Source organism: Pseudomonas sp. B14-6 (genome assembly GCF_013260315.1).
Classification (GTDB): Bacteria; Pseudomonadota; Gammaproteobacteria; order Pseudomonadales; family Pseudomonadaceae; genus Aquipseudomonas; species Aquipseudomonas mandelii.
In genome coordinates, this window is record NZ_CP053929.1 from 4,891,815 (window position 1) to 4,948,633 (window position 56,819).

Here is a 56,819-nt window from a genome sequence, read left to right on the forward strand (position 1 = left end):
CTTCAATTACCGCGAGGTTCTTTTCGGGGGTCGCTGATTTTTCGGCACCGTAGATCAACTCCATCAGCGTAATCGCGCTGATGCATAACTGTCCGTCATGCAAGTTGAAAGCTTCTCTGACTATTTGCGGTTTGTTCTTGATGGTGAAAATACAGATATTGGTATCGAGCATGAACTTGATCATCAGAACGACTCACGCTCCTGATCGGCGGGTTGTTGGCGATCAGTCATAAAATCTGTGCTGACGTTATCTCCATCGAACCAGCTATCCCATGTCTCGTCTGCAGGCGTAATGATGCGAGCCCGACCGATGGCAAATACGTTGACCCGTTTGACGTCACTTGGCATCGCCACAGCTTTCGGCAGACGGACAGCCTGGCTTCGATTGCTCATGAAAAGGGTAGTCTGTTCCATTGTGGCCTCCTGCGTTTTTACTGGTGTCTGAGTCCAGAGAATAGATCTCTATTGGGATATGTCAATGGGATATACCTATCCGATGACGAGAGGTCGATGAGCTTTGGAAATGGACATAAAAAACGGCCGCTGTCAGTGATGACAAGCGGCCGTTTTTGCTTTCAAGGGCGAGTATTTATTCGCTCTTGTCTTCCTGCGCATCCAGCGACTGACGATAGCTGTCCAGCGCATCGCCAAAATCAGTGATGAACTGCGGATCGGTCAGCCACGCCTGTGCGGCATCGCGGTCCATGCCATCGGTCCACATGCGGTAGTCGATCAGCATGTCGGCGGCCAGGTGAGTGGCGGCCATGGCTTCGTTGTCGGCATTTTCCATGTCCAGCAGTTCGGGGTGGTCGCTGATGATTTCGGCGAGGTCCGACAGCAGGGCCTGCAGCATGTCGTTGCGGCTGATGGCTTCGGCGTCGCGCATTTTGCTGAACATCGCCAGGGTGTATTCCGGGATCGGCTCGCCGATTTCGCCCAGGTCATCGTCCAGTGCGGCGGGTTTGCGGCCGTGGATGTTGATTTGTTTGGCTTTGATCTTGGCCCGTTTGGCGCGTTTTTGCTGTTTGTTCAGGGATGCCATTAAATTCAGTTCGCTTTCTGTTGGGTTTGGGCCGCAATGACGTCGGACGCCGCGACATAGTCAGCCTGGAAGGCTGGCGATTCGATCCACGCCAGGGCGCCGGCTTCATCGACTTCGGTGGACCATTGGCGATATTCGATCAGCGCTGCGAGGATGAAATCCATCGCACCTTCTTCGCCTTCCTGCTCGTACACCAGTTCCAGCAGCGGGTCTTCGAGGAAGGCCATGCACATTGCTTGCTGGCTGATTTTTTCGGCGTCGATCATTTTTTTGAACAGTTCGGTCAGGTCCACCGATTCGAAGTCGATGCGATCGTCATTCGGGTCCAGTTCCACCGGCGCGGCGGCCCGTTGGGTGCGGTTCTGCTTGGCCTTGGCTTTGGCGCGTGTGGCGCGTTTTTGCTGCTTGTTGGCGGAGGCCATGGGGGTCGTTCCGTATTTCGTTGAGTGGGCAAGTCCATCAGCTGCGTGGCACGCGCCGCCCGGGTGTGTCGGGGGCCAGTTCGCCGGTCTGCAGCCAGGACAATGCAATGGGCCATAGTGTGGCTTGGTATGCGCTGCGAAAAAAGGCGAAATGTCCGACTTCTTCTTCGCCGATGTCTTCGGGGGCGATTCGCAGGTGGGTATTTGTGCTGTGGGTGAAGTAGCCGAGCAGGCGCTCGATGGCGGCAATCGTACCGTATGGGTCGTCGCTGATGCTGATGGCCAGGGTTTTTGCGGTGACTGATGCAAAGGGAAGCCGGCCGGTTTTTGCGTGCATGAGGCGACCACTGGGCCGCGTTTCGTAGCGAGCCGTGGGGGTGCTCCAGTCGCGAACCACCGCAGCGGGCGTGTCCTCCAGCCAGCCGAGGCGTTTGCCGGGGAAGTAGCCGTAAAGCAGGGTCATCAACGGCATCACCACATGCCACTTGCCGAACATCCGCCAGCGATGGGTGGGCGCATAGTCGCGCCAGTAAGCGAATTGCGCGCCGACTGTCACCAAGTGCCGAATCAAATGCCCGGACGCTCCCAGACCCGCTGCACAGCCTCCAAAGCTGTGACCGACGACATCAATGGGTTGGCCTGGGAATTCGCGCTGCGCGCGCTTGAGCATCGCCTCGAAATCCAGCGCGCCCCAATCGGACCATGACGCCTGCAACCCTTTCAACGACGTTGGGCGCGACTCGCCGATGCCGCGGTAGTCATAGGTGATGACATCGAAATCGTTGGCGAACAAGTAGTCGGCGAAGCGCGAATAATGCCGGCAACGAACCGAGGTGGCCGCGTTGATGATGACGACCGGGCGCGCGCGGTCCTGAGAGGCGTGCCGCCAAGTGAAGCCGCCGAGGATGAAGGCGTCTGCGGCGGGCTCCTTGAACGGTTCGCCCGCAGTATCGGTGGTCAGCGACAATTCGATCTGAGTTGGTGCCAGTGAAGGCATGTCCTGCAAATTCATCGGCTTTGGACCTTTGCGGGTAGTTGCCAACGATAGTCCTCACACCGCGTGTGAACAATCCGCCCGTGTTTATCAGGGGATCAGATCAAGCAGTCGCTCCTCGATTGCCGCCCGTTCTCGATCCAGCTCAGCACGTAGTTCATCTTCGCTGGGCAGCACTAGTTTGTATTTGCTGGCGAACAGTTGTTCGTTCCCCTGTAATACTGAGTAACGCACCACTGACTCGTTTTTTTGAGCGCAAAGAATGATGCCGACGGTTGGACCATCTGCTTCCTTGCGCTTAAGGTCGTCGTACATGCGTACATACATGTCCATCTGTCCGACATCCTGATGGGTTAATTCGCCGCGCTTCAGGTCGAAGATGACGAAGCAATTGAGCAAGTAGTTGTAGAACACCAGATCGATATAGAAGTCTCTGCCTTCGGTGCTTATTCGTTGTTGTCGAGCGATAAATGCAAAACCTTTTCCCAGCTCAAGCAGGAAGCCCTGAAGTTGCTTGATGAGTGCTTGTTCAAGTTCGGTCTCCAGTATCACCCCGGTATCGGGCAAACCAAGAAACTCCAGCATCACGGGATCTCTAACGAACTCCCTGGGATTGTCGTTCATCGCGTGGATATTCGTAATGGCTTCTGTCATGACGGCAGACTTGTCCCGACTCATAAGCAGGCGTTCGTAGTAGAGGGTGCTGATTTGGCGTTCCAGGGCTCGGCTTGACCAGTTTTGGTTGGCAGATTCGTCCATGTACCACTTGCGCGCCTTATCACTGTCGACTCGCAGCAGCCTGCGGTAGTGGGTCCAGCTCAATTCGAGACGCAGTGCGTCTCGAATTGGAAACGCCTGATAAAACAGGCGCATTTTTCGCAAATTGGTTTCGTCAAAGCCTTTCCCGAACTCCGCTGTCAGTACCTTCGCCAGCGTAGACAGCAGCTGTTTGCCATAACCCGCCCGTCGAGCCCCCTCCTGCTCGAACTCGACAATATGCCTTCCAATCTGCCAGCAGGTTTGCACCTGAACGGTATCGACCGCTCGCAGCACTTTCTGGCGCGCCTGACGTATCAATTCGCCAAGGTTGCCCACCAGAGAAGCGAGTTGTGGGTCTTGAGTGTTTTCGGTTTTGACCATGCTCCTGAAGTCTTCCGCAGCTGGAGGAACAGGCGAAAGAGGATGGCAAAAGAGTGCAGGGCGGCGATGCAGGGCGCGGCCGGGATATCCGCAGGAAATGCCGGATTCGTTTTGCAGGAGCAATCCGACTGGAATGCGTGCTCGAGGAATACAACGTGTAGTCCGATTCGCAGTGAGTTCAAGTACCAATCAATCTAAAACTTGAGCATCCAGCGAGAAATCCAAAAGGAGTAACGATTGGGTTCCGTGGAACCCGGGAGCCACCATCATGAAGTCCATCCATTCCCTCATGTTTTCCATCGCCACCATCGGTGTGCTGATGTTTCCCGCCATGTCAGGGGCCGCGAGCCTGGAGCCCATCGACAGTACAGGCGTGCAGATTCAGCGCCAGGAACAGAACGGGATTACCTATCTGTCCGGCGGTATTGGCGAGGATGAAGCGAAGGCCATTCAGCAAGCGACCGGCTACAACCTGCACATGACCTTTTCCATTGGGCCGGAGGGCAAATATGTACCGGATGTTGAATTGGTTATCCAGAGTGCTCAAGGTCAATCAGTGCTGACACTCAGTCAGGCAGGGCCTCTGGTTTACGTCCAGTTACCGGCCGGCAAGTACACCGTGGTCGCCACCCGTAATGGTGAGGAAAAGCGCGACACGACAGATGTCGGCAGCGCTGGGGTGCGTAATCTGGTGTTCAACTGGAAGGGTGATGAGTGACGGTGGCAGTCCTTCGAGACTGCCCCTCGCCAGTTGATCAGGCTTGCGTCGTCTGGCCACGCAGGATCAGTTGTTTACGCTGCTCTTCAGGCAAGTCGTTGATGCAGTAGTTCACGTAAAAAATGTTCAGGAAGAAGGTATAGAACCCGTTCATGCGCAGGTCGATTTTGTGCTCGTTGAGGGCGTATTCCGACAGTGCGTTTTTTGCCTTGAAGGCCCATACGATGTACAGCGCGTTCAATGCGATCAGCAAAATGCCGGAAAGCGAGTCGAACAACACGTCACCCAGGTTCGACAACGCGCCGCTCCAGCCAAGGCAGACGGCGACCCAGATGACGTAGGTGTCGTCGACCACTTTGATTTTCGTGGTTTCGTTGATCTTCTGGTTGCTCTTGTACAACCACAACAGCAAGTAGATCCCGGCGGTCGCAATCGACAGCAGGACCATGTTCAAGGTTTTGGTGTTGACCTTGTCTTTCAGTTCATTGATGTCAGACATAACTGTTCCATGTTCAGGACTTTCGAGAAGGGAGCGTGCCTGGAAGGCTGGCTTCGTGTCGTCGAACAGGGGAGGGCAGTGTTTTGCGGGGAGGGGTGAAATGCACGCACTCCTTGCGCTGTCTCTATCCTGTATCGGCTGATTCGGATGCGGGGCATCGGGATCAATGTCGGCTTTATTCCATGCACGGGGGAAATAATAGCATGGTGCCATCATCGAGACGGCGTACTAAAGCGTGATTGTTTTCCGGCAGCTGTGCTGCGGTGGATTGTCGTTATCAAATCCCAGGCATAAAAAAACCCTGAATCTTGCGATTCAGGGTTTTCGGTATTTGGTGCCCAGAGACGGAATCGAACCGCCGACACGGGGATTTTCAATCCCCTGCTCTACCGACTGAGCTATCTGGGCAACGGGGCGCATTAAACTGGTTTTTCAGGGGGTCGTCAAGCAAGTTTTCAAAAAAAATTTAACTATTACCGTCGCTTACGTTCCGACCCCCGATAAATCGGGATTATTCCGCGGGCGGAACGTAGCCGTCAGCCTTGGCGTATTCCTCGCCAGAGAAGTACTTGTCCATCTCGCCCTGAAGGTATTTGCGGTCTTCGGCGTTCATCATGTTCAGGCGTTTTTCGTTGATCAGCAGGGTCTGGTGTTTCTGCCAGTCGGCCCAGGCCTTGGCCGAGACATGGTCAAAAATGTCCTGACCTTTGGCGCCCGGGAATGGAGCGCGCTCCAGGGCGGGCAATTCTTCTTTGTACTTGCGGCACATGATGGTGCGGGTCATGACAACTCTCCTGCGTTCAATACGGCGGCCGCGCGTTCGAGCAAGGTTTTGACCGGGGCGGCAAGGCCCAGGCGCGGCGGGGTGGCGAGGTTATACCAGAGCCAGTCGGCCTCGGCCACGTGATGGCCGGCCTCCTGGACCTGAACCAGCCAGGGTTCGATGGACAACTGGAAGTGGCTGAAGGTGTGGACCAGACTCGGCAGCGCTTGTTGCGTGCCCAGTTCCAGCGAGTGCTGCGAGGCCAGATGTTGCAGGTCGTCGAGGTCATCGAGTTCCGGCAGGCTCCACAAACCGCCCCACAAGCCCGTAGAAGGCCGGCGGTAAAGCAGAATCGCGCCTTCGCCGTTGGCGAGCATCGGCATCAACGTGCGCTTCTGTGGCACGGTCTTGCGCGGCTTCGGGATCGGGTAGCGGGTTTCCAGGCCAAGCATGTGCGCTTCGCAGCCCTTTTCCAGCGGGCAGAGCAGGCAACTCGGTTTGCTGCGGGTGCAGAGCGTGGCGCCCAGATCCATCATCGCCTGGGTGTAGGCGTTGACCCGATCATGCGGCGTGAAGCGCTCAGCGTTCGCCCACAGCTGTTTGGCGACCTTCGGCTCGCCCGGATATCCCTCTTGCGCGGTAAAGCGCGCCAGCACCCGTTTGACGTTGCCATCGAGGATCGGCGCCCGCAGGCCCATGCTTAGGCTGGCGATGGCGCCAGCCGTGGACAGGCCGATGCCCGGCAACTCGACAAGCTTTTCGACATCTCGCGGAAACTCGCCGCCGTACTCGGCCACGACGATCTTTGCGGTTTTCTGCAAATTGCGTGCGCGAGTGTAGTAACCCAGGCCGGTCCACAGGTGCAGCACTTCGTCTTCCGGCGCGGCGGCCAGGGCCTCGACCGTCGGCAGCGAAGCCATGAAACGGTCGAAGTAATTCAGCACGGTGCTGACCTGGGTCTGTTGCAGCATGATCTCCGAGACCCACACCCGATACGGCGTGATGCCTTGTTGCCAGGGCAAATCGTGGCGGCCGTGGCGGTCGTACCAGTCCAGCACCGCCGTTGAAAACTGCTCGGCTCTCATCGCTTGAACAGCCCCTTCAACGCATTTTTCAGTTCAGGGCTGACCTTGTCGCCAAGCTTCTCGTCGATTTTCTCGCCGATCCGTTCGCCGGCCAGTTTGCTCGCGACTTCGCCCATGCGTTCGTTATCGAGACGGCACGCCTTGGCGCCCAGTTCCAGCGGGCCACGGCAGCGCAGCGGCCACTCTATGCCGACGAACTTCTCGCCGACCTGGCAGGCCGGGTCCGGCATGTCGCTCTTGTCGCCTTCGACGATCACGCCGACGCGATAATCCATGCCCAGTACTCGCAGGTCGACGTCGCCGTCACCTTTGACGGTCATGCCCGGGATGCGCACTTTCAGGTCAGGATTGCTGGCCACGCCGTTACGGAAGGTCAGGTTACCGTTGAGCTCCTGGAACGGAGTGTCCTTGCCCCGTGGCTCGCCGCTGAGGCTTTTGCGGTTGAGTGTGGCGATGCCTTTGCACAGCTGTTGTTCAAGGTTGGCGTTGAGCAGCACGCCGTTGTTGATGACGAAACTGGCGTTGCCGTTGAGCGTCTCGATCAGCGCTTGCTGGCTGTTGCCGCTGCCGGTCAGCGCGCTGTTGAGCGTCACCAGGCCTTTGACCGGTGGATTCTTCCCTTGGCTTTCAAGGATTTTTTCCACGGGCACTTTGGTGATGCGCGTCTGCATGTTCAGCGCCGGTACTTCCGGGCGCACGTCCAGGGTGCCCTTGGCTTCGAAGTTGCCACCGTACAGGTCGCCGCGCAGTTCCTCCAGAGTCAGCAGGCCGCCTTGGCCAGCGGCCTTGAGCGTTGCGTTCTGAATCGGCAGTTTGTCGAGGGTCAACTGGCCGAAGGTCAGGTCGGCCTGCACGTCGAGTTTGCGCAAGCGTTCTACCGGCAACAGGCGTTCAGTACTCCACGCAGTTTTGGTCGGTGCGGCGGGCAACGGTGTGCTGCCGGCACCCGCCATGGCGTCGGCTTCGGTGCTGGCGACTTCGGCCTGACGCACTTGCGTCGCGCTACTGGCTTCGGCGGACTTGGGTGGCAGATAGCGGTCAACGTTGAAGGTGTCGGCCTTGAGGGTTGCGCGCAGCGATTGCTTGGCGAAGTCCTCGACGGCGATGCGGCCACTGAAGCTGCTGTCGTCGACTTTCAGGTTGATGTTGTCGAGCGACAGGCTCGCAGGCGTGCCCGCCAGACGGCTGACCAGCTCGACCTTGCTCAGGCTGCCTTCGGCCATGGCCGGGAGTGTCTGGCCGATGCTGTCGACGAATTTCGCCAGGTCGAACTGAGCAATCGAAATGCCGCCGCTGATTTGCGGCGTCTTGTCGAGGTCGTTGACCTTCAACTCGCCCAGTGCGCGCATTTGGTTGGCAGAGATCTTGATACCGGTCCATTCGGCGACGTTCGCGGCTTTATCCAGCAGCAACTGACCTTGGGCGGCAAAGGTCATGGTCTTGCCTTGCAGAGGATCGCCGGCGACTTCGCCGGAGAGCTTCATGTCCTCGAATTTGTAGCGCTGCAAGGCGCGTTCGAAACGCAGCTCGCCATTGAGCTCGGTGCGTACCCGCAGGACCGGCTGATTGGTGCCGAGGAACGCGGTGAGTTTGACCGGAATGTTGGTCGAGTCGTGGACCGGGCCGGTGCTCAGCTGGATGCTTTCGGCGCTGAACTGCTTGCCTGTCTTCTCGTCGTTGTATTCAACGCGGGCGTTGTTGACGGTCAGGCTGTCGATGTCCAGGCGAATCGGTTGGGCCGGTTTTTCCGCCTGGGCGGTGGTGGTCGGCGCAGGCGCAGGTTCGCCAGCAGTAGCGGCTGGCGTGGCCGGGGTGACTGGCGCCGGGGCCTTGCCGATGTCTTCCCAGTTGCCGTGGCCGTCCTTGTCGCGGTTCAGGCGCAGGTTAAGGCCTTCGACGCGCACGTCACTCATCTGCACTTCGCGGCGCAGCAGCGGCAGCACGCGCACAGACAGACCCAGCATCTGCAAGTCGGCGAACGGTTCGGTGGGTTTGGCCAGGGTCGCGACACTGGCTTCGTGCAATTCCAGGCCAAGCCACGGGAACAGGCTCCAGCCGATATCGCCATTGAGCGTCAGCTCGATGTGGGCCTTGTCGCGGGCAATCTGGCGAATCTCGTCTTTATAGTCGTTGGGATCGAAGAGGTGGGTCAGGGCAAAGCCCAGCGCCACAATGATCAGCAACAGCCCGAGAAGCACCAGACCCAGGATTTTGCCGAACGCTTTCATGGGCGAGTCCTTGTAGTTAGTCGAATTCGAAATTTAGCCGGGGAGTATAGCGCTCCGAAGCGGACGACCGGTCAGCGATCACGTCGGCAGCACATCCAGCGGCACTTTCAGCTTGGCGGCCAGTGCCTGAGCTTCGAGATGCCCGGCAGGTGCCAGCAGACGCAATGTAGCGTCCGATTGCGAAGCCATTTTCCGCGCTTCGTCCACCATTCGTTCGGCAACGCCACGGCGACGGGTAATTTTTCGCACGCAGATTTGGGACAAGTGCCAAACGTCGTGGTTTCGTTGCAAGCGAGCCGCGCCGAGCAGCCGATCATTGAAGCGTCCGGCGATCAGCGAACCGTCTTCCAGGCAGCTTTCGATCAGCTGCAACCCCCCTGAAAACGGGGCGAACAGCCAGTCCGGAGCGTCGCGGTAAATTTTTTGCAGGTCTTGCTGATCCTGATAAGTGGCTTCGTGCAGCAGCTCGACAATGATCGGCATGGCGGTTCCTTCAGTGGTACGAGAACAGATGACTTACACAAAGGTGATATCACTTTGGTTTTTCTGTCACGTACAGATGGTAACCTCTGCCGGTTCGTCCGTCCTTCTGCGACGTGATGTCGCACCAAAATGGAGCTTCACCCTGAAAAAGACAGTCATGCGTGCGCATAAGGCTGGGGGCGAAGAGTGGCTGGCGAACCATACTAATAATTGGGGGATACACAATGACCACGAGTATCACGGCGGATGGCTTTACAGCCAATCAGCCCGGGTTCCTGTCCAAGGAACGCATCATCGCCAAGCCCGGTTTCAACCGTTGGCTGGTACCACCGGCCGCACTGGCCATCCACCTGTGCATCGGCATGGCTTACGGCTTCTCGGTGTTCTGGTTGCCACTGTCCAAAGCCCTGGGCGTGACCAAGCCGGTAGCCTGCGCGCCGGACATGAGCTTCATCTCGCAAGTCTTCTCGTCGCAATGTGACTGGCCGATCTCGATGCTCGGCTGGATCTACACCCTGTTCTTCATCTTCCTCGGCTGCTCGGCAGCGATCTGGGGCGGCTGGCTGGAACACGCCGGGCCTCGCAAGGCTGGCGTTGTATCGGCGCTGTGCTGGTGTGGTGGTCTGCTGATTTCGGCGCTGGGGATTTATACCCACCAGATCTGGCTGATGTGGATCGGCTCCGGGGTCATTGGCGGTATCGGCCTGGGGTTGGGTTACATCTCGCCGGTGTCGACCCTGATCAAGTGGTTCCCGGACAAGCGCGGCATGGCGACCGGCATGGCGATCATGGGCTTCGGTGGTGGTGCGATGGTCGGTGCTCCGCTGGCCGCAGCCCTGATGGGCCACTTCGCTTCGGCAGACAGCGTCGGTGTGTGGCAGAGCTTCCTGGTGATGGCCGCGATCTACTTCGTGTTCATGATCGGCGGTGCACTGTCCTACCGCGTGCCGCCAACCGGCTGGAAACCTGAAGGCTGGACTGCTCCGGCGAAGAAAGCTTCGAACGCGATGATCACTCACCGTCACGTCCACGTGAATGTGGCGTGGAAAACCCCGCAATTCCGTCTGGTGTGGCTGGTGCTGTGCCTGAACGTGTCGGCGGGTATCGGCATCCTGGGCATGGCTTCGCCGCTGTTGCAGGAAGTGTTCGGCGGTAAATTGATCGGTGTTGACCTGCCGTTCGGTCAGTTGGACGCCGGGCAACTGGCTTCTATCGCGGCGATTGCGGCCGGTTTCACCGGTTTGTTGAGCCTGTTCAACATTGGTGGCCGGTTCTTCTGGGCGTCGTTCTCGGATTACCTGGGCCGTAAAAACACCTATTTCGTGTTCTTCGCCCTGGGCTTTGCCCTGTACGCGCTGATCCCGAACCTCGGTCACCTGGGTAACGTTGCGCTGTTCGTGGCGGCGTTCTGCATCATCCTGTCGATGTACGGCGGTGGTTTTGCGACCGTGCCGGCTTACCTGGCAGACCTGTTCGGTACGCAAATGGTTGGCGCGATCCACGGTCGTCTGCTGACGGCGTGGGCGGCGGCGGGCGTGTTGGGTCCGGTGTTGGTGAACTACATTCGTGAGTATCAGTTGAGCATCGGCGTTGAGCGCGCCGCGGCTTACGACATCACCTTGTACATCCTCGCGGGTCTGCTGGTGCTGGGTTTCCTGTGCAACCTGATGGTTCGCCCGGTGGCCGACAAGTACTTCATGACCGACGCCGAACTGGCTGCCGAACAGGCGCTGGGCCACGACAAGGGTGCTGATGCCAGCACCGTGCTGGAGTGGAAAGCGGCGCCGGGCACCAAGCCGTTGGCGATTGCTGCGTGGCTGGTGGTGGGGATTCCGTTGGCGTGGGGTGTCTGGGTGACCCTGCAGAAGACGGCGGTTCTGTTCCACTAAGTAAAACGCACTGCCCCTGTGGGAGCGAGCCTGTTCGTGAATGCGGTCTGACAGTCGACAGAGATGTTGAATGTGAAGGCCCTTTCGCGAGCAGGCTCGCTCCCACATTTGTTTGAGGCGCCATCAAATCCGCTTGTATGGACATGTCTATCCCCGATACTCCCGGATTCACTCCGTCAGTGATATCACCTCCCGTGTTTCTGTTTCCCGTCCGCGCCCCTATAATGGCTGCCTTTTTCGCCCAATGATTTTGCGGAGCTGGTGATGGCCGAACGTAAGGCGTCAGTCGAGCGCGACACTCTGGAAACCCAGATCAAAGCCTCGATCAACCTGGATGGCACCGGAAAGGCCCGATTTGATATCGGTGTCCCTTTTCTTGAGCACATGCTGGACCAGATCGCCCGTCACGGGCTGATCGACCTGGATATTGTCAGCAAAGGCGACCTGCATATCGACGACCACCACACGGTGGAAGACGTTGGTATCACTTTGGGTCAGGCCTTCGCCAAAGCCATCGGCGACAAAAAAGGCATCCGTCGCTACGGCCACGCCTATGTCCCGCTCGATGAAGCGCTATCGCGTGTGGTGATCGACTTCTCCGGCCGTCCTGGCCTGCAGATGCATGTTCCCTACACCCGCGCCACCGTTGGCGGCTTCGACGTTGACCTGTTCCAGGAATTCTTCCAGGGCTTCGTCAACCATGCGCTGGTCAGCCTGCACATCGACAACCTGCGTGGCACCAACACCCACCACCAGATCGAAACCGTGTTCAAGGCATTCGGCCGCGCCCTGCGCATGGCCGTAGAGCTCGATGACCGCATGGCCGGTCAGATGCCGTCGACCAAAGGCGTTCTGTAATGCAGACGGTCGCGGTTATCGATTACGGCATGGGCAACCTGCACTCGGTGGCCAAGGCCCTCGAGCACGTCGGTGCCGGCAAGGTCCTGATCACCAGCGATGCCGATGTGATTCGCGAAGCCGACCGGGTGGTTTTTCCCGGCGTCGGCGCGATTCGCGATTGCATGGCGGAGATCCGTCGCCTGGGCTTCGATTCGCTGGTGCGCGAAGTCAGCCAGGACCGTCCGTTTCTCGGCATCTGTGTCGGCATGCAAGCCTTGCTCGACAGCAGTGAAGAGAACGACGGCGTCGATTGCATCGGTCTGTTTCCAGGCCAGGTGAAGTTCTTCGGCAAGGACCTGCACGAAGACGGCGAACACCTGAAAGTCCCGCACATGGGCTGGAACGAAGTGAAGCAGACGGTGAGTCACCCGCTGTGGCACAACATTCCGGATCTGGCGCGTTTCTACTTCGTGCACAGCTACTACATCGCCGCCGGCAATGCGCGGCAGGTGGTGGGTGGCGGTCATTACGGTGTCGATTTCGCCGCGGCGCTGGCCGATGGCTCGCGTTTCGCCGTGCAGTTCCACCCGGAGAAGAGCCATACCCATGGCCTGCAATTGCTGCAGAACTTCGCCGCGTGGGATGGTCGCTGGTAAATGGCTGCCAAGAAGAAGCCGCCGATCCTGACCCTCACTCCCGAACAGGAGAACGAGGCCAATCACAAGATCAAACGCTTCATGGAAGATCGCTTCGAACTGGACCTGGGTTCGTTCGAAGCGGCTGAAATCCTTGAGCTGTTTACTCGCGAAATTGCGCCGCACTATTACAACAGGGCGATTTTCGATGTGCAGACGCACCTCAAAGAGAGGTTCGAAAGCATCGAAAGCGACTTGTGGGCGCTCGAGAAAGCATAGGAGCAGCTGCAAGCTTTAAGCTGCAAGCTGCAAGAAGTAGAAACGCGTGCGTGCTTGCAGCTTATAGCTTGCAGCTTGCAGCTCTTTGGACGAAGGAAAAAGCATGCTGATTATTCCCGCTATCGATCTTAAAGACGGTGCCTGTGTTCGTCTGCGCCAGGGCCGCATGGAAGATTCCACGGTGTTCTCCGATGACCCGGTGAGCATGGCTGCCAAGTGGGTGGAGGGCGGTTGCCGTCGTCTGCATCTGGTCGACCTGAACGGCGCCTTCGAAGGCCAGCCGGTCAACGGCGAAGTGGTCACAGCCATTGCCAAGCGCTACCCGAACCTTCCGATCCAGATCGGTGGCGGTATCCGTTCCCTGGAAACCATCGAGCACTACGTCAAAGCAGGCGTGAGCTACGTGATTATCGGCACCAAAGCCGTCAAAGATCCGGCCTTCGTCGCTGAAGCGTGCCGTGCGTTCCCGGGCAAAGTGATCGTCGGTCTGGACGCCAAAGACGGTTTCGTCGCCACTGACGGTTGGGCGGAAATCAGCACCATTCAGGTGATCGACCTGGCCAAGCAGTTCGAAGCCGATGGCGTGTCCGCGATCGTTTATACCGACATCGCCAAAGACGGCATGATGCAGGGTTGCAACGTACCGTTCACCGCTGCCCTGGCCGCTGCCACGCGCATTCCGGTCATCGCTTCCGGCGGCATTCACAACCTCGGTGACATCAAGTCGCTGCTGGACGCCAAGGCGCCAGGCATCATCGGCGCCATCACCGGCCGGGCGATCTACGAAGGCACCCTCGATGTCGCTGAAGCGCAAGCTTTCTGCGATTCGTACAAAGGCTGAGGACTGACCATGGCGCTGGCCAAACGCATCATCCCTTGCCTGGACGTGGACAACGGCCGGGTGGTCAAGGGCGTCAAGTTCGAGAACATTCGTGATGCCGGCGATCCGGTGGAAATCGCCCGTCGCTACGATGAGCAGGGCGCTGACGAGATTACCTTTCTCGACATCACCGCCAGCGTCGATGGCCGCGACACCACGCTGCACACCGTCGAGCGCATGGCCAGCCAGGTGTTCATCCCGCTGACGGTGGGCGGTGGTGTGCGCACGGTGCAGGACATTCGCAACTTGCTGAATGCCGGTGCGGACAAGGTTTCGATCAACACCGCAGCGGTGTTCAACCCGGAATTCGTCGGCGAAGCGGCCCAGCATTTCGGCTCGCAGTGCATCGTCGTCGCTATCGACGCCAAGAAAGTCTCCGGTCCGGGCGAAACCCCGCGCTGGGAGATCTTCACCCACGGCGGGCGCAAGCCAACCGGCCTCGACGCCGTTGAGTGGGCGAAGAAGATGGAAGGCCTGGGTGCCGGTGAAATCCTGCTGACCAGCATGGATCAGGACGGCATGAAAAACGGTTTCGACCTGGGCGTCACCCGCGCCATCAGCGATGCGCTGGGTATCCCGGTGATTGCCTCCGGCGGCGTCGGCAACCTGCAGCATCTGGCCGACGGCATCATCGAAGGTCACGCCAGCGCCGTATTGGCGGCGAGTATTTTCCACTTCGGCGAATACACGGTGCAGGAAGCCAAGGCCTACATGGCGCATCGCGGAATCGTCATGCGCTAAACAAATCCATGAAGGCCAGTGGACAGCATGGCGGGCTCAAGGCACTCTTGGGCACGCCATGGATTTCGGTAGCCCAACATGATCAAACGCCTGCTTCTTGTCCTCGCCAGCGCTTCTCTGTTGCTCATCAATGGAGCCCACGCTGAAGAAAGTCCCGACACCGACCTGGTGTTACTGACGGAAAATTTCCCGCCATACAACATGGCGAAGAACGGCAAGAACTTCGCTCAGGACGAGAACATCAATGGCATTGCCGTGGACATCGTCCGCGAGATGTTCAAACGTGCCGACGTCACCTACAGCCTGACGCTGCGCTTCCCTTGGGAGCGAATCTACAAGCTCGCCCTCGAAAAACCCGGTTACGGCGTGTTCGTGATGGCGCGCTTGCCGGACCGCGAAAAGCTCTTCAAGTGGGTCGGCCCGATTGGCCCGGACGACTGGATCATGCTGGCCAAGGCTGACAGCAAGATCAGCCTGGAGACGCTGGATCAGGCGCGCAAATACAAGATCGGCGCATACAAGGGCGATGCGATTGCCGAGACGCTCGCTAAGCAAGGGTTGAAGCCCATTGTCGTGCTGCGCGATCAGGACAACGCAAAGAAGCTGGTGAGTGGTCAGATTGATTTGTGGGCCACGGGCGATCCGGCCGGGCGCTATCTGGCGCGTCAGGAGGGCGTTAACGGTCTCAAGACCGTGTTGCGGTTCAATAGCGCCGAACTCTATCTGGCGTTGAACAAAGACGTTCCAGATGACGTGGTGGCCAAGCTGCAAGCCGCGCTGGATCAGCTGCGCAAAGAAGGCGTGGTGGACGACATCATGGCGCGGTATCTCTGATCAAGTGTGGGAGCGAGCCTGCTCGCGATGAGGCAGTGTCAGTCAACATCACTGTTGGCTGATTCACCGCCATCGCGAGCAGGCTCGCTCCCACAGTGGTTTTGTGTCGTTGCGGATTAGCGGTACACGCCATCCTTTCCATGCGCAGCCGTCGCGCGATTGCTGCGCACGCTGATCATCTGCTTGATGTCGATCCACTCAATGCCCTGAGCCTTGAGCTTGGGCAGTTCCCTCTCCAGCACCGCCAGCGTTTGCGGATACGGATGCCCGATCATCACCGCCGAGCCTTGCTTGTGTGCCAAATTAATCGCCGTCTGCAACTGCGTGAAAATCGCCGCTTCGGTGCGCTCGTCATCCAGAAACACATCCCGCGAAACGCTTGCCAACCCAATCTTCTGTGCCTCGGCTGCCGCGACGGTCTGTGCGCTGGTGCGGCTGTCGACGAAGAGCTTGTGCCGGCGCTGCAAGTCCGCCATCAACCAGGCCATGGCCGGTTGCTGAGCGGTCATGCGACTGCCCATATGGTTGTTGATGCCGGCGGTGTAAGGCACGACCTTGAACGCCGCGCTCAGGCGTTTCTCAAGTTCGTCGATGGGCAAATCGGGATGCCAGGCAAACGGGCCGGTGGCCGGGTCCATGGGCATGTGCAGGATGACGATCTTGCCGGCGCGATGGGCCTCGCGGGCGAATTCGGTGGCGTGGGGGGTGTCGGGCATGATCGCCGCTGTTACCGGGCCGGGCAGGGCCAGCACGCGACGATCCCGCGGCAGGTTCTGCCCCAGGTCATCGATGATCAACGTGAGATAGGCTTTCTGCGGCGCAGCGGTAGCGGGCGTTGCGTGGGCAACGCCCGCCAGACAGCACAGCAGACCGATCAGCAGCCGCAGGCGCACCTCAGCGACCGGAGGTGATGCTCAGCCCTTTGAGCAGGCTCAGCGCCTGGGCCAGCTGGTAATCGTCATCCTGCGGCATTGCCTTGGCCTTGCTGCTGGAACCGCTCGGTTTGTCGGCGCCGCCGTTGCCATTGCCCAAGTGACCCTGCAGATCGGCTTCCTTGAAGTATTCGCTGTCCTGCTCGTTGGTGATCTTGGCCCTGCGCACTTCGATGTCCGGGACGATGCCCTGGGCCTGGATCGAGCGGCCGTTCGGCGTGTAGTACAGCGCCGTGGTGATCTTCAGCGCGCGGTCGTTGTTCAGTGGCAGCACGGTTTGTACCGAGCCTTTGCCGAAACTGGTGGTGCCCATGACCACCGCGCGTTTCTGATCCTGCAAGGCGCCGGCGACAATTTCCGAGGCCGAGGCGCTGCCGCCGTTGATCAGCGTAACCATTGGCACGGCTTCGCTTTCGTCTTTGCCGGTGGCCGAGAAGCGCAGTTCGGAGTTGGCGATGCGGCCCTTGGTGTAAACGATCAGGCCCTTGGTGATGAAGTGGTCGACCACTTCCACTGCCGATTGCAGCACGCCGCCCGGGTTGTTGCGCAGGTCGAGAATGATGCCGTTGAGCTTCTTGCCGTTGTCCTTGCGCAACTTGGCCAGGGCTTTGGACACTTCTTCGCCGGTCTTGACCTGGAACTGAGTGATGCGGATGTAGCCGTAGCCCGACTCCAGCAGCTGCGCCTTGACGCTCTTCACCTGAATGATGGCGCGGGTCAGGGTCACGTCGAACGGCGTACCGCCGTCGCGCACCAGGGTCAGGGTGATTTTCTGGCCGATCTTGCCGCGCATCTTGTCGACGGCTTCGGTCATGCTCTGGCCGCGAGTCGGCTGGCCGTTGATCTTCACGATGAAGTCGCCAGCCTGAATGCCAGCCTTGGACGCCGGGGTGTCATCGATGGGCGAAACCACTTTGATGAAACCGTCTTCAGCGCCGACTTCGATGCCCAGGCCGCCGAATTCGCCGCTGGTGCTTTCCTGCAATTCAGCGAAGTCTTCCGGGCCCAGATAGGCGGAGTGCGGATCGAGGTTGCTGAGCATGCCTTTGATGGCGTTTTCCAGCAGGGTCTTGTCGTCCACCGGTTCGACATAGGCGGCCTTGATCCGATCCATGACCTCGGCAAAGGTGCGCAACTCTTCCAGAGGCAACGGCGCCTTGGTGGTCGCAGCAGTGCCCGCAGGCGCGACCGCCGGGGCCGGTTGAGCGGCAAACGCCAGAGGCGCGCCGATCACCAGGGCGATCGTCAGGGCCAGCGAGGTAAGGCGGGACAAATGCAGCATGTCTAACGAACTCCTGAAGTAGATGGCGTACTTATCCTTGCGCACGACACCATTGCGCCGGATCACTCGGGTGACCCTGCTGACGAATAGCGAAATACAGCGCTGGTGTGTCCTGCCCGCCACTGTTACCGACAGTGGAGATGGACTCACCGGCTTTTACTACGTCACCCGCAGACTTGAGCAGCGTCTGGTTGTGACCATAAAGACTCAGAAAACCGTTGCCATGGTCGAGAATCACCAGCAGCCCGGCGCCACGCAACCAGTCGGCGAATACCACGCGACCGCCATGCACGGCGTGCACCTGGCTGCCGGCGGAGGCGCTGATCATCACGCCGTCCCACTTGGTTCGGGCGTCGTCGCCACGGGATTCACCGAAGCGTGCCAGCAGTCGACCATCAACCGGCCACGGAAGTCTTCCCCGGCTTGAAGCAAAAGGGCCGCCAAAGGTCTCGCCTGAACTGGAAACCAATGCGCCAGGGTTCGACTTGACCGGTTTGCGTGGGGCGTCAGTGGCATTCGCCTGCTCCTGAGCCTCACGTAAACGCTTTTTTTCGGCTTCCTGCTGGGCGATGAGCGCTTTTTGTCGCGCCTCTTCAGCCTCTCGTGCCTGGCGGGCCAGGGTTTCTTCGATGGTTTTAAGGACTTTAGACAGGTCTGCCTGATCCTGCTCGCGGGCGGCCAGCTTCTGGTCGCGCGCCTTCACGTCGTCGCTCAACTTGGCCAGGACTTGCTGGCGCTCCTTGCGAACCTTGTCGAGTTCGTCGCGCTGGCTGTCGAGGCTGCTCTTCTGCACCAGCAATTGTGCCTGTTGCAGGGCGATGTCTTTTTCGACGTTAGCCAGTTGGCGCAAGGTTTCGTTGAAATTCTTCAGCTGCTCCAGGCGGGCCTGGCTCAGGTAGTCGTAATAGGTGAGGGTTCGGGCGAATTTTTCCGGATTCTGCTGGTTCAGCAGGAGCTTCAAGTACTCCTGACGGCCGTTCTGATAGGCCGCACGGGCCTGAATGGCGATCAGTCGTTGCTGTTCAGTGCGCGCGCTCTGGAGTTTTTTTTTCTCAGCATCGAGTCGCTGCAGCTCGGATTCGCTTTTCTTCAGCTCTTTTTGCAGGGCTTCGACCTGCTTCTCGAGCTTGCCCATCTCGGTCTCGGTGCCTTTGAGGTCTTTCTGCACACCGGATTTTTCTTCCTGCAGCTTGCCCAGCAGTTTTTTCAGCTCGGCAATATCCTGACGCGTGGCGTCCAACTGTTGTTGGGTTTGCGCGCGCTCATCAGCGAAGGCCGGTTGGAGCAGGCAAGTCAGGGCAAGGGCTATCAGGACGCGAAGCATAGAGGCGGGCGACACCAGGGAAAGGGACGGCCTAGTATGCCCGCCAAGCGCCGCAAAAAAAACGCCCAATTGGGGTTGTGTGATAACCGGAGCAGCGTTGCCTCTGAAAACACTCCAAAACCACTGTGGGAGCGAGCCTGCTCGCGATGGCGCCCTGACATTCAACAATGATGTTGGCTGTCAGATTGCTATCGCGAGCAGGCTCGCTCCCACAGGGTTTGGCGTCGTCAGATGGATCTGGTTACACCAGAATCGACGTGCCGGTCATTTCAGATGGTTTTTCCATCCCCAGCAGCATCAGCATCGTCGGCGCGACATCCGCCAGCACGCCGCCATCACGCACCTTGAAGTTCCGCTTGCCGACATAGATGAACGGCACTGGCTCGGTGGTATGAGCGGTGTGTGCCTGGCCGGTGGAGGCATCGGACATTTGCTCGACGTTGCCGTGGTCGGCCGTAATCAGCGCTTCACCGCCAACCTTGTCCAGCGCTTCGACGATACGGCCGACGCACAGGTCCAGGCATTCAACGGCTTTCACCGCCGCATCAAACACGCCGCTGTGGCCAACCATGTCGCCGTTGGCGTAGTTGACCACGATCACGTCGTAACGCTGGTTTTCGATGGCCTCGACGATGCGGTCGGTGACTTCCGGGGCACTCATCTCGGGCTGCAAGTCGTAGGTGGCGACTTTCGGCGACGGAATCAGGATGCGTTCTTCGCCCGGGAACGGTTCTTCGCGACCGCCGGAGAAGAAGAAGGTCACGTGGGCGTATTTCTCGGTTTCGGCGATGCGCAGCTGGGTCTTGCCGTTTTTCGCCAGGTAATCGCCCAGCACGTTGTCCAGGCTGCCGGCGGCAAAGGCCGATGGCGCAGGGATGCTGGCGGCGTATTGGGTCAGCATCACGAAACCGGCCAGTTTCGGCTGGCGCGCACGTTCGAATTCCTTGAAATCGTCCTCGACGAACACGCGGGTCAGCTCACGGGCGCGGTCGGCGCGGAAGTTCATGAAGACCACGGCGTCGCCATCTTCGACTTTCACCGGCTCGCCGATGGAGGTGGCTTTGACGAATTCGTCGCTCTCGCCACGCTCATAGGCAGCTTGCAGCCCTTCCTGTGCGGTGGCGGCGTTGAATTCGCCGTTGCCGTCGACAATCAGGTTGTAGGCCTGGGATACGCGGTCCCAACGGTTGTCACGGTCCATGGCGAAATAACGGCCGATGATGCTGGCGATCCGGCCTTTGCCCAACGCCTGGAAAGTCGCGTCGAGCAGTTCGATGGACGACTGGGCGCTTTTCGGCGGGGTGTCGCGGCCATCGAGGAAGGCGTGCAGGTAGATTTTTTCGGCGCCGCGCTTGTAAGCCAGTTCGGCCATGGCGACCAGGTGATCCTGGTGGCTGTGAACGCCGCCATCGGACAGCAGGCCCATGAAGTGCACGGCTTTGCCGGCAGCAACGGCTTTATCCACAGCGGCGCAGATGGTCGGGTTTTCGAAAAACTCGCCGTCGCGGATCGATTTGGTCACGCGAGTAAAGTCTTGATACACCACGCGACCGGCACCCAGGTTCATGTGGCCGACTTCGGAGTTGCCCATCTGGCCGTCCGGCAGGCCGACGTCCATGCCGCTGCCGGAGATCAGGCCGTTCGGCACAGTGGCCCACAAGCGGTCCAGTACGGGCTTCTTCGCCGCAAACACGGCGTTGGATTCAGGGCTCTCACTGTGACCGAAGCCGTCGAGAATAATCAGGACCAAAGGTTTAGGCGTGGTAGTCATGGATTCCACTCGTGGCTGAATTAAAAGAGGGCGATGGAAAAGGGAGTGGCAGTTTAAAGCGAAGTTCCTGCGCCGTCACCGCCGGACGGGGTTTGGCCCACCATAGTGGCTGTGTATACTGGCCGACATTTTAACGCCCTGGAACCTCCTTCGATGGTTGCTAACCTGATTCAATTCGCCACTAACCACTATCTGCTCGTCGGTATCTTCGTCGTACTGCTGGCGTTGCTGATCGCTTATCAGATGCAAGGCGGCGGCCGCAGCCTGAGCACCGGTGAACTGACCGGCTTGGTCAACAAGGACGCGGGCGTTGTAATCGACATCCGTCCGGTCAAGGATTTCGCCGCCGGTCACATTGTTGGCGCGTTGAACATTCCTCACGACAAGCTGACCGCTCGCATTGCCGAACTGGAAAAGCACAAGGCCAAGACCATCATCCTGGTCGATGCCATGGGCCAGACCGCCGGCACCCATGCCCGCGAACTGATGAAATCCGGCTACACCGCCGCCAAGCTGTCCGGCGGTATTTCCAGCTGGAAAGGCGATAACCTGCCGCTGGTGAAGTGATATGAGCAACGTCGTCGTCTATTCCAGCGATTACTGCCCTTACTGTTCGCGAGCCAAGTACCTGCTCGAAAACAAAGGCGTGGCCTTCGAAGAGATCAAGGTCGATGGCAAGCCGCAGGTGCGCGCCGCCATGGCCCAGAAGGCCGGACGTACGTCCGTGCCGCAGATCTGGATCGGCGAGCGCCACATTGGTGGCTGTGATGATTTGTTTGCCCTTGAGCGCGCCGGCAAGCTCGACGCCATGCTCAAGGCCTGAACGCCTTCCCTATAAGACCCCAAGATCAGAAAGGATCTGAGATGACTGACCAACAGAACACTGCAGCTAGCGAAGAAGAAACCGCACCGCAATTCTCCTTGCAGCGCATCTACGTACGTGACTTGTCGTTCGAAGCCCCGAAAAGCCCGGCGATCTTCCGCCAGCAGTGGGAGCCAAGCGTCGGTCTGGATCTGAACACTCGTCAAAAGGCCCTGGAAGGCGACTTCCACGAAGTCGTGCTGACCTTGTCCGTGACCGTGAAAAACGGTGACGAAGTGGCGTTCATCGCTGAAGTGCAACAGGCCGGGATCTTCCTGATCAAGAACCTGGACGACGCTTCGATGAGCCACACCCTCGGCGCGTTCTGCCCGAACATCCTGTTCCCGTATGCTCGCGAGACCCTGGACAGCCTGGTGACCCGCGGCTCGTTCCCGGCCCTGATGCTGGCGCCGGTGAACTTCGACGCGCTGTACGCACAAGAACTGCAACGCATGCAGGCGGCTGGCGAGACTCCGACCGTTCAGTAAGCGGTTCAGCAACACCCATGTGGGAGCGAGCCTGCTCGCGAAAGCGGTGTTTCAGTCGGTATTGATGTCGACTGACACGCCCTCTTCGCGAGCAGGCTCGCTCCCACATTTGTTATGGGTGTTACTTGAAACCGAGCTGACGCCAGCCTTCGTAGACGGCGACCGCCACGGTGTTCGACAGGTTCAGGCTGCGGCAGCCTTCGCGCATCGGCAAGCGCAGGCGTTGTTCGCCGGGCAGGGCATCGAGCACTTCTGCCGGCAAGCCACGGCTTTCAGGGCCGAACAGGAACGCGTCGCCCTCGGCGAAGCTGGCATCGTGGAACGGGCGCGAGCCCTTGGTGGTGAACGCGAACAGCCTTGGATGACCAAGACTGTCCAGGCAACTGGCGAGGTCCGCGTGGCGTTGCAGGGTGGCATACTCGTGGTAGTCGAGGCCGGCCCGGCGCAGGCGTTTGTCGTCCATCTCGAAGCCCAGCGGTTCGATCAAATGCAGGTGGCAGCCACTGTTGGCGCACAGCCTGATAACGTTGCCGGTATTCGGCGGAATTTCTGGTTGAAAGAGGATGACGTGAAACATGCACGGCTCCGAAGGTAAAGATGAGCGGCATTCTACGCCGCCCATCGATCCACGTTCGAAACTATTACCGCGGGTGATGGGTTCGCTGGCGATTGTCGGACTGATGGTGGGGCTGATGATCGGTCGCCTGACCACGCCTGACCCCAGCGAATTGCAACAGATCGAGGTGACGGACGATGGGCTGGTGGTGTGGTTCAACAACGAACCCAAATCCCATGGCGAATTCGTGGACGGCAGCCTCGCGCTGCTGTTCGAGGCGCAAGGCAAGGCGCAGAAAGGTCAGCTCAAGCTCAACGATAAGGTCGTGAACTGGCGGACGCGCTTGAGTGATGGGGGGTTGTTGCTGACGGTAGTAGCGGCCCGGCCACTGCTGGGCGAGTGGACCGGTAGCGAGGTCGATGACCGCTGGCGGCTGGAGATCCATCTCCGGGAGCAATAAAAGAGGGAATCCCCGGCCTGCCTGTACCAAGGTTCCCAAAACGGCAGGGCTCGCGCATGGCGTCGAGCCCGGTGTAAAGAAGGAACCCCTGACCTGCCTGTATCAAGGGCCCCAAAACTGGGGGGCTCGTCGCGAGTGCGGTATGAGCCCGATGTAAAGAGGGGAATCCCCGGCCTGCCTGTACCAAGGTCCCCGAAACCGGGTAGTGAACTGAATCACTGAATGGACTATTGCAGGGGGCGTGCCAGGTTTTAACAAGTTGAAACAGAAAGCTGCGCTGGAATGCCGAAAGCCCCGTATTGCGGGGCTTTCGTGTTTTTTCGATAGGGGTTCAATTGCGAAAACCGGCGGGGTTCTGGATTTGTTTTTGTGCGCGATTGCGGTTCACGGTGCATTCAGTCGGTGCACGTTGGCCCCAAAAGCTTCGCGGGCAAGCCTCGCTCCTACAGGGTTTGCGCCATTTCAAGATTAGCGCGTGACCTGTAGGAGCGAGGCTTGCCCGCGAATGGATGTAACTGTCAGCGAAGATCCAAAGGCTGCTTAGCCTTCTTCCCCCTCATCATCATCCCCGCCATCAACCTTCATCCCCAATTCCTTGATCTTGCGCGTCAGGGTATTACGTCCCCAACCCAGCAAGACCGCCGCATCGCGACGTCGCCCGGCAGTGTGTTTCAGGGCGGTCTCGATCATGATCCGCTCGAACGCCGGTACCGCGCTGTCGAGCAAACTCGATTGACCGCGAGCCAACGCCTGATCAGCCCATTGACGCAGCGCTTGCTCCCAATTGGTCACAGGCGCCGAATCCTGCGGCAGGCTCAGCAGTTCCGGCGGCAGGTCGCTGATGTGCACCTCGCGACCCGAAGCCATCACCGTGATCCAGCGGCAGGTATTCTCCAGCTGACGCACGTTGCCGCCCCACGGCAGGTTCTTCAGGTATTCCTCGGTTTCGCTTTTCAGCAGCTTCGGTTCTACCGCCAGTTCTTGCGCAGCGCGGCTGAGGAAGTGCTTGGCCAGGGTCGGGATGTCTTCGCGACGGTCCGACAGCCGTGGAATGTGGATGCGGATCACGTTGAGGCGGTGAAACAAGTCCTCACGAAATTTCCCGGCGTGCACCAGGGTTTCCAGGTTCTGGTGCGTCGCCGCGATGATGCGCACATCGACCTTTACCGGCGTATGACCGCCGACGCGATAGAACTCGCCGTCGGCCAGTACGCGCAGCAAACGGGTCTGGGTGTCGGCCGGCATGTCGCCGATTTCATCGAGGAACAGCGTGCCGCCGTCCGCCTGCTCAAAGCGCCCGCGACGCAGGTTGGCTGCGCCGGTGAACGCGCCTTTCTCATGGCCGAACAACTCGGATTCCATCAGGTCTTTCGGGATCGCCGCCATGTTCAACGCGATGAAGGGCGATGCAGCCCGTGGACTATGGCGGTGCAGGGCGTGGGCTACCAATTCTTTACCGGTACCGGATTCACCGTTGATCAGCACGGTGATGTTGGAGTGGCTCAAGCGCCCGATGGCGCGAAACACTTCCTGCATCGCCGGCGCTTCGCCGATGATTTCCGGGGTGCGGGTCAAGGCGACCGGGACTTCCAGGCCTTGCTGTTCCTGGGCGTGCTGGTTGGCGCGCTTGACCAACGACACCGCTTCGTCGACGTCGAACGGTTTTGGCAGGTACTCAAACGCGCCGCCCTGATAGGACGCGACAGCGCTGTCCAGATCGGAGTGCGCAGTCATGATGATCACTGGCAACCGTGGGTGTTGCTCGCGAATCCGCGCCAGCAGGTCCAGGCCACTGGCACCCGGCATGCGGATGTCGGAGATGATCACGTCCGGCTGCTGGCGCGCCAGGCGGCTCATCACGCCATCGGCGCTGTCGAAGCTTTGCGTGGTCATGCCTTCCTGCTGCAAGGCTTTTTCCAGGACCCAACGGATAGAACGGTCGTCATCGACGATCCACACGGTTTCACTACGGCTCATGTCGATGTGGCTCCTTGTTCCAGGGGCAGAAAGATCGAGAAAGTGGTGTGGCCTGGGTGGCTGTCACATTCGATCAGGCCCTGGTGCTGGCTGATGATGTTCTGGGTAATGGCCAAGCCCAGCCCGGTACCGTCCGGGCGGCCGCTGACCATGGGAAAGAAGATGGTTTCTTGCAGGTCCGCGGGAATGCCGGGGCCGTTGTCGATGATTTCGATCTTGGTCACCAGGCGATGGCGCACGTGGCCAATGGTGAACTGGCGCATGGCGCGGGTGCGCAGGCTGATGCGGCCCAGGCGCAGCTCGTTCTGGCTGCTGATGGCCTGCATTGCGTTGCGCACGATGTTCAACACGGCCTGGATCATTTGTTCTCGGTCGATTAAGACGTCGGGAATGCTTGGGTCGTAGTCGCGCACCAAAGTGATGCAGCCCTGACTTTCGGCCTCTACCAGATGGCAGACACGCTCCAGCACTTCGTGGACGTTGCACATGGCCAGCGACGGCAATTTGTTGGAGCCGAGCATGCGATCCACGAGGTTTCGCAGGCGGTCGGCTTCTTCAATGATGACGTTGGTGTAATCGCGCAGGCTTTCCTCCGGCAGTTCACGGGCGAGCAATTGCGCCGCGCCGCGAATCCCGCCCAGCGGGTTCTTGATCTCATGGGCGAGGCCGCGCACCAGCATTTTGCTGGTTTCCTGTTTCGACAGTTGCGCCTCTTCCTTGGTGATCCGCAACAAGCGGTCACGGGGGTGGACTTCCAGCAGCAGCATCGTGGCGCCGTTGGCCAGGATCGGTGTCACCGCGTAGTCGACGGTCAGCGTCTGGCCGGTGAGGGCGGTGAGCATCGCTTCGCGCTTGGTGAACGGGTGCGCCTGCTCGACCGCCTGGCGCAAGGAATTCAGCGCTTCAGTGGATTCGGTGAACAACTCGCTGATGAACTGCCCATGGCTACGCTGACCGCTGATGGCCAGGAGCATCTCCGCCGCCGGGTTCATGTACTCGAGGCGCAATTCGGCATCGAGCAAAATGGTAGCGGTGGTCAGATTGTCGAGAAGCAGACGATGGAGTGCGTCACTGATGGTCATTTAGGACCTCTTTTGGAGCAGGGCATGCGCGCGAATAACGCGCCGATATGAGGAAAATGCAAAAACCAAACCAAGGCTCCGAAAAGAAGCGTTTAAAGCCTGAAACGGGCGTTTGACGCTCGTTTGCGTGGCGTTCTGCCAGCTTTTGCGGGTACTTTCGAACCAAAATGGGTTGAGATGTGGGTACGGTGCACCCTATTGCACCAATATAGTGCGCAAAGCTGAACGGCGTTAGAAGAAACGCAGGAAGGGATTTTTTTCTTCTTCGGGTTTGTCTTTGAGCGGACATTCCGGCCGTTGGCCATAGTCGGTGAGAGCGCAAGGTTTGACTTTGCGCTTCTGTGCGAGGGAGATGCGCAGCATCTGGAAGGGTTGATTGGCCGTGCGTTCGACGGTGCGACCCAGTTCATCGAGGATTTCCACGGACAGGTTGTGGCGGCCGCGGTCGATGTTGCTCAGGGCAAACACCGGACTGAGGCCCGGCTCGGCGGTGGGGTGGCCGTCGAGCAGCAATCGGTAGCGGTGCCCTCGTTGCAGGCCTGGTTCATTGGTGACACTGACGATCAGCTCACCGGCATTGCTACGGACCGTAGCGTCCGGTTCCGGGACCAGCACGCGGAGCATGTCGTAGTGGAACAAGGGTTTGTCTTCGGTTTTTTGCGCAGCGGTCACCGGCGCGGCCCCGCTGGGGTTGGCAGACATGCGATTGCTCGTCGCCAGCGGCACACGCTTGGCGTTGCCTGAGCCTGGCTGGTCGGTGTAGACCCGGTTGCCCTGGGCGTCGACGTAAGTGAACACCTCGGCCGTGACCGGCAGCGCGATCAGGCAGGCGATCAGCAGCCACATCCTCATCGCTTGTGCACCCGTTGCACGGTAAATGTCTGCGTCGGGCTTTGCTGGATGATGTGCTCGCCATCGATCACCTGCACCGCCAGGCTGTGTTCGCCACGATCGATGTTCACCAGTTGCAGGATCGGCACGTTGCTCGATTGCCCATAGGGTTGGCCATCAAGCAACAACCTGAGCAGATGCGGCGCTTGCAGGCGCGGTTTGATCAGGACGCTGACTGTGAACGTGCCGTTGTTGGCGCGCAGGGCTTCGTCGGTGGGCAAACCGGTCAACTCCAGCACCTCATAGGCGCTGCGCGGCGGCTCGCGGTTGCTGGCTTCGGCAGCGGGCGCGGGAGGTGCCTGAGGCGCAACGCTGTTGAGCGGTGGCAACTCGACCGGCTGCGCCTTGACGCCATCGGGTGGCTGATTGCTGTAGGCGGTGTTGCCGGAGGCGTCAGTGTACTTATAGATCTGCGCTGCGGCGGGCAGGGCGATCAGCAGCCACATCAGAAGAAAACCACGACCCATAAAATCGACCAGAAACAAAAGCGTTGGGATGCAGCATAGGTCAGGGGTGGCGGTTGACCCAATTCAAAAACATCCGGGCATGATTTACAGAGATCTCCCAACGCAACAAAACCCTGTAGGAGTGAGCCTGCTCGCGATAACGGTGGATCAGCCAACATCAATATTGAATGAAAAAATGCCATCGCCGGGAAGCCGGTCTCACTCCCACAGGGTTTTTCAGCGCTTGTTGAATCGCGGGCATAAAAAAGACCTCCCGAAGGAGGCCTCTTTCTTGTCACGCCGCTTGCGCAGGCGCTACCGGATCAGCAGCTGTAGTACAGCTCATATTCCAGTGGGTGTACGAAGGTGCGGACCTTGATTTCTTCTTCGCTTTTCAGAGCGATGTAAGCGTCGATGAAGTCATCGGAGAACACGCCGCCTTTGGTCAGGAACGCGCGACCTTTGTCCAGCTCTTCCAGGGCTTCTTTCAGGCTGCCGCAAACTTGTGGGATCTCTTTCGCCTCTTCAGGCGGCAGGTCGTACAGGTTTTTGTCAGCTGCGTCGCCAGGGTGGATCTTGTTCTGGATGCCGTCCAGGCCAGCCATCAACAGTGCAGCGAAGCCCAGGTACGGGTTGGCTGCTGGATCCGGGAAGCGGGCTTCGATACGGCGAGCGCGAGGGCTGGACACGTAAGGAATACGGATCGAAGCGGAACGGTTACGAGCCGAGTAGGCCAGCATTACCGGCGCTTCGAAACCTGGGACCAGACGCTTGTAGGAGTTGGTCGACGGGTTGGTGAAGCCGTTCAGGGCCTTACCGTGCTTGATGATGCCGCCGATGAAGTACAGGGCGGTGTCGGACAGGCCGGCATAGCCTTCGCCAGCGAAGGTGTTCTTGCCATCTTTGGCGATGGACAGGTGAACGTGCATACCCGAACCGTTATCGCCGTACAGCGGCTTAGGCATGAAGGTCGCGGTGCGGCCGTAGGCATCAGCCACGTTGTGTACGCAGTACTTCAGGGTCTGAACTTCGTCAGCCTTGGCCACCAGGGTGTTGAACTTCACACCGATTTCGTTCTGGCCGGCAGTGGCCACTTCGTGGTGGTGAACTTCGATAACCAGGCCCATCTCTTCCATGGCGTTGCACATGGAGGTACGGATTTCATGGTCGTGGTCGAACGGCGGAACCGGGAAGTAGCCGCCTTTGACGCCTGGACGGTGGCCTTTGTTGCCGCCTTCCACGTCCTGGTCGGACATCCACGAACCTTGTTCGGAGTAGATCTTGAACATCGAACCGGAGATGTCGGACTTGAACTTCACTTCGTCGAAGATGAAGAATTCTGGCTCTGGACCTACGAATACGGTGTCGCCGATACCGGTCGACTTCAGGTATTCCTCGGCACGCTTGGCGATCGCACGTGGGTCACGGTCGTAGCCTTGCATGGTCGAAGGCTCGATCACGTCGCAAACCAGAATCAGGGTCGGCTCTTCGGTGAACGGGTCGAGAACGGCAGTGCTGTCGTCCGGCATCAGGATCATGTCGGAGGCTTCGATGCCTTTCCAGCCAGCGATGGAGGAACCGTCGAACATTTTGCCTTCTTCGAAGAAAGCTTCATCCAGCGCGTCGCGAGCCGGCATGGTCACGTGGTGCTGAGTGCCTTTGGTGTCCGTGAAGCGCAGATCAATCCACTTGACGTCATGATCTTTGATGAGTTGAACCGACTTCGACATAGTGTCCTCCGGGTGGCTTCGGGCTTAGTAGTGGATGCCCTTAGAATGTGGGTGATGCCGGCGCGAATACTCTGCCAAGGCAACCTGCCTCACAAGGGAGCAAATTGCATGCCAGTGCCCCAGCATGGGTTTTTTGCCCCAATATCACGCTTATAAAGGCACAAAGCGTCTGTAAGCGGAAAATCTCGCCCTACAATGTAGCGTTAAAATCATCAAATGACCTGTTTTGGTGCGCGCAAAACCTTCTGCACATTAACTGGTTAAACCTTGAGCAATTTCCGCTATAATCCGCGCCCCCCTTTTTCGGCTGGGCCTGCGCGCGCTGTTTTCATGAAATTAATCGTAAAAGTCTTCCCCGAGATCACCATCAAGAGCCGCCCGGTACGGATGCGTTTCATCCGCCAGTTGGCCAAAAACATCCGTACCGTGCTCCGCGACCTGGACCCGGCTGTGGTGGTGAACGGTGTGTGGGACAATCTCGAGCTGGAAACCCGCGTCAGCGAGCCCAAGGCCCTGAAGGAGATGACCGAGCGCCTGAGCTGCATGCCGGGCATCGCGCATTTCCTGCAAGTCGATGAATACCCGCTGGGCGACTTCGACGACATCGTCGCCAAGTGCAAGCAGCACTTCGGTGATGCGCTGGCCGGGAAGATCTTTTCGGTGCGCTGCAAGCGTGCCGGCAAGCACGAATTCAGTTCGATGGACGTCGAGAAATACGTCGGCAGCCAACTGCGTCGTCAGTGCGGCGCCGCGGGAATCTCGCTGAAAGAGCCGGAAATCGAAGTCCGCATCGAAATTCGCGACAAACGGTTGTTCGTGATCCACAGCCAGCACAACAGCATCGGCGGTTATCCGCTGGGCGCCCTGGAACAGACGCTTGTGTTGATGTCAGGTGGGTTCGATTCCACGGTGGCTGCGTACCAGATCATGCGCCGCGGCCTGATGAGCCATTTCTGCTTCTTTAATCTGGGCGGGCGGGCCCATGAACTGGGCGTCATGGAAGTCGCGCACTTCATCTGGAAGAAGTACGGCAGCTCCCAGCGCGTGTTATTTGTGAGTGTGCCATTCGAGGAAGTACTGGGAGAAATTCTCGGGAAAGTCGATAACAGTCATATGGGTGTAGTTTTGAAGCGTATGATGTTGCGCGCTGCTTCCCGTATTGCCGATCGGCTGGACATCGAAGCGCTGGTTACCGGCGAGGCGATTTCCCAGGTGTCGAGCCAGACACTGCCGAACCTGTCCGTGATCGACTGCGTGACCGACAAGCTGGTCTTGCGTCCGCTGATCGCCAGTCACAAGCAGGACATCATCGACCTGGCCAACGAAATCGGTACTGCCGACTTCGCCAAGCACATGCCGGAATATTGCGGGGTCATCTCGGTGAACCCCAAGACCCACGCCAAGCGTCCGCGCGTGGAGTACGAAGAACAACAGTTCGACATGGCAGTACTTGAGCGTGCGCTCGAGAACGCCAAACTGGTGCCGATCGATCGCGTGATCGACGAATTGGGCCAGGACTTGCAGATCGAAGAAGTCAGCGAAGCGTTGGCTGGTCAGATCGTCATCGACATCCGTCACCCGGATGCCGCTGAAGACGACCCGCTGGGCCTTGCTGGCATTGAGGTACAAACGATGCCGTTTTATGCATTGAACGCTCGTTTCAAGGAACTGGACCCTACTCGCCAGTACCTGCTGTATTGCGACAAAGGCGTGATGAGTCGCCTGCATGCCCACCATTTGCTCAGTGAGGGGCATGCCAATGTGCGCGTTTATCGACCGAGCTAAGTGCCCGGGGCTGTTTGCCTGTGGCCTGCGTCACCGGCCCCCCGACGCCGCCGTCAAGCTGTAACGGCTTTGCCGGACTCTACTGTTAATCGCTGCCAAGACTTGTCAGCACACCGAATCCTCTGATCGAGATACACAAGTGATCGAAAATCTACGCAACATCGCCATCATTGCTCACGTTGACCATGGTAAGACCACCCTGGTAGACAAACTCTTGCGTCAATCCGGCACCCTGGAGCGCAACGAGCTCAACGACGAGCGCGTGATGGACTCCAACGACCAGGAGAAAGAACGCGGTATTACCATTCTGGCGAAAAACACCGCCATCAACTGGAACGGCTACCACATCAACATCGTGGACACCCCGGGCCACGCTGACTTCGGCGGCGAAGTTGAACGCGTAATGTCGATGGTTGACTCCGTTCTGCTGCTGGTTGACGCTCAAGACGGCCCTATGCCGCAAACCCGTTTCGTGACCAAGAAGGCTTTCGAAGCCGGCCTGCGTCCAATCGTGGTGATCAACAAGGTTGACCGTCCAGGCGCACGTCCGGACTGGGTTCTGGACCAGATCTTCGACCTGTTCGACAACCTCGGTGCTACCGAAGAACAGCTGGACTTCAAAGTCGTCTACGCCTCGGCCCTGAACGGCATTGCCGGTCTGGAACACACCGACATGGCTGAAGACATGACCCCGCTGTACCAGTCGATCGTCGACAACGTACCTGCGCCGAAAGTCGACCGTGAAGGTCCGTTCCAGATGCAGATCTCCGCTCTGGACTACAACAGCTTCCTGGGTGTTATCGGCGTTGGCCGTATCGCTCGTGGCCGCATCAAGCCGAACACTCCGGTTGTTGCTATCGACGCCGACGGCAAGAAGCGTAACGGTCGTATCCTGAAGCTGATGGGTCACCACGGTCTGCACCGTATCGACGTTGAAGAAGCAGCTGCCGGCGACATCGTCTGCATCAGCGGCTTCGACCAGCTGTTCATCTCCGACACTCTGTGCGACCCACTGAACGTCGAAGCGATGAAGCCGCTGACCGTTGACGAACCAACCGTTTCCATGACCTTCCAGGTAAACGACTCGCCTTTCTGCGGTAAAGAAGGCAAGTTCGTGACGTCCCGTAACATCAAGGAACGTCTGGACAAAGAACTGCTCTACAACGTTGCCCTGCGCGTTGAAGAAGGCGACACCGCCGACAAGTTCAAAGTCTCCGGCCGTGGTGAGCTGCACCTCTCGGTACTGATCGAAACCATGCGTCGCGAAGGCTTCGAAATGGGTGTTGGTCGTCCGGAAGTGATCATCCGCATGGTTGACGGCGTGAAGCACGAACCGTACGAAAACGTGACCATCGACCTGCCAGAAGAATCGCAAGGTTCGATCATGGAACAGATCGGTATCCGTAAAGGCGACCTGACCAACATGGTTCCGGATGGCAAGGGCCGTGTGCGCCTTGAGTACAACATCCCGGCTCGTGGCCTGATCGGTTTCCGTAACGAGTTCCTGACCCTGACCTCCGGTGCAGGCATCCTGACCTCGATCTTCGACCGTTACGACGTGATGAAGTCTGGCGACATGTCCGGCCGTCAAAACGGCGTGCTGGTTTCGGTTGCTACCGGTAAGGCTCTGACTTACTCGCTGGAAACCCTGCAAGCTCGCGGCAAACTGTTCCTGGGTCACGGTGAAGACGTGTACGAAGGTCAAATCGTCGGCATCAACAGCCGCGACAACGACCTGGGCGTCAACCCAACCAAAGGCAAGAAGCTCGACAACATGCGTGCCTCGGGTAAAGACGAAACCATCGCTCTGGTTCCGCCTATCCGTTTCACCCTGGAACAAGCTCTGGAATTCGTTCAAGAAGACGAATTGTGCGAAGTCACTCCTAAGTCCATCCGTCTTCGCAAGAAGATCCTGGGCGAAAGCGAGCGTACCCGCGCTGCCAAGAAAGCCGGTAACTGAGTCTCGACTTAGTTAGCTGCTAAAAAAACGCCCCCGACCGCAAGGTCGGGGGCGTTTTTGTTTGTCTGGGGTTTGTGCGGTGTCAGTTCGGGTCCCTTCGCGGGCAAGCCTCGCTCCTACGGGTTTTGCACGCGTCACAAGAACGGCGCATGACCTGTAGGAGCGAGGCTCGCCCGCGAAGGCGATCTATCCGGCAGCGTGATTGCAGATCAGAACTTCTCAAGCGTCCTACGGCTGGCGCTGCTCTCGCGCGCCACTTCTTTAGGCTTGTATGCGCAATACCCCGGCCGTGGCCCGATTTTCGGGTGATTGCGGCAAGTGTCCGGGCGCTTTTCATAAATAGTGCACAGACGGCTCTTACGATCCAGGTACAGGCAATCGTTGTTGCTCATGCGCTGGAGGGTGAAGATCTCGGACTTCTGGTTGTAACGCTCGACGATCCCTTCCTTCTGCAAGCGCTTGGCAATGTTCTTTGGCGGCTCGCCGCGCTCGAACTCGTCGACGATGCCGATGCGGATCAGGTCCTTGATCTTGACCTCGACCGGCAGCGTGCAGCAGCTGGATACACACGAGCCGCACATCGGTGCAGAATATTTGGCCCAGGTATCGAGGCGATCGATCTCCGCGGCGGCGATCAGGTTGGACTTCATCATCGGTTGTTACCAGCGTGTGCATCAGGGCGCGCGATCATACCGGGACTGGTGGATTTTTGAACAACCTTTCGCCAGATTTTTTCTCCTTCGCTCAAATAACACCGTTAATCCGGCACGGCCCCTGCATTGATTCAGGCACATGACAATGTAATGCCGCCCTATCTCGCACTATCAGGAAAAACTGCCGAACCAGAGTCCCAACGGCCTGTCAGACCGTCTAGGCTCAACAACTCCACGCTCGCTCGAGGTCCTATCGATGACTCAAGAACCACTTGTTCGCGAAGCAGAGGTGGCCGCATTTCGCGATGCCGTCTTGACCAAACTCACCTACGCGGTGGGCAAAGACCCGGATCACGCCTTCGACCACGACTGGTTCGAAGCCATTGCGTTGGCAGCGCGCGATCACATGGTCGAGCACTGGATGGATCACACCCGGCAGATCTACCGCAAAGGTCAGAAAAGGGTTTACTACCTCTCCCTGGAATTTCTCATCGGCCGGCTGCTCTACGACAGCCTGAGCAACCTTGGCTTGCTCGACGTCGCCCGCGAAGCGCTGACCGAACTCGGCGTCGACCTGGAACGTATCCGCCTGCTGGAGCCCGACGCGGCGCTGGGCAACGGCGGCCTCGGTCGTCTGGCAGCGTGCTTCATGGAAAGCATGTCGACCCTCGGCATCGCTGGCCACGGCTACGGTATTCGTTATGAACACGGCTTGTTCCGCCAGGCCATCGTCGACGGCTGGCAGCAGGAGCAAACCGAACACTGGCTGGACTTCGGTAACCCGTGGGAATTTGAACGGCCTGAAGTCGTGTACCCGATCGGCTTCGGCGGCAGTGTCGAAACCGTCACCGATGAAAACGGCAAGTCCAAGCAAGTCTGGTCCCCGGCGGAAACCGTGCGGGCCATTGCCTACGACACGCCGGTGGTCGGCTGGCGCGGGGCGAGCGTCAATACGCTGCGCCTGTGGCGTGCCCGCGCCATGGAAGATTTGCACCTGGAGCGCTTCAACGCCGGTGACCACTTGGGCGCTGTGGCCGAAGTCGCCCGGGCGGAAAGCATCTCCCGCGTGCTCTACCCGGCGGACAGCACCGAAGCCGGCCAGGAACTGCGCCTGCGCCAGGAATACTTCTTTGTCGCCGCGTCCTTGCAGGACTTGCTGCGCCGCCATCGCAACATGCACACCTCGGTCCTGACCCTGGGCGACCACGCGGCGATCCAGCTCAACGACACGCACCCCTCGATTGCCGTGGCCGAACTGATGCGTCAGCTCGTCGACGTCTACGACGTGGCGTGGGATGCCGCATGGCAGGTCACCGTCGACACGCTCTCGTACACCAACCACACGCTGTTGCCGGAAGCGCTGGAAACCTGGCCGGTCGGTTTGATGGAGCGGATGCTGCCGCGGCACATGCAGATCATTTACCAGATCAACGCCCAGCACATCGATTCGCTGCGCGCCAAAGGCATTCACGACTTCGACGTGCTGCGTGCGGTGTCGCTGATCGAGGAAGACAACGGCCGCCGAGTGCGCATGGGCAACCTGGCGTTCCTCGGATCCCACAGCGTCAACGGTGTGTCCGCGCTGCACACGCAACTGATGCGCAAAACCGTGTTCTCCGAACTGCACAAGCTCTATCCGGAGCGGATCAACAACAAGACCAACGGCATCACCTTCCGCCGCTGGCTCTACCAGGCCAACCCCGAGCTGACGTCGATGATGGTCGACGCCCTCGGCCCGGACCTGTTGGACAACGCTGAAGCACGCCTGAAGGAACTGGAGCCGTTTGCCGAGAAAGCTGCGTTCCGCAAAGCCTTCGCCGAGCAGCGGCTGCACAGCAAAAAAGCCCTGGCGTACCTGATTCATGAACGACTGGGGATCGCGGTCAACCCGGCGGCCATGTTCGACGTGCAGGTCAAGCGGATCCACGAATACAAACGCCAGTTACTCAACCTGATGCACACCGTGGCGTTGTACCAGGCGATTCGCGCCGAGCCGGAAATCGACTGGGTGCCGCGGGTGAAGATCTTCGCCGGCAAGGCGGCGGCCAGTTATCACCAGGCCAAGCTGATCATCAAGTTGACCAACGACATCGCCCGGGTGGTGAATAACGACCCGACGGTGCGCGGACTGCTCAAAGTGGTGTTCCTGCCCAACTACAACGTCAGCCTGGCGGAAAGCATCATTCCGGCGGCGGATTTGTCGGAGCAGATTTCCACCGCGGGCTTTGAAGCCTCGGGCACCAGCAACATGAAGTTCGGCCTCAACGGTGCGCTGACCATCGGCACCCTCGATGGCGCCAACGTCGAAATGTGCGAGTTCATCGGCCCCGAGCACATGTTCATCTTCGGTCTCAGTGCCCAGCAGGTTGAGGCACGCAAGCAGAACCATGAGTTCAATGCGACGCCGGATATTGCCGCATCACACCGTTTGAATGACGTGCTGCAAGCGATTCGCGGCGGGGTGTTCTCGCCGGATGATCCGGCCCGTTACACCGGGTTGATCGACTCGCTGATCGATTACGACCGCTTCCTGGTCTGCGCCGATTTCGATTCCTATTGGGACGCGCAGATGCGCGTGGAAGCCCATTGGCATGATTCGCAAGCCTGGTGGCGTTCGGCGGTGTTGAATACTTCCCGGATGGGCTGGTTCTCGTCCGACCGGACCATTCGCGAGTACGCCACGGATATCTGGAAGGCATTGGAGTAACTTTTAGCAATAATTGCGAGCAAGGCCCGGCGGTTGTTGGGCCTGATCGATATACTAAGCCCCAGTTTCACCGGGCAGCAGGCACTGGCAATCCATTGTGGGAGCGAGCCTGCTCGCGAAAGCGGTCTGACATTCAACGTCAATGCTGAATGTCATGGCCCCTTCGCGAGCAGGCTCGCTCCCACAGGTTTATGTGGTTTCACACTAGACTCAGCCAGAGACTGCTTCACCCGGATTCGCCCCGCAGCGGGGCCGCTTAGGGATATCGACCATGCAATGGATGTTCATGCTGATTGGGCTGGTGCTGGGCTGGATACTCGATGAGTCATTCAGCGATGCGCTATTGGGTGCGCTGCTCGGGTTGGGAGTAGGGCAGGCCATTCGTATCGGCCGCCTGGATTCAGAAGCGACCGAGCAGCGTCGTCTGCTGGAGCAGGCGCAGGTTGCGCTCAATGGCGTGCAGCAACGCCTGGCATTGTTGGAGGTGCCGGGCGTCACAACGCCTGAAACCAGCGAGCCGGTTGCCAGCGAAGCCGCTCCGTCGCCTGAATTCACCCTCGATGACATTCCTGTCGAAACCCCCGAGCTGATCTGGGATCTTCCGCCCGAACTCGAGCCGATGAGCGCAACGGCAGCGCAAACCAGCCGTCCGCTGCCCGACGATGTCTGGAAACCCGAGCCTGTTACCCGCGAACCGCAACAACCCGCCGTCCCGCGTGGCCCGAACTTCATCGAGCGGGCCATCAGCGGCGCTCGCAACTGGCTGTTCGGCGGCAACACCGTGCTGCGGGTCGGCGTGGTGCTGTTGTTCCTCGGTCTGGCGTTCTTGCTGCGGTATGCCACCGAAGGCATGGTGGTGCCGATCGAACTGCGTTACGCCGGGGTTGCGGCCGCTGCGTTGGGCTTGCTTGGTCTGGGTTGGTGGCTCAGGACACGCAACAGCAATTACGCGCTGATGCTGCAAGGCACCGGCATCGCCGTGTTGTACCTGACGGTATTTGCCGCGATGCGCCTGCACCCGTTGCTCGATCCAAGCGCCGCCCTGGGCCTGCTGGTCGCGGTCACGGTGTTCTCGGCGATTCTCGCCATCACCCAGGATGCGTTGGGCCTGGCCGCGGCCGCTGCACTCGGCGGCTTCGCGGCACCGATCCTGACTTCCACCGGCGCCGGCAACCACGTCGCGCTGTTCAGCTACTTCGCCTTGCTCAACGCCGGCATCCTCGCCATCGCCTGGTTCAAGGCCTGGCGACTGCTGAACCTGATCGGTTTCGTCGGCACTTTCGGCATCGGTTTCGCCTGGGGCCTGCGCTCCTACACACCGGAATTGCTGTGGAGCACTGAACCGTTCCTGGTGCTGTTCTTCCTGATGTACCTGGCCATCGGCCTGCTGTTTGCCCGGCGCAAGTTGCTGGAGATGAGCGACGCCCCCGAGGACGGTAGCCGCGAGGCGCTGCTGCGCTGGTCGGCGCGCAAGGGCGATTACGTCGACGGCACGATGCTGTTCGGCCCGCCGCTGGTGGGCTTCGGATTGCAGTTCGCGCTGGTTCAGCATTTGGAATTTGCCGCAGCGTTCAGTGTCTTGGCCTTGGGCATGATCTACATGGGCCTGGCGCGTTTCCTGATGGGCGGCCGCGCATTGCTGCTCGCGGAAACCTGTTTGGCGCTGGGCGTGATCTTCGCCAGCCTGGCGATTCCGCTGGGGCTCGACGCGCGCTGGACGGCTGCCGCTTGGGCGGTCGAGGGCGCGGGCATTTTCTGGCTCGGCCTGCGTCAGCAACGACCGCTGGCTCGTGCGTTTGCCTTATTGCTGCAACTGGGCTCGGCCATCGCGTTTGTCAGCGAATTGCGCATCGGCGACGGCAGTTTGCTCGACGGCGCTCCGCTGGGCGCGTTGATGCTCGGCGTGGCGTTGTTGTTCAGCTTCTATCAATTGCGCAAAGCCCTGCCCGAACAGACATCGGAATGGGAGCGCAAAGGGCGGCCGGTGTTGGCTTGCCTGGGCCTGACCTTCCTCTATCTGTTGGCGCCATTGTTCTTCCTGACCCACGGTACCGCCATCAGTTGGGCGCTGGCGGGGTTGGCGACGTTGTTTGTCGGCTTGCGCCTGCAATCGCGCACGTTCCTGTTCACCGCGTTTGCTGTCCAGTTGCTCGGCGGTGCGCTGTTCCTGCTGCGCTTGCAAGGTTCCAGCGGTGAGTCTGGCGCCGTGTTTAGCGCGGGTTGGAGCGGTTTGCTCAGTGCCTCCCTGATCGGCCTCGCGCTGATCGCCGGCATGTTGCTCGCCGCGCGTGATGAAATGGTGCGCAGCGATGTCCGGCTACTGCGCGGCTTGTCGGTGGTGTTGCTGGCGGGTCTGGTGCTGATCAACCTGGCGGTGCTGTTCGTGCTGCCCTGGCAGACCGCGAGTGCGGTGTGGGCGGCCAGTGGCTTGTTCATCATTTGGCTGAGCCTGTACCTCAAGCAGCGCGTGAGTTTTGTCTTCGGCCTGCTGTTGCAGGTGATTGGCGGCGCAGCGTTCCTGTTCGCCGGGCCGGACCTGCTCGGGCCGCTGGCCAGCGAAGGGTTGAAACCTCTGGCCCACAGCGGTTTCTGGACGCCACTGGTGTTGGGCCTGGCCGCGATGGTCGGAGCGTGGCGCTTGCAACTTGGCAACCATGCCTCGGCGTTTGATGTGCTGAGCTTGCAGCGTTTGTCCGAAGTGCTGCTGGTGTGGGGCGCGGGTTGGTGGGCGCTGGCGTGGATCAGTGAAGTGCTGCGTTTTGCACCGCTGAATCTGCAAGCAACCTTGTTGCTGGCGGTTGCCGCCTTGAGCGTGGCGCTGTGGGCGGTGTTGGCGCTGCGCTTGAATTGGTCGTCGCTGGGCCTGCTTTGCACCTTGCTGATGCCCGCTGCCGGTCTGGTACTGCTCGCCGCGTGGCACTCGCGTTATCACCCGGCAGCCAATTTCGGTTGGCTGGTGTGGGCGGCCGTGTTCGTCGTGCATTTCATCTCCCTGCGACGTCTGGCGCCGATGTTGCCGGCGCGTGCCCTGAGCACCGCACATGTGCTCGGCTGCTGGCTGTTGATCGGTGTGCTGGCCTTGGAGCTGCGTTACGGTTTGCTGCTGTTGTCCGAGCAGTACAACGCCTGGCGCTGGTTGGGTTGGGCGATCCTGCCGAGTCTGTATCTGGTGCTGATGGCGGCGCCACGGAATGGGCCTTGGCCTGTTTCGGCGTATCCACGCGAGTACCGTTTCTATGCGGCGGCACCGTTGGCGCTGCTGATGCTCGGCTGGTTCTGGCTGGCGAATATCGTCAGCGACGGCACGGCCGAGCCGCTGCCCTATGTGCCGCTGGTCAATCCGTTGGAGTTGGGTCTGCTGTTTGCGCTGTTCGGCGTCTACGTCTGGTCCCGCAGCGCCGTGACGCAACTGGCGATTCGCAAAGATTACATAGAGCACGCCACGCAACTGATCGCCGGGGTCTCGCTGTTCGCGTTCTTCACCGCACTGGTGATGCGCACCGCGCACCATTGGGGCGGTGTGCCGTTCGAGCTCGATGCGTTGCTTGAATCGATGCTGGTGCAGGCGGGGCTGTCTATTGTCTGGACCCTGATGGCGCTGAGCCTGATGATCGGCGGCCATCTGCGTCATCGCCGTGAAGTCTGGCTGATCGGCGCCGCGCTGATTGGCGTGGTGGTGGCCAAACTGTTCTTTGTCGAACTGAGTAATCGCGGCGGCCTTGCGCGGATTGTGTCGTTTATCGGCGTCGGCGTGTTGCTGCTGGTGGTGGGCTATTTCGCGCCGCTGCCGCCCAAGCGCGCCGAGGCGGAGCGCCAAGGCGGAGCCGACGCTGAAAGGCCGGCCCCTGAAACCGAAGGAGTGTCGTCTTGAGTCAGAAGTTGAACCTGGGCTGGTTGGGCGCTGTTGCGTTGGGTGTGGCGCTGTCCGCCAGCGCTCAGGAAAAACCGGCGGACTTTGCCACGCACGTGCCGTTGTCGGTGAGCGGCGAAGGGCCTTGGTATCGCCTCGAATTGCCCTTGAGCGTGCAACTGAATGCGCGGCAAACGGACCTCAGCGATGTTCGCGTGTTCAACGCTGCCGGTGAGGCCCAGGCCTACGCCTTGGCTCGCGAGGCGGCGTCAACCCGGGAAAATCGTACGCTGACCGATGTGAAGTGGTTCCCGCTGTACACCTCGGCGGACGCCACGGAGCGCGCGCCGGGCATCCGCGTGCAATCGAGCGCGAACGGCACGTTGGTCGAAGTGCAACCGTCCAGTCAGCTGGAGGCGGGCGAAGAAGTGCTGCGCGGCTGGTTGCTCGACGCCAGCGCCATCAAGGCGCCGTTGCAGCAGTTGATCCTCGACTGGACCAGCGAGCGCGATGGCTTTCAGCGTTTCACCATCGAGGCCAGCGACGACTTGCAGCATTGGCAGTCGTGGGGCGAAGGCCAGGTGGCGCGGCTGACGTTTGCCGATGAACGGGTCGAGCAGCATGAAGTCGGCTTGCCGGGGCAATCGGCGCGTTATCTGCGCCTGCTGTGGAATTCACCGCAATTGGCACCGACGCTGACGTCTGCGCAGCTGCAAAGCGCGAGTCCCCGCAGTCTGCCGCTGCCGTTGGTCTGGTCGCAACCGCTGGCGGGCAGCAGCGTGAAGGCGGGTGAGTACACCTGGCAGTTGCCGATGGGGCTGAATGTCGAGCGGGTCCAGGTCGAGCTGAGTCAGCCCAACAGCCTGGCGCCGGTGACGTTGTCCGGTCGTCGCGAAAGCAGCCTGCCGTGGCAGCCGCTGACCAGCGGTTTGCTCTATCGCCTGACCCAGAGTGGCCAGGACGTGGTGCAGAACGAATTGCAGCTGTCGGGGCAAACCGTGCAGCAGTTGAAGCTGGTCGTGGATGAGCGCGGCGGTGGCTTGGGTGCTGAAGCGCCGACGTTGAAGTTTGCTGTGCGCTCGATGCAATTGGTGTTCCTGGCGCGTGGGGCGGGGCCTTATACGCTGGCGCTGGGGAGTGCGACGGTGAAGGCGGCGAACCTGCCGTTGTCGACGCTGATCCCGGATTACAGCGCGGCCAAGTGGGCGGCGCTGGGCAAGGCTTCGGTGGAGGGTGCGGCGGTGGTGAGCAACTCCTCCACGGTGACTGCGGCCGCGACAGCGGACACGGACTGGAAGAAGTTCGGGTTGTGGGGGTGTTGCTGCTGAGCGTGCTGTTTCTCGCAGCGATGGCGTTCAGTTTGCTGCGCAAGCCCCCCGTTAAACCCTGAACCTGTGGCGAGGGAGCTTGCTCCCGTTCGACTGCGAAGCAGTCGTGACTTCTGCGGCTGCATGTTCTCGGACAAATGGCGGCGAATGCTTCAGGGGGCCGCTTCGCACCCCAACGGGAGCAAGCTCCCTCGCCGCCATAGAGTTCATTTACGGCTACGCTCAACCCCGCGCATGAACTCTATTGGGCGTATCACGTCTGATAGGAGGAAATGCGCCTCGACTCGCGTTAAACTGCGCGGGTTTTTAGCCCCCAATTCCACCGGAGCCTTCCATGTCCCGCGTTACCCTGAGTCGCTATTTGATTGAGCAGACCCGTAGCAACAACACCCCTGCCGATCTGCGTTTCCTGATCGAAGTGGTGGCGCGTGCTTGCAAGGAAATCAGCCACGCCGTGTCCAAGGGCGCCCTGGGCGGCGTTCTGGGCAGCATGGGCACTGAAAACGTCCAAGGCGAAGTGCAGAAGAAGCTTGATGTGATGTCCAACGACATCCTGCTCGAAGCCAACGAATGGGGCGGTCACCTGGCCGGCATGGCATCCGAAGAAATGGATAATGCCTACCAGATCCCGGGCAAATACCCGAAAGGCGCGTACCTGCTGGTATTCGACCCACTGGATGGTTCGTCGAACATCGACATCAACGCGCCGGTCGGTACGATCTTCTCGGTGCTGCGTTGCCCGAACGAATACCTGACCCAGAACGAGCCTTTGAACGAAAAGGCCTTCCTGCAGCCAGGCACTCAGCAGGTTGCCGCCGGTTATGCGATTTACGGTCCACAGACCATGCTGGTGCTGACCCTGGGCAATGGCGTGAAGGGCTTTACCCTGGACCGTGAAATGGGCAGCTTCGTGCTGACCCATGAAGACATCACGATCCCGGAGTCCACGCAGGAATTTGCGATCAACTCGTCCAACAAGCGTCACTGGGAAGCGCCGGTACAACGTTATGTCGACGAATTGCTGGCTGGCGATGAAGGCCCGCTGAAAAAGAACTACAACATGCGCTGGGTCGCGGCGATGGTTGCCGACGTACACCGTATCCTGACCCGTGGCGGTCTGTTCATGTACCCACGCGACAACCGCGAGCCGTCCAAGCCGGGCAAACTGCGTCTGATGTACGAAGCCAACCCGATGTCGTTCCTGGTTGAGCAGGCTGGTGGCGCTTCCACCGATGGCCATCAGCGCATCCTCGACATCAAGCCTGAGGGCTTGCACCAGCGTGTTGCGGTGTTCCTCGGTTCGAAAGAAGAAGTCGAACGCGTCACGGCTTACCACAAGGAATAAACCATGACCGCGCCCTGGCAGCCGTTGCTCGAGTGGTGGTTCGGAACCTTCGAATCCCCCAAGACATAGCGGCTGACAAGGGCAAGTTATGGTTCGGCAAGCGCGACAGCCAGGACCTCGAAGCGCAGACGCGTTTCGGGGACTGGGTCGAGCAGGCACTGGCCGGCGGATTGACTGAATGGGCGCAACGCCCCGAAGGTTGGCTGGCCTTGGTGCTGCTGCTCGATCAGCTCCCGCGAATGATCTTTCGCGACACCCCCAAATCCTTTTCAGGCGATCTCAGGGCTCAGGCACTGGTGGCGCAAGGAATTGCTGCGGATTTCGATCGGCAGTTGCGGCCGATTCAACGGGTGTTTATCTACCTGGTGTTTGAACATTGCGAGAATCTGGCGGTGCAGAACGAGGCGGTTTCGCGGTACATCGATCTGGTTGCGCAACAGCCTGAGAGTGATCGGGCACTGTTTATCGACTATCTGAACTATGCCGAGAAGCATCAGCAGGTGATTGCGCGGTTTGGGCGGTTTCCGCACAGGAATGCGGTGTTGGGAAGGGAGTCTACGGCTGAAGAGCTGGCGTTTCTTTCCGGGCCCGGTTCTCGCTTTTAGTTTTCTGCTGTAGCTGATGCCGCCATCGCCAGCAGGCTGGCTCCCACATTGGGTTTGTGTCGTTCACAATCCCCTGTGGGAGCCAGCCTGCTGGCGATGGGGCCAGTGAAAGCCGCTTAAATCCGGAAGCTGCCCACCAACTGCTTCAACCGTGCCGCCTGCTGCTCAAGGTCCGCACATGCACGCAATGTCGACTGCAAGTTCTCCACCCCTTCCTGGTTCAAGGTATTGATCTCGGTAATGTCGACATTGATCGACTCCACCACAGCGGTCTGCTCTTCAGTCGCGGTCGCCACGGACTGGTTCATCCCGTCGATCTCCCCAATACGCTGGGTCACGCTGCCCAGACGCTCACCGGCCTGGTTGGCGATGCCGACGCTGCTTTCGCTCTGGCGCTGGCTGTCGGTCATGGTGCTCACCGCTTCCCGGGCGCCGACTTGCAGTTCCTCGATCATCTTTTGCACTTGCTGCGCCGAATCCTGAGTGCGATGGGCGAGGTTGCGCACTTCGTCCGCAACCACGGCAAAACCACGTCCGGCTTCACCGGCGCGGGCAGCTTCGATGGCGGCGTTCAATGCCAGCAAATTGGTCTGCTGCGAGATGCTGGTGATCACTTCCAGGATCTGCCCGATGTTCACCGTGTTGCTGTTGAGCGTTTCGATGTTGCCGCACGAATCGCTGATCTTCGCCGAGAGCTGCTGCATCGCCGCGATGGTTTTATCCACCACTTGCTGACCTTCTTCGGCCAACGCGCGGGCATCGCTCGAATGCTGGGAGGCGAGGGCGGCGTTCTGGGCGATTTCCTGGGCGGCAGCGCCCAGTTCGTTGATCGCTGCAGCCACGCTGCTGGTGCGCGAGGCTTGCTGATCGGAATTGAACATTGACGAATTCGACGCGGCAACCACACGCAAGGCAACTTCGTTGACCTGGCCGGTGGCCGAGGACACTTCGCGGATCGAGGTGTGAATACGTTCCACGAAGCGGTTGAACGAGGTGCCCAAGGCACCGAATTCATCGTGGCCGTGGATGGTCAGGCGTTTGGTCAGGTCACCTTCGCCTTCGGCGATGTCATGCATGGCGCGGCCCATGGTCAGCAGCGGCTGCATCAGAAAGCTGATCAACATGCCCAACAACGCGATGATGATGACTACGGCGATGACCATGGCAATGATCGCCGAGGTACGGAATTCGCTGAGCATCGAGAACGCGGTGTCCTGGTCCAGCACCAGCGCCACGTACCAGTCGGCCGAGGGCACACCGTTGACGTGGGTAAAGGAAATGAACTGGGTCTTGCCGTCGAGCTCGACTTCTTTCATGCCCGGGCTGACTTTTGGTGCGCCGTTCGGGTAGGCCTCGGCGAGGCTCTTGAGCACCAGTTTGCTGTCCGGGTGGATCAGGATCTTGCCGTCGGCGCTGACGATGAACGCGTGGCCGTGACCGCCGAAGTTCAGCGAGTTGATGATTGCGCTGACGCTCGACAGGTCGATGTCCGCACCGGCAACGCCGATCATCTGGCTCTGATGCTGCACCGGCGTGGCCACGGTGATCACCAGTTTGCCGGACGAGGCGGCGATGTACGGTTCGGTGACGATGGTCTGTTGCGCGCTGTTGGCCGCCTTGTACCAGCCACGTGCGCGAGGATCGTAGTCTGCCGCACGATTGCCCGCCGGGATCGAGAACATCACGCCGTCAGTGCCACCGAAGTAGCTCAGCTGGAAGTTGCCGGTGTAGGCCGGCAAGTCGATGGCGCGTTTGAGGCTGGCGGGTGTGCTGCCGTCCACTGTGATCTGCTGGGACAACGATTGCAGCAACTGGATGCGGCTTTCCAGCCAGGTCTGGATGTTGCGGGTGGTCAGGCTGCCGAGTTCCTGCATCGAGGATTCGGTACTGCTGCGCAAGGTCTGGCGCTGACGGTAGTCGTTGAACAGGATGAAGCAGGCAAACGCAACAGCGACCACGAGGGCGGCTGCCAGCAGGATCTTGTGGCTGAATTTCATGTTTCTGGTCATTAAGTGCACTACCGCGGAGGGGCTGGTCAGCGAGGGGGCGTCAATTTGCCACAGTCGAGGGCTTTGCGCTGCTTCTATGTCGACTGGCCAGCGCCAAAGATTAGGCGTGTTTTTGCGAAAACCGATGAAATACTCAGCGGCGCAGGAAAGTTGCTGATTTTTCGAAAAAAGGCAGACGAGCGGCCCGATAAATAGCCGGGCGGTCGGGGAACCAGATGGGGGTTTTCTCTTCTAAGCTTCTGCTTGGCAGCCATGCCATTCCCCCCTCGCACCAGGAGCTACACCATGTCGCTGCGTTCTATCGCCCTGCTCTCGTTCTGCGTGTTGTTGGCCGCATGCAGCAAGGTCAATCAGGAAAACTATTCGAAACTGTCGGCCGGCATGCCCAAGGCAGAGGTTGAAGCCTTGTTGGGTAAAGCCACTGATTGCTCGGGCGCGCTCGGCATGTCCAGTTGCACCTGGGGTGACAAGAACAGCTTTATCAGCGTGCAGTACGCCGGTGACAAAGTACTGATGTTTTCCGGCCAAGGCCTGAAGTAATCCGGGGCTACGCGCCCACGGGAGAAAAACAATGAAGCGGTTATTGATACTCCTTTTTGCCGGCCTGGTATTGGCCGGCTGCGCCACTTCTGGCACAGATCCGTTGGCGCCGAAAACCGTCAACAGCGTCAATCTCAAGAAATACCAGGGCACCTGGTACGAGTTGGCCCGCCTGCCGATGTATTTCCAACGCAACTGCGCACAATCCGAAGCCCATTACACGCTCAATCCTGACGGCAAGGTGCAGGTGCTGAACCGCTGCCTGACGGCGGACTGGCAATGGGAAGAGGCCAAGGGCACGGCTTATCCACAAGTGCCGGGCAAGACCGACAAGTTGTGGGTCGAGTTCGATACCTGGTTCTCGCGCTTGCTGCCAGGTGTGGCGAAGGGGGAATACTGGGTGCTTTACGTCAGCGACGATTACAAGACCGCCATCGTCGGTGACCCGAGCCGCAAGTACCTGTGGCTGCTGTCGCGCACGCCGACGGTCAACGGTGTAGTGCGTGAAGAACTGCTGAGCAAGGCGCGTCAGCAAGGCTACGACACTACGCGGCTGATCTGGCGCGCGTCGGATACGCAGATGGCCAAGACCTCGAACTGACGGCTAGTAAAGAACAAATGTGGGAGCGAGCCTGCTCGCGATAGCGGAGTATCAGTCAACACTTCTGTTGAATTTGATCGCCCTGTCGCGAGCAGGCTCGCTCCCACATTTCGTTTGTGTCAGCCCAGGAGGTCGCGCAGGACTTGGGTAAACGCCCGATTGCTTTCTTCTTCTGCTGCATGACGCCCGCCACGCACCACCCACTGGCCATTGACCAGCACATCGCGTACCTGGCGATCGCCGCCGGCAAACAACCAACGATTGAGAATCCCGTCACCGCTGGCCGTTGCCAGGTACGGATCGTTGCCGTCCAGCACCAGCCAATCCGCACGTTTACCAACTTCCAGTGCACCGATCGGCTGCCCGAGCGCCTGAGCGCCGCCATCCAGCGCAGCGTCATATAGCGTGCGGCCAACCATCGGCTGATCCGCGCCATACAGCCGATTACGCCGCTGATCGCGCAGGCGCTGGCCGTATTCCAGCCAACGCAACTCTTCCACAACGCTCAATGACACATGGCTGTCGGACCCGATACCCATGCGTCCACCCTGCGCGAGGAAATCCACCGCCGGAAAAATCCCGTCGCCGAGGTTGGCTTCGGTGGTCAGGCACAGACCGGCGATGGCGCGACTCTTGGCCATCAACGTGACTTCTTCCGGATTGGCATGGGTCGCGTGGACCAGGCACCAGCGCTGGTCGACCTCGGTGTTTTCGTACAGCCATTGCAGAGGACGACGACCGCTCCAACTCAGGCAGTCATCGACTTCCTTCTGCTGTTCAGCGATATGAATGTGCACTGGGCACTGCTTGTCGCTGGCCGCCAGCACTTCGCTGATCTGTTGCGGCGTTACCGCGCGCAACGAGTGGAAACACAAGCCCAGCGACTGCGCCGGTTGCTGCGCCAGGATCGGCTGCAAACGCGACTGAAGCGTGAGGTAGTTCTCGGTGCTGTTGATGAAGCGGCGCTGACCGTCGTTCGGCGCCTGGCCGCCGAAACCGGAATGGCTGTAAAGCACCGGAAGCAAGGTCAGACCGATACCGGCGGAACTGGCCGCCTGGCTGATGCGCAGCGCCAGTTCGGCCGGATCAGCGTAAGGCTGGCCGTTGGTGTCGTGATGCACATAATGAAATTCCGCGACCGAGGTGTAACCGGCCTTGAGCATTTCGATGTACAGCTGACGGGCGATGACGCCGAGTTGATCCGGGCTGATTTTTCCGACGAGGCGATACATCAAGTCGCGCCAGGTCCAGAAACTGTCATTCGGATTGCCCGCCACTTCCGCCAGCCCGGCCATGGCCCGCTGGAAGGCGTGGGAATGCAGATTCGGCATCCCCGGCAGCAGCGGACCGCTCAGCCGTTCGGCGCCATCTGCGTTGGAATCGGCCTGGATATGGGTCAAAACGCCCTCGGCGCTGACCTCAAGACGTACATTGTTGGCCCATCCACTAGGCAGCAGCGCGCGTTCGGCAAAGAAGGCGGACATGGTTCAGAACCCCATCGTGTGTTATTTGTATATACATATACAGACGTTTGCCTGCTCGGTAAACTCCGGCAAGCTAGCGACTTCTAACAGACGACCAAGGATTAACCGTGCCGACTCCGCCCCCAGTGTCACCGTTGGCCGCGAACATGGGCGACAGTCCGGCGCCCTTGTACGCCCGCGTCAAACAGATGATCACCCAGCAAATCGACAGTGGAAACTGGCCGCCGCACTACCGCGTTCCGTCGGAAAGCGAGCTGGTCAGCCAACTCGGTTTCAGCCGCATGACCATCAACCGCGCCCTGCGCGAGATGACCGCCGACGGTCTGCTGGTGCGCATGCAAGGTGTCGGCACGTTCGTCGCCGAGCCGAAAAGCCAGTCCGCGCTGTTTGAAGTGCACAACATCGCCGACGAAATCGCCTCCCGTGGCCATCGCCATACCTGCAAGGTGATCACCCTCGAAGAAGAGGCCGCCGGTTCCGAGCGCGCTTTGGCGCTGGACATGCGCGAAGGCCAGCGGGTTTTCCATTCGCTGATCGTGCATTTCGAAAACGACATTCCGGTGCAAATCGAAGACCGTTTCGTCAACGCGCTGGTGGCGCCGGACTACCTCAAGCAGGACTTCACCCTGCAAACGCCTTACGCCTACCTGAACCAGGTCGCGCCGCTGACCGAAGGCGAGCACGTGGTCGAGGCGATTCTGGCCGAGGCCTCAGAGTGCAAATTGCTGCAGATTGAAAAGGGCGAGCCGTGCCTGCTGATTCGTCGCCGCACCTGGTCCGGCCGCCAGCCGGTAACCGCCGCCCGTTTGATTCACCCTGGTTCCCGTCATCGTCTGGAAGGTCGGTTTCATAAATGAATGCAACGAAGGTTCTACGCGCAAAAGATTACCCGCGAATGCCGTGGAAAAACGGCGGTGGCAGCACCGAAGAAATCACCCGCGATGCGGGGACCGGGCTTGACGGCTTCGGCTGGCGCCTGTCGATTGCCGATATCGGCGAGTCCGGCGGATTCTCGACGTTCGCCGGCTATGAGCGGGTGATCACCGTGTTGCAAGGCGACGGTATGACCTTGCGGGTTGACGGCCAGGACACGCCTCCATTGTTACCGTTGGAGCCTTTTGCGTTCAGCGGCGAAAGCCACGTGACCTGCACCTTGCTGGGCGGGCCGATTCGCGACTTCAACCTGATTTATGCGCCCCAGCGTTACTACGCGCGGTTGCAGTGGCTGGCCGGTGAGCAGCAGTTTTTCAGCTCGGCTGGCACCGTGCTCATATTTAGTGTCACTGACGAGCTTGTCGTGAAGGTCGGCAACAGCGCCTCGCAACTCGGTCGCCATGATTGCCTGCAACTCGGTGGTAACACCGGCCTGCTGGAAGTTTCCAGTAACGGCCCGTGCTGTGTGATCGAGCTGACTGCACGCTGATCCAATACCACCACTGATCGTTCCCACGCAGAGCTTGGGAGCGATCAACTGATTCGAAACTGCGCACCACTTTGTTACCGAACGCCCCAGCGTGGCGCAAAACCATGCCCAAGTAACAGCAGTCACCCCCCTCGCAAAATCCCCCGAAAAATTTCATCGTTGCCAGAACCCTTGATCCAGGCGCTTTCCAGCCCGTTTAAAACTTTTCTTGAACGCCCCTCCAACAAGTTGGCCGCTTGATTGCATATGCTTGTATGTACAAGTAAAGACGTATGCGTATGAGTCGACCGAGACTCCTCGCAACGTCCACTGATTCGCTTGTGGCGCAACAGTGCGCACAGGCTGGCTGACCCACCGCCAGGGTTGGTTTGGATTGATCGCTGAGGAGTCTTTTTCGTGACTGACAATACCCAGAAACCTACTAAATACCGTGATGTTGAAATCCGTGCCGCCCGCGGTAACAAGCTGACCGCCAAGAGCTGGCTGACCGAAGCACCGCTGCGCATGCTGATGAACAACCTCGACCCGGAAGTTGCCGAGAACCCTAAAGAACTGGTGGTTTACGGTGGTATCGGTCGTGCGGCGCGTAACTGGGAATGCTACGACAAGATCGTCGAAAGCCTGACCAACCTGAATGACGACGAGACCCTGCTGGTGCAATCCGGCAAGCCGGTCGGCGTGTTCAAGACACACACCAATGCTCCGCGCGTGCTGATCGCCAACTCCAACCTGGTGCCACACTGGGCGAGCTGGGAGCACTTCAACGAACTCGACGCCAAAGGCCTGGCCATGTACGGCCAGATGACCGCCGGCAGCTGGATCTACATCGGCAGCCAGGGCATCGTCCAGGGCACTTACGAAACCTTCGTCGAAGCCGGTCGCCAACATTACAACGATGACCTGAAAGGTCGTTGGGTCCTGACCGCAGGCCTCGGCGGCATGGGTGGCGCTCAGCCTCTGGCTGCAACCCTGGCCGGTGCTTGCTCGCTGAACATCGAATGCCAGCAGGTGAGCATCGATTTCCGCCTGAACAGCCGCTATGTCGATGAACAAGCCACCGACCTCGACGACGCGCTGGCCCGCATCGCCAAGTACACCAAGGAAGGCAAGGCGATTTCCATCGCGCTGCTGGGTAACGCGGCAGAAATCCTGCCGGAACTGGTCAAGCGCGGCGTGCGCCCGGACATGGTCACCGACCAGACCAGCGCCCACGACCCGCTCAACGGTTACCTGCCGGCCGGCTGGACCTGGGAAGAGTACCGCGCTCGCGCCAAGACCGAGCCTGCTGCCGTGGTCAAAGCCGCCAAGCAATCGATGGCCGTGCACGTTAAAGCGATGCTCGAATTCCAGAAAATGGGTATTCCGACCTTCGACTACGGCAACAACATCCGTCAGATGGCGCAAGAAGAAGGCGTCGAGAACGCATTCGACTTCCCGGGTTTTGTACCGGCTTACATCCGTCCGCTGTTCTGCCGCGGCATCGGTCCATTCCGTTGGGCTGCACTGTCGGGTAACGCTGAAGACATCTACAAGACCGACGCCAAGGTCAAAGAACTGATCCCGGACGACGCCCACCTGCACAACTGGCTGGACATGGCCCGCGAGCGCATCAGCTTCCAGGGTCTGCCGGCCCGAATCTGCTGGGTTGGCCTGGGCCAGCGCGCCAAGCTGGGTCTGGCGTTCAACGAAATGGTGCGCAGCGGCGAGTTGTCCGCGCCGATCGTGATCGGTCGCGACCACCTGGACTCCGGTTCGGTCGCCAGCCCGAACCGCGAAACCGAATCGATGCAGGATGGCTCCGACGCCGTGTCCGACTGGCCACTGCTCAACGCCTTGCTCAACACTGCGAGCGGCGCGACCTGGGTTTCCCTGCACCACGGCGGCGGCGTCGGAATGGGCTTCTCCCAGCATTCGGGCATGGTGATTGTCTGCGACGGTACTGACGAAGCGGCCGAGCGTATCGCTCGCGTCCTGCACAACGACCCGGCCACCGGTGTCATGCGTCACGCCGATGCCGGTTACCAGATCGCGATCGACTGCGCCAAGGAACAAGGGTTGAACCTGCCAATGATTACCGGCAAATAAAACAGGCTTTGGCCTGATGCAAAACCTGTAGGAGCGAGCGATGCGGCGCCCCGCATCGCTCGCTCCTACAGGGATCACCAACACCGACAAACAATCCACAGAGGTTGAACAATGGCTGTTAATGACGATCGTGCAGGCAGTAAACCGTTGATCGAGACACGTTCGATCGACTACATCCCGGAAGCGGAAAGACACGGTCGTCTGTTAAGCCAGTTCACCCTGTGGATGGGTGCCAACCTGCAGATCACCGCGATTGTCACCGGGGCGCTCGCCGTGGTGCTGGGCGGTGATGTGTTCTGGTCGCTGATCGGTCTGCTGATCGGTCAACTGCTGGGCGGTGGCGTGATGGCGTTGCATGCAGCGCAAGGGCCAAAACTTGGCCTGCCGCAGATGATCTCCAGCCGCGTACAGTTCGGCGTTTATGGTGCGGCCATCCCAATCGTGCTGGTCTGCCTGATGTACCTGGGCTTCACCGCAACGGGAACCGTGCTTTCCGGCCAGGCGCTGGGCCAGTTGTTTGGCGTCAGCGACAGCGTCGGTATCCTCATCTTCGCCAGCGTCATCGTGCTGGTCACGGTACTCGGTTATCGGGTGATCCATTTCATCGGCCGTGTCGCCAGCGTCATCGGCGTGATTGCCTTTGTTTATCTGTTCAGCCGTCTGATGAGCCAGACTGATGTGGGTGCACTCCTGCAAATCCGCCACTTCAGCTGGAGCAGCTTCCTGCTTGCGGTGTCCCTCGCGGCATCCTGGCAGATCGCCTTCGGTCCTTACGTGGCTGACTACTCGCGCTACCTGCCGAGCAAGACTTCCTCGGTGAAAACCTTTTTCGCCGCTGGCGCGGGTTCGGTGATTGGTGCACAGGTGGCGATGATCCTCGGCGTGTTTGCCGCCGCTTCGGCCAACGGACAATTCGCCGGCCACGAAGTGGCCTATATCGTGGGTCTGGGCGGCACCGGTGCCACCGCTGCGCTGCTGTATTTCAGTATCGCGTTCGGCAAGGTCACCATCTCCACGCTGAACTCCTACGGCAGCTTCATGTGCATTGCGACCATCTTCAGCGGTTTCCGTGGTCACCTGCAGGTATCGCGCTTGCAACGTCTGGTGTTCGTGCTGTTCATCGTCGGTACCGCCACCCTGATCGCGTTGCTAGGTCAGCACTCGTTCCTCGGTGCGTTCAAGTCCTTCATCCTGTTCCTGCTGGCGTTCTTTACGCCATGGAGTGCGATCAACCTGGTGGACTACTACTGCATCACTCGCGAGCGTTATGACGTGCCGGCGCTGGCCGATCCGAAGGGTCGCTATGGCCGTTGGAACCCACTCGGCATCAGCATCTATGTCTTCGGTGTGCTGGTACAACTGCCGTTCATCGCCACCAAGTTCTATACCGGTCCGCTGGTGGAAGCCCTGGGTGGTGTGGATATTTCCTGGATCATCGGTCTGGTGCTTCCCGCAGCCCTGTACTACGTCTGTGCGAAAAAATGGCACGGCTCGGTACCCGATCACCTGATTCTGCCGGTTGAGCAGGACAGCGTTGTACAACAAAAAACAAGTGGGGCTGGTCGCGCTGCGGCGCAGGCCTGATTGGACGTGGACAGGGCTGGATGCCTCTTGACTGCCGTAAGCCAATTCATGATTAGGAGCGTCACTACAATGAAATCGAACAAGACCCTGCTGACCACATTGCTGTCCATGGGCCTGCTCGCCAGCGCCGGCGCCACTCAGGCTGCCGGTTGGTGCGAGTCGGGCAAACCGGTGAAGTTCGCCGGCCTGAACTGGGAAAGCGGCATGCTGCTGACCGACGTGATGCAAATCGTGTTGGAGAAGGGCTACGACTGTAAGACCGACAGCCTGCCGGGCAACTCCATCACCATGGAAAACGCCCTGAGCAGCAACGACATTCAAGTGTTCGCCGAAGAGTGGGTTGGCCGCAGCGAAGTCTGGAACAAGGCCGAGAAGGCCGGCAAGGTTGTCGGTGTCGGTGCTCCGGTCGTTGGCGCAATCGAAGGCTGGTACGTGCCGCGCTACGTGATCGAAGGCGACGCCAAGCGCAAGCTGGAGCCCAAGGCCCCGGACCTGAAAGCAATCGCCGACCTGGGTAAATACGCCGCCGTGTTCAAGGACCAGGAAGAGCCTTCCAAGGGCCGTTTCTACAACTGCCCGGCCGGCTGGACCTGTGAACTCGACAACAGCGAAATGCTGAAAAGCTACGGCCTGGAAAGCACCTACACCAACTTCCGTCCGGGCACCGGCCCGGCGCTGGATGCCGCGGTGCTGTCGAGCTACAAGCGTGGAGAGCCGATCCTGTTCTACTACTGGTCGCCCACCCCGCTGATGGGCCAGGTTGACCTGGTCAAACTTGAAGAGAAACCAGGCGTGAACAAGGAAGTGACCATCAAGGTCGGCCTGTCCAAGACGTTCCACGAGCAAGCCCCGGAACTGGTGGCGGTGCTGGAAAAGGTCAACCTGCCGATCGACCTGCTCAACCAGAACCTCGGGCGCATGGCCAAAGAGCGGATCGAGTCGCCAAAACTGGCCAAGATCTTCTTGAAGGAACATCCTGAAGTCTGGCACGCATGGGTAAGCGAAGACGCAGCCAAGAAAATCGACGCGGCCTTGTAGGTTGGGCCTCTCCGACTGTCGGCAACGGCAGTCGGGTGCTTGATCGCAACCCCTTGATTGAGAGTCTCTTATGTTTCCCGAAAGCTTTACCTTTTCCATCGCCGACTGGGTCAACGGTTGGGTCGATTCGCTGGTCACCAACTACGGCGATGTGTTCCGGCATATCTCCGACACCCTGTTGTGGGCCATCGTCAATCTTGAAGGGTTGCTGCGTGCGGCGCCCTGGTGGCTGATGCTGGCCATCGTGGCGGGCGTTGCCTGGCACGCGACTCGTAAAGTGGTGACCACGGCAGTCATCGTCGGCCTGCTGTTCCTGGTGGGTGCGGTCGGCCTCTGGGACAAGCTAATGCAGACCCTGGCGCTGATGATGGTGGCCACGGTCATTTCGGTGCTGATCGGCATCCCGCTGGGCATTCTCTCGGCACGCAGTAATCGCCTGCGTTCGGTGCTGATGCCTTTGCTGGACATCATGCAGACCATGCCGAGTTTCGTGTACCTGATCCCGGTGCTGATGCTGTTCGGCCTGGGCAAGGTGCCGGCGATTTTCGCTACCGTGATCTACGCCGCGCCACCGCTGATCCGCCTGACCGACCTGGGCATCCGCCAGGTGGACGGTGAAGTGATGGAAGCGATCAACGCCTTCGGTGCCAACCGCTGGCAGCAACTGTTTGGCGTGCAACTGCCGCTGGCCCTGCCGAGCATCATGGCCGGGATCAACCAGACCACCATGATGGCCCTGTCGATGGTGGTGATTGCCTCGATGATTGGCGCCCGTGGCTTGGGTGAAGACGTGTTGGTGGGGATTCAGACCCTCAACGTCGGACGTGGCCTGGAAGCCGGTCTGGCGATCGTGATTCTGGCAGTGGTCATCGACCGCATTACTCAGGCGTATGGTCGGCCACGGCATGAGGTGAGCAAATGAACGACGCAACCGTGAGCAAAATCGAAGTCAAAAACGTCTTCAAGATTTTCGGCAACCGCTCCAAGGACGCGCTGGGCATGATTGGCCAGGGCAAAACCAAGGATCAGGTGCTGGCCGAAACCGGCTGCGTGGTCGGCGTGAACGACTTGTCGTTGAGCATCGGCACCGGCGAGATCTTCGTGATCATGGGCCTGTCGGGTTCCGGCAAATCGACCCTGGTGCGCCACTTCAACCGCCTGATCGACCCCACCAGCGGCGCGATCCTGGTGGACGGCGTGGACATCCTGCAATACGACATGGAAGCCCTGCGCGAATTTCGCCGGCACAAGATCAGCATGGTGTTCCAGAGCTTCGGCCTGCTGCCGCACAAGACCGTGATCGACAATGTCGCCTACGGCCTGAAAGTGCGTGGCGAGAGCAAGCAAATGTGCTCCGAGCGTGCGCTGCACTGGATCAATACCGTGGGCCTGAAAGGCTACGAAAACAAATACCCGCACCAGCTCTCGGGCGGCATGCGTCAGCGTGTGGGCCTGGCCCGCGCCCTGGCGGCAGACACCGACATCATCCTGATGGACGAGGCCTTCAGTGCGCTTGATCCGTTGATCCGCGCTGAGATGCAGGACCAGTTGCTGGAACTGCAAAAGACCCTGCACAAGACCATCGTCTTTATCACCCACGACCTCGATGAGGCCGTGCGCATAGGTAACCGCATCGCGATCCTCAAGGACGGCCGCCTGATCCAGGTGGGCACGCCGAGAGAGATCCTGCATTCGCCGGCGGATGAGTATGTGGACCGGTTCGTCCAGCGTCGGGCGGCGGTGGTTTAAAGGTTTGCGGCGGTTGTGCTGACCCCTTCGCGGGCAAGCCTCGCTCCTACAGGTTTTGAGTCGTTCCTGCATTGGACGGCAAACCTGAATCCTGTAGGAGCGAGGCTTGCCCGCGAAGAGGCCGGTAGAGCTGCAACAATATTCAGGTTTTACGCAAGAGGTCAAAGATGTCCCAGGCTGAAAAAATCGTTATCGCCGACGCCCCGTTGCGTTGGCAGGATGTGGTTGCCGTCGCCCGTCATGGCGCTCAGCTTGAGCTGTCGGCCCAGGCCTGGGCGCGGATCGAGAATGCCCAGGCGATCGTTCAGCGCATCGTCGCCAGTGGCGAGCGAGCGTATGGCGTCAACACGGGCCTGGGTGCGTTGTGCAACGTCTCGCTCAAAGACGAACAACTGAGCCAACTGTCGCGCAACACCTTGCTCAGCCACGCTTGTGGCGTCGGCGCTCCGCTGGCCGACGAGCAGACCCGTGCAATTCTCTGCGCAGCGATCCTGAATTACAGCCATGGCAAATCCGGCATTCATCGCCGGGTGGTCGAAGCCCTCCTGGCGCTGCTCAATCGCGGCATCACCCCGCAAGTGCCGTCCCAGGGTTCGGTCGGTTACCTGACCCACATGGCCCATATCAGCATCGCGCTGTTGGGCGTCGGTAATGTGAGTTATCGCGGGCAGATCGTTTCCGCCCAGCAAGCCCTGGCCGAAGAAGGTCTGCAACCGGTTCAGTTGGGTGCCAAAGATGGCTTGTGCCTGGTCAACGGCACGCCGTGCATGTCCGGCCTCAGCTGTCTGGCGATTGCCGAT

Annotated in this window: 51 protein-coding genes, 1 tRNA gene and 3 pseudogenes (2 of these 55 cut by a window edge); 29 read left to right on the plus strand and 26 right to left on the minus strand. The window is 59.7% G+C overall.

From position 1 onward, the window contains the following. From vapC to HP062_RS22430, 6 genes are all read right to left on the minus strand, one after another. Positions 1–184, minus strand: partial view of a tRNA(fMet)-specific endonuclease VapC gene (vapC, locus tag HP062_RS22405; protein WP_010464625.1) — the 5' portion only. It extends 224 nt beyond the left edge of the window; the window shows 184 of its 408 coding nt (coding positions 1–184); the start codon lies at positions 182–184; its stop codon lies beyond the left edge, outside the window. Continuing rightward, positions 184–414: a type II toxin-antitoxin system VapB family antitoxin gene (gene vapB, locus HP062_RS22410; protein ID WP_083375253.1), complete on the minus strand. Its 231-nt coding sequence runs from the start codon at positions 412–414 to the stop codon at positions 184–186. Before vapB ends, vapC begins: the two co-directional genes overlap by 1 nt. A gap of 175 nt (positions 415–589) precedes the next feature. Continuing rightward, complete coding sequence (locus HP062_RS22415) at positions 590–1,042, minus strand: hypothetical protein (RefSeq protein ID WP_145309168.1); 453 nt, start codon at positions 1,040–1,042, stop codon at positions 590–592. Between the two features lie 5 nt (positions 1,043–1,047). Continuing rightward, the gene (locus tag HP062_RS22420) at positions 1,048–1,464 is read right to left on the minus strand and encodes a hypothetical protein (RefSeq protein ID WP_010464618.1); all 417 of its coding nucleotides are present in this window, start codon (positions 1,462–1,464) and stop codon (positions 1,048–1,050) included. A 37-nt stretch (positions 1,465–1,501) separates the two neighbouring features. Next, a complete protein-coding gene (locus tag HP062_RS22425; protein ID WP_172792048.1) occupies positions 1,502–2,476 on the minus strand; it encodes an alpha/beta fold hydrolase in 975 nt (324 codons plus the stop codon). A gap of 72 nt (positions 2,477–2,548) precedes the next feature. Then, complete coding sequence (locus HP062_RS22430; RefSeq protein ID WP_172792049.1) at positions 2,549–3,598, minus strand: YhcG family protein; 1,050 nt, start codon at positions 3,596–3,598, stop codon at positions 2,549–2,551. Between the two features lie 268 nt (positions 3,599–3,866). Between HP062_RS22430 and HP062_RS22435 the strand changes: the two genes are divergently transcribed. Then, positions 3,867–4,316, plus strand: a complete 450-nt coding sequence (locus HP062_RS22435) for a hypothetical protein (protein WP_010464612.1) — start codon at positions 3,867–3,869, stop codon at positions 4,314–4,316. A 37-nt stretch (positions 4,317–4,353) separates the two neighbouring features. Here HP062_RS22435 and HP062_RS22440 read toward each other — a convergent pair whose 3' ends face one another. From HP062_RS22440 to HP062_RS22465, 6 genes are all read right to left on the minus strand, one after another. Beyond that, entirely contained in the window at positions 4,354–4,815 is a 462-nt protein-coding gene (locus HP062_RS22440) for a DUF4234 domain-containing protein (RefSeq protein WP_010464610.1), read from the minus strand. Positions 4,816–5,147: 332 nt separating this feature from the next. Beyond that, positions 5,148–5,223: transfer RNA gene (locus HP062_RS22445), tRNA-Phe, on the minus strand. Between the two features lie 103 nt (positions 5,224–5,326). Then, the gene (locus tag HP062_RS22450; protein WP_010464608.1) at positions 5,327–5,599 is read right to left on the minus strand and encodes an oxidative damage protection protein; all 273 of its coding nucleotides are present in this window, start codon (positions 5,597–5,599) and stop codon (positions 5,327–5,329) included. Beyond that, positions 5,596–6,663, minus strand: a complete 1,068-nt coding sequence (mutY, locus tag HP062_RS22455) for an A/G-specific adenine glycosylase (protein ID WP_077747586.1) — start codon at positions 6,661–6,663, stop codon at positions 5,596–5,598. Before mutY ends, HP062_RS22450 begins: the two co-directional genes overlap by 4 nt. Beyond that, positions 6,660–8,891 (minus strand): AsmA family protein, encoded by a 2,232-nt coding sequence (locus HP062_RS22460; RefSeq protein ID WP_172792050.1) that lies wholly within the window; start codon positions 8,889–8,891, stop codon positions 6,660–6,662. The genes mutY and HP062_RS22460 overlap by 4 nt, the downstream gene beginning before the upstream one ends. Positions 8,892–8,969: 78 nt before the next feature. Next, positions 8,970–9,374, minus strand: a complete 405-nt coding sequence (locus HP062_RS22465; RefSeq protein ID WP_172792051.1) for an acetyl-CoA sensor PanZ family protein — start codon at positions 9,372–9,374, stop codon at positions 8,970–8,972. Between the two features lie 224 nt (positions 9,375–9,598). Here HP062_RS22465 and HP062_RS22470 point away from each other — a divergent pair, with 224 nt between their 5' ends. The 7 genes from HP062_RS22470 to HP062_RS22500 all read left to right on the plus strand — a co-directional run bounded on the left by HP062_RS22470 (position 9,599) and on the right by HP062_RS22500 (position 15,472). Then, on the plus strand, positions 9,599–11,263 hold the full coding sequence (locus HP062_RS22470; protein ID WP_010464600.1) for an OFA family MFS transporter: 1,665 nt from the start codon (positions 9,599–9,601) through the stop codon (positions 11,261–11,263). A gap of 264 nt (positions 11,264–11,527) precedes the next feature. Beyond that, positions 11,528–12,121 (plus strand): imidazoleglycerol-phosphate dehydratase HisB, encoded by a 594-nt coding sequence (hisB, locus tag HP062_RS22475; protein WP_003218037.1) that lies wholly within the window; start codon positions 11,528–11,530, stop codon positions 12,119–12,121. Beyond that, positions 12,121–12,759 carry an imidazole glycerol phosphate synthase subunit HisH gene (gene hisH / locus HP062_RS22480; protein ID WP_010464592.1) on the plus strand — a complete coding sequence of 213 codons (639 nt, stop codon included), beginning with the start codon at positions 12,121–12,123 and terminating at the stop codon, positions 12,757–12,759. Before hisB ends, hisH begins: the two co-directional genes overlap by 1 nt. Beyond that, on the plus strand, positions 12,760–13,017 hold the full coding sequence (locus tag HP062_RS22485) for a DUF2164 domain-containing protein (RefSeq protein WP_010464590.1): 258 nt from the start codon (positions 12,760–12,762) through the stop codon (positions 13,015–13,017). A 103-nt stretch (positions 13,018–13,120) separates the two neighbouring features. Further along, complete coding sequence (hisA, locus tag HP062_RS22490; RefSeq protein WP_010464588.1) at positions 13,121–13,858, plus strand: 1-(5-phosphoribosyl)-5-[(5-phosphoribosylamino)methylideneamino]imidazole-4-carboxamide isomerase; 738 nt, start codon at positions 13,121–13,123, stop codon at positions 13,856–13,858. Between the two features lie 9 nt (positions 13,859–13,867). Next, positions 13,868–14,638: an imidazole glycerol phosphate synthase subunit HisF gene (gene hisF / locus HP062_RS22495; RefSeq protein ID WP_007972752.1), complete on the plus strand. Its 771-nt coding sequence runs from the start codon at positions 13,868–13,870 to the stop codon at positions 14,636–14,638. 78 nt (positions 14,639–14,716) lie between these two features. After that, positions 14,717–15,472: an ABC transporter substrate-binding protein gene (locus HP062_RS22500; protein WP_010464581.1), complete on the plus strand. Its 756-nt coding sequence runs from the start codon at positions 14,717–14,719 to the stop codon at positions 15,470–15,472. 116 nt (positions 15,473–15,588) lie between these two features. Here HP062_RS22500 and HP062_RS22505 read toward each other — a convergent pair whose 3' ends face one another. The 4 genes from HP062_RS22505 to gpmI form a co-directional block, all read right to left on the minus strand. Further along, complete coding sequence (locus HP062_RS22505; protein WP_077747589.1) at positions 15,589–16,365, minus strand: divergent polysaccharide deacetylase family protein; 777 nt, start codon at positions 16,363–16,365, stop codon at positions 15,589–15,591. Between the two features lies 1 nt (position 16,366). Then, a complete protein-coding gene (locus tag HP062_RS22510; protein WP_010464576.1) occupies positions 16,367–17,686 on the minus strand; it encodes a S41 family peptidase in 1,320 nt (439 codons plus the stop codon). Positions 17,687–17,717: 31 nt separating this feature from the next. Continuing rightward, a complete protein-coding gene (locus HP062_RS22515) occupies positions 17,718–19,010 on the minus strand; it encodes a murein hydrolase activator EnvC (protein WP_010464574.1) in 1,293 nt (430 codons plus the stop codon). A gap of 241 nt (positions 19,011–19,251) precedes the next feature. Beyond that, entirely contained in the window at positions 19,252–20,781 is a 1,530-nt protein-coding gene (gene gpmI, locus HP062_RS22520; RefSeq protein ID WP_010464572.1) for a 2,3-bisphosphoglycerate-independent phosphoglycerate mutase, read from the minus strand. Positions 20,782–20,934: 153 nt separating this feature from the next. On the opposite strand from gpmI, the gene HP062_RS22525 reads away from it, so the two are divergent. From HP062_RS22525 to secB, 3 genes are read left to right on the plus strand one after another with little or no spacing between them, the layout of a single operon-like run. Then, positions 20,935–21,348 (plus strand): rhodanese-like domain-containing protein, encoded by a 414-nt coding sequence (locus tag HP062_RS22525; RefSeq protein ID WP_010464571.1) that lies wholly within the window; start codon positions 20,935–20,937, stop codon positions 21,346–21,348. 1 nt (position 21,349) lies between these two features. Further along, positions 21,350–21,604, plus strand: coding sequence for a glutaredoxin 3 (grxC, locus tag HP062_RS22530; protein WP_010464569.1), 255 nt, complete (start codon positions 21,350–21,352; stop codon positions 21,602–21,604). 41 nt (positions 21,605–21,645) lie between these two features. Next, positions 21,646–22,131: a protein-export chaperone SecB gene (gene secB / locus HP062_RS22535; RefSeq protein ID WP_007949026.1), complete on the plus strand. Its 486-nt coding sequence runs from the start codon at positions 21,646–21,648 to the stop codon at positions 22,129–22,131. A 121-nt stretch (positions 22,132–22,252) separates the two neighbouring features. Here the strand turns inward: secB and HP062_RS22540 are convergent, their stop codons facing one another. Then, complete coding sequence (locus HP062_RS22540) at positions 22,253–22,708, minus strand: tRNA (cytidine(34)-2'-O)-methyltransferase (protein WP_150579568.1); 456 nt, start codon at positions 22,706–22,708, stop codon at positions 22,253–22,255. On the opposite strand from HP062_RS22540, the gene HP062_RS22545 reads away from it, so the two are divergent. Beyond that, positions 22,707–23,147, plus strand: coding sequence for a hypothetical protein (locus tag HP062_RS22545; RefSeq protein ID WP_010464565.1), 441 nt, complete (start codon positions 22,707–22,709; stop codon positions 23,145–23,147). The two genes, HP062_RS22540 and HP062_RS22545, sit on opposite strands and share 2 nt — an antisense overlap. A gap of 540 nt (positions 23,148–23,687) precedes the next feature. Here HP062_RS22545 and ntrC read toward each other — a convergent pair. The 5 genes from ntrC to glnA all read right to left on the minus strand — a co-directional run bounded on the left by ntrC (position 23,688) and on the right by glnA (position 29,273). Next, positions 23,688–25,124, minus strand: a complete 1,437-nt coding sequence (gene ntrC / locus HP062_RS22550) for a nitrogen regulation protein NR(I) (RefSeq protein WP_010464563.1) — start codon at positions 25,122–25,124, stop codon at positions 23,688–23,690. Then, complete coding sequence (glnL, locus tag HP062_RS22555) at positions 25,121–26,206, minus strand: nitrogen regulation protein NR(II) (RefSeq protein ID WP_010464561.1); 1,086 nt, start codon at positions 26,204–26,206, stop codon at positions 25,121–25,123. The genes ntrC and glnL overlap by 4 nt, the downstream gene beginning before the upstream one ends. 231 nt (positions 26,207–26,437) lie before the next feature. Next, entirely contained in the window at positions 26,438–27,058 is a 621-nt protein-coding gene (locus tag HP062_RS22560; protein ID WP_172792052.1) for a DUF4124 domain-containing protein, read from the minus strand. Then, positions 27,055–27,564, minus strand: coding sequence for a DUF4124 domain-containing protein (locus tag HP062_RS22565; RefSeq protein WP_077747591.1), 510 nt, complete (start codon positions 27,562–27,564; stop codon positions 27,055–27,057). Before HP062_RS22565 ends, HP062_RS22560 begins: the two co-directional genes overlap by 4 nt. Before the next feature lie 302 nt (positions 27,565–27,866). After that, a complete protein-coding gene (gene glnA / locus HP062_RS22570; protein ID WP_010464555.1) occupies positions 27,867–29,273 on the minus strand; it encodes a glutamate--ammonia ligase in 1,407 nt (468 codons plus the stop codon). Positions 29,274–29,603: 330 nt separating this feature from the next. Here glnA and thiI point away from each other — a divergent pair, with 330 nt between their 5' ends. Continuing rightward, positions 29,604–31,058, plus strand: a complete 1,455-nt coding sequence (thiI, locus tag HP062_RS22575; protein WP_077747593.1) for a tRNA uracil 4-sulfurtransferase ThiI — start codon at positions 29,604–29,606, stop codon at positions 31,056–31,058. Positions 31,059–31,197: 139 nt separating this feature from the next. Beyond that, a complete protein-coding gene (typA, locus tag HP062_RS22580) occupies positions 31,198–33,018 on the plus strand; it encodes a translational GTPase TypA (RefSeq protein WP_010464551.1) in 1,821 nt (606 codons plus the stop codon). A gap of 209 nt (positions 33,019–33,227) precedes the next feature. Here typA and HP062_RS22585 read toward each other — a convergent pair whose 3' ends face one another. Beyond that, entirely contained in the window at positions 33,228–33,671 is a 444-nt protein-coding gene (locus tag HP062_RS22585; protein WP_083375245.1) for a YkgJ family cysteine cluster protein, read from the minus strand. Positions 33,672–33,927: 256 nt separating this feature from the next. Here HP062_RS22585 and HP062_RS22590 point away from each other — a divergent pair, with 256 nt between their 5' ends. The 5 genes and pseudogenes from HP062_RS22590 (at position 33,928) to HP062_RS22610 (ending at position 43,506) form a co-directional block, all read left to right on the plus strand. Next, entirely contained in the window at positions 33,928–36,378 is a 2,451-nt protein-coding gene (locus HP062_RS22590; RefSeq protein WP_077747594.1) for a glycogen/starch/alpha-glucan phosphorylase, read from the plus strand. Between the two features lie 271 nt (positions 36,379–36,649). Next, on the plus strand, positions 36,650–40,249 hold the full coding sequence (locus HP062_RS22595; protein WP_172792053.1) for a DUF2339 domain-containing protein: 3,600 nt from the start codon (positions 36,650–36,652) through the stop codon (positions 40,247–40,249). Further along, a pseudogene (locus tag HP062_RS22600) lies at positions 40,246–41,618 on the plus strand (DUF3999 domain-containing protein). Before HP062_RS22595 ends, HP062_RS22600 begins: the two are co-directional and overlap by 4 nt. A gap of 272 nt (positions 41,619–41,890) precedes the next feature. Continuing rightward, on the plus strand, positions 41,891–42,901 hold the full coding sequence (locus HP062_RS22605) for a class 1 fructose-bisphosphatase (RefSeq protein WP_010464542.1): 1,011 nt from the start codon (positions 41,891–41,893) through the stop codon (positions 42,899–42,901). 3 nt (positions 42,902–42,904) lie between these two features. Then, positions 42,905–43,506: pseudogene (locus tag HP062_RS22610) on the plus strand (DUF924 family protein). Between the two features lie 116 nt (positions 43,507–43,622). On the opposite strand, the gene HP062_RS31545 reads toward HP062_RS22610, so the two are convergent. Both HP062_RS31545 and HP062_RS31550 read right to left on the minus strand, forming a co-directional pair. Then, positions 43,623–44,387 carry a methyl-accepting chemotaxis protein gene (locus HP062_RS31545; RefSeq protein WP_370655188.1) on the minus strand — a complete coding sequence of 255 codons (765 nt, stop codon included), beginning with the start codon at positions 44,385–44,387 and terminating at the stop codon, positions 43,623–43,625. Between the two features lie 141 nt (positions 44,388–44,528). Then, positions 44,529–45,515 (minus strand): annotated as a pseudogene (locus HP062_RS31550) (cache domain-containing protein); the annotation flags it as partial. Positions 45,516–45,800: 285 nt separating this feature from the next. On the opposite strand from HP062_RS31550, the gene HP062_RS22620 reads away from it, so the two are divergent. Then, positions 45,801–46,055: a hypothetical protein gene (locus tag HP062_RS22620; protein ID WP_010464535.1), complete on the plus strand. Its 255-nt coding sequence runs from the start codon at positions 45,801–45,803 to the stop codon at positions 46,053–46,055. 31 nt (positions 46,056–46,086) lie between these two features. Beyond that, positions 46,087–46,656: a lipocalin family protein gene (locus HP062_RS22625; RefSeq protein ID WP_010464533.1), complete on the plus strand. Its 570-nt coding sequence runs from the start codon at positions 46,087–46,089 to the stop codon at positions 46,654–46,656. A gap of 119 nt (positions 46,657–46,775) precedes the next feature. Here the strand turns inward: HP062_RS22625 and HP062_RS22630 are convergent, their stop codons facing one another. After that, on the minus strand, positions 46,776–48,140 hold the full coding sequence (locus HP062_RS22630; protein WP_172792054.1) for a formimidoylglutamate deiminase: 1,365 nt from the start codon (positions 48,138–48,140) through the stop codon (positions 46,776–46,778). Between the two features lie 146 nt (positions 48,141–48,286). Between HP062_RS22630 and hutC the strand changes: the two genes are divergently transcribed. The 8 genes from hutC to hutH all read left to right on the plus strand — a co-directional run. After that, positions 48,287–48,997 carry a histidine utilization repressor gene (gene hutC / locus HP062_RS22635; RefSeq protein ID WP_154505298.1) on the plus strand — a complete coding sequence of 237 codons (711 nt, stop codon included), beginning with the start codon at positions 48,287–48,289 and terminating at the stop codon, positions 48,995–48,997. Then, positions 48,994–49,563 (plus strand): HutD family protein, encoded by a 570-nt coding sequence (locus HP062_RS22640; protein WP_145309868.1) that lies wholly within the window; start codon positions 48,994–48,996, stop codon positions 49,561–49,563. The genes hutC and HP062_RS22640 overlap by 4 nt, the downstream gene beginning before the upstream one ends. Positions 49,564–49,959: 396 nt before the next feature. Further along, positions 49,960–51,648 (plus strand): urocanate hydratase, encoded by a 1,689-nt coding sequence (gene hutU / locus HP062_RS22645; RefSeq protein ID WP_010464525.1) that lies wholly within the window; start codon positions 49,960–49,962, stop codon positions 51,646–51,648. A 111-nt stretch (positions 51,649–51,759) separates the two neighbouring features. After that, positions 51,760–53,232 (plus strand): cytosine permease, encoded by a 1,473-nt coding sequence (locus tag HP062_RS22650; RefSeq protein ID WP_172792055.1) that lies wholly within the window; start codon positions 51,760–51,762, stop codon positions 53,230–53,232. A 69-nt stretch (positions 53,233–53,301) separates the two neighbouring features. Continuing rightward, positions 53,302–54,270, plus strand: a complete 969-nt coding sequence (locus tag HP062_RS22655; protein ID WP_010464521.1) for an ABC transporter substrate-binding protein — start codon at positions 53,302–53,304, stop codon at positions 54,268–54,270. 70 nt (positions 54,271–54,340) lie between these two features. Beyond that, positions 54,341–55,192, plus strand: a complete 852-nt coding sequence (locus HP062_RS22660; RefSeq protein ID WP_010464518.1) for a proline/glycine betaine ABC transporter permease — start codon at positions 54,341–54,343, stop codon at positions 55,190–55,192. Continuing rightward, a complete protein-coding gene (locus tag HP062_RS22665; protein ID WP_010464516.1) occupies positions 55,189–56,019 on the plus strand; it encodes a glycine betaine/L-proline ABC transporter ATP-binding protein in 831 nt (276 codons plus the stop codon). The genes HP062_RS22660 and HP062_RS22665 overlap by 4 nt, the downstream gene beginning before the upstream one ends. Before the next feature lie 167 nt (positions 56,020–56,186). Continuing rightward, a protein-coding gene (gene hutH, locus HP062_RS22670) for a histidine ammonia-lyase (RefSeq protein WP_169857534.1) crosses the window boundary here: on the plus strand, positions 56,187–56,819 show its start. It continues 891 nt past the right edge of the window; only the first 633 of its 1,524 coding nucleotides appear in the window; its start codon is at positions 56,187–56,189; its stop codon lies off the right edge, out of view.

Excerpts from the sequence above, each read along its gene's own strand:
- HP062_RS31545 (WP_370655188.1), bottom strand. The coding sequence starts at position 44,387 with ATGTTCAATTCCGATCAGCAAGCCTCGCGCACCAGCAGCGTGGCTGCA.
- HP062_RS22430 (WP_172792049.1), bottom strand. The coding sequence starts at position 3,598 with ATGGTCAAAACCGAAAACACTCAAGACCCACAACTCGCTTCTCTGGTG.
- hisF (WP_007972752.1), top strand. The coding sequence starts at position 13,868 with ATGGCGCTGGCCAAACGCATCATCCCTTGCCTGGACGTGGACAACGGC.
- HP062_RS22565 (WP_077747591.1), bottom strand. The coding sequence starts at position 27,564 with ATGGGTCGTGGTTTTCTTCTGATGTGGCTGCTGATCGCCCTGCCCGCC.
- vapB (WP_083375253.1), bottom strand. The coding sequence starts at position 414 with ATGGAACAGACTACCCTTTTCATGAGCAATCGAAGCCAGGCTGTCCGT.
- HP062_RS22420 (WP_010464618.1), bottom strand. The coding sequence starts at position 1,464 with ATGGCCTCCGCCAACAAGCAGCAAAAACGCGCCACACGCGCCAAAGCC.
- HP062_RS22560 (WP_172792052.1), bottom strand. The coding sequence starts at position 27,058 with ATGAGGATGTGGCTGCTGATCGCCTGCCTGATCGCGCTGCCGGTCACG.
- HP062_RS22655 (WP_010464521.1), top strand. The coding sequence starts at position 53,302 with ATGAAATCGAACAAGACCCTGCTGACCACATTGCTGTCCATGGGCCTG.
- HP062_RS22415 (WP_145309168.1), bottom strand. The coding sequence starts at position 1,042 with ATGGCATCCCTGAACAAACAGCAAAAACGCGCCAAACGGGCCAAGATC.
- mutY (WP_077747586.1), bottom strand. The coding sequence starts at position 6,663 with ATGAGAGCCGAGCAGTTTTCAACGGCGGTGCTGGACTGGTACGACCGC.
- HP062_RS22585 (WP_083375245.1), bottom strand. The coding sequence starts at position 33,671 with ATGATGAAGTCCAACCTGATCGCCGCCGCGGAGATCGATCGCCTCGAT.
- HP062_RS22460 (WP_172792050.1), bottom strand. The coding sequence starts at position 8,891 with ATGAAAGCGTTCGGCAAAATCCTGGGTCTGGTGCTTCTCGGGCTGTTG.
- secB (WP_007949026.1), top strand. The coding sequence starts at position 21,646 with ATGACTGACCAACAGAACACTGCAGCTAGCGAAGAAGAAACCGCACCG.
- glnA (WP_010464555.1), bottom strand. The coding sequence starts at position 29,273 with ATGTCGAAGTCGGTTCAACTCATCAAAGATCATGACGTCAAGTGGATT.
- thiI (WP_077747593.1), top strand. The coding sequence starts at position 29,604 with ATGAAATTAATCGTAAAAGTCTTCCCCGAGATCACCATCAAGAGCCGC.
- HP062_RS22590 (WP_077747594.1), top strand. The coding sequence starts at position 33,928 with ATGACTCAAGAACCACTTGTTCGCGAAGCAGAGGTGGCCGCATTTCGC.
- HP062_RS22470 (WP_010464600.1), top strand. The coding sequence starts at position 9,599 with ATGACCACGAGTATCACGGCGGATGGCTTTACAGCCAATCAGCCCGGG.
- hutC (WP_154505298.1), top strand. The coding sequence starts at position 48,287 with ATGGGCGACAGTCCGGCGCCCTTGTACGCCCGCGTCAAACAGATGATC.
- HP062_RS22435 (WP_010464612.1), top strand. The coding sequence starts at position 3,867 with ATGAAGTCCATCCATTCCCTCATGTTTTCCATCGCCACCATCGGTGTG.
- HP062_RS22515 (WP_010464574.1), bottom strand. The coding sequence starts at position 19,010 with ATGCTTCGCGTCCTGATAGCCCTTGCCCTGACTTGCCTGCTCCAACCG.
- HP062_RS22510 (WP_010464576.1), bottom strand. The coding sequence starts at position 17,686 with ATGCTGCATTTGTCCCGCCTTACCTCGCTGGCCCTGACGATCGCCCTG.
- HP062_RS22440 (WP_010464610.1), bottom strand. The coding sequence starts at position 4,815 with ATGTCTGACATCAATGAACTGAAAGACAAGGTCAACACCAAAACCTTG.
- HP062_RS22500 (WP_010464581.1), top strand. The coding sequence starts at position 14,717 with ATGATCAAACGCCTGCTTCTTGTCCTCGCCAGCGCTTCTCTGTTGCTC.
- HP062_RS22660 (WP_010464518.1), top strand. The coding sequence starts at position 54,341 with ATGTTTCCCGAAAGCTTTACCTTTTCCATCGCCGACTGGGTCAACGGT.
- HP062_RS22640 (WP_145309868.1), top strand. The coding sequence starts at position 48,994 with ATGAATGCAACGAAGGTTCTACGCGCAAAAGATTACCCGCGAATGCCG.
- grxC (WP_010464569.1), top strand. The coding sequence starts at position 21,350 with ATGAGCAACGTCGTCGTCTATTCCAGCGATTACTGCCCTTACTGTTCG.
- glnL (WP_010464561.1), bottom strand. The coding sequence starts at position 26,206 with ATGACCATCAGTGACGCACTCCATCGTCTGCTTCTCGACAATCTGACC.
- HP062_RS22485 (WP_010464590.1), top strand. The coding sequence starts at position 12,760 with ATGGCTGCCAAGAAGAAGCCGCCGATCCTGACCCTCACTCCCGAACAG.
- HP062_RS22450 (WP_010464608.1), bottom strand. The coding sequence starts at position 5,599 with ATGACCCGCACCATCATGTGCCGCAAGTACAAAGAAGAATTGCCCGCC.
- hisB (WP_003218037.1), top strand. The coding sequence starts at position 11,528 with ATGGCCGAACGTAAGGCGTCAGTCGAGCGCGACACTCTGGAAACCCAG.
- HP062_RS22605 (WP_010464542.1), top strand. The coding sequence starts at position 41,891 with ATGTCCCGCGTTACCCTGAGTCGCTATTTGATTGAGCAGACCCGTAGC.
- ntrC (WP_010464563.1), bottom strand. The coding sequence starts at position 25,124 with ATGAGCCGTAGTGAAACCGTGTGGATCGTCGATGACGACCGTTCTATC.
- HP062_RS22525 (WP_010464571.1), top strand. The coding sequence starts at position 20,935 with ATGGTTGCTAACCTGATTCAATTCGCCACTAACCACTATCTGCTCGTC.
- HP062_RS22545 (WP_010464565.1), top strand. The coding sequence starts at position 22,707 with ATGCACGGCTCCGAAGGTAAAGATGAGCGGCATTCTACGCCGCCCATC.
- HP062_RS22630 (WP_172792054.1), bottom strand. The coding sequence starts at position 48,140 with ATGTCCGCCTTCTTTGCCGAACGCGCGCTGCTGCCTAGTGGATGGGCC.
- HP062_RS22425 (WP_172792048.1), bottom strand. The coding sequence starts at position 2,476 with ATGAATTTGCAGGACATGCCTTCACTGGCACCAACTCAGATCGAATTG.
- HP062_RS22650 (WP_172792055.1), top strand. The coding sequence starts at position 51,760 with ATGGCTGTTAATGACGATCGTGCAGGCAGTAAACCGTTGATCGAGACA.
- HP062_RS22595 (WP_172792053.1), top strand. The coding sequence starts at position 36,650 with ATGCAATGGATGTTCATGCTGATTGGGCTGGTGCTGGGCTGGATACTC.
- HP062_RS22540 (WP_150579568.1), bottom strand. The coding sequence starts at position 22,708 with ATGTTTCACGTCATCCTCTTTCAACCAGAAATTCCGCCGAATACCGGC.
- HP062_RS22465 (WP_172792051.1), bottom strand. The coding sequence starts at position 9,374 with ATGCCGATCATTGTCGAGCTGCTGCACGAAGCCACTTATCAGGATCAG.
- HP062_RS22665 (WP_010464516.1), top strand. The coding sequence starts at position 55,189 with ATGAACGACGCAACCGTGAGCAAAATCGAAGTCAAAAACGTCTTCAAG.
- hisA (WP_010464588.1), top strand. The coding sequence starts at position 13,121 with ATGCTGATTATTCCCGCTATCGATCTTAAAGACGGTGCCTGTGTTCGT.
- HP062_RS22620 (WP_010464535.1), top strand. The coding sequence starts at position 45,801 with ATGTCGCTGCGTTCTATCGCCCTGCTCTCGTTCTGCGTGTTGTTGGCC.
- HP062_RS22625 (WP_010464533.1), top strand. The coding sequence starts at position 46,087 with ATGAAGCGGTTATTGATACTCCTTTTTGCCGGCCTGGTATTGGCCGGC.
- hisH (WP_010464592.1), top strand. The coding sequence starts at position 12,121 with ATGCAGACGGTCGCGGTTATCGATTACGGCATGGGCAACCTGCACTCG.
- gpmI (WP_010464572.1), bottom strand. The coding sequence starts at position 20,781 with ATGACTACCACGCCTAAACCTTTGGTCCTGATTATTCTCGACGGCTTC.